The 57,671-nt window shown below is 35.0% G+C and carries 58 protein-coding genes, 3 pseudogenes and 1 riboswitch; of the genes and pseudogenes, 17 read left to right on the top strand and 44 right to left on the bottom strand.

What is annotated here, in order from left to right:
* The first annotated feature begins 163 nt into the window (after positions 1-163).
* Together ACIQZD_RS24520 and ACIQZD_RS24515 are read left to right on the top strand one after the other, a co-directional pair.
* Entirely contained in the window at positions 164-844 is a 681-nt protein-coding gene (locus tag ACIQZD_RS24520; protein WP_402907209.1) for an RraA family protein, read from the top strand.
* A gap of 20 nt (positions 845-864) precedes the next feature.
* Positions 865-1,758: a prephenate dehydrogenase/arogenate dehydrogenase family protein gene (locus ACIQZD_RS24515; protein WP_402907207.1), complete on the top strand. Its 894-nt coding sequence runs from the start codon at positions 865-867 to the stop codon at positions 1,756-1,758.
* Between the two features lie 376 nt (positions 1,759-2,134).
* On the opposite strand, the gene ACIQZD_RS24510 is transcribed toward ACIQZD_RS24515, so the two are convergent.
* A complete protein-coding gene (locus ACIQZD_RS24510) occupies positions 2,135-3,961 on the bottom strand; it encodes an APC family permease (RefSeq protein ID WP_402907205.1) in 1,827 nt (608 codons plus the stop codon).
* Between the two features lie 153 nt (positions 3,962-4,114).
* Positions 4,115-4,258: riboswitch (cyclic di-AMP (ydaO/yuaA leader) on the bottom strand.
* 694 nt (positions 4,259-4,952) lie between these two features.
* Between ACIQZD_RS24510 and ACIQZD_RS24505 the strand changes: the two genes are divergently transcribed.
* Positions 4,953-6,110: a cation:proton antiporter gene (locus ACIQZD_RS24505; RefSeq protein WP_402907203.1), complete on the top strand. Its 1,158-nt coding sequence runs from the start codon at positions 4,953-4,955 to the stop codon at positions 6,108-6,110.
* Between the two features lie 436 nt (positions 6,111-6,546).
* Here ACIQZD_RS24505 and ACIQZD_RS24500 read toward each other — a convergent pair whose 3' ends face one another.
* From ACIQZD_RS24500 to ACIQZD_RS24455, 10 genes and pseudogenes are all read right to left on the bottom strand, one after another.
* Positions 6,547-6,648 (bottom strand): LPXTG cell wall anchor domain-containing protein, encoded by a 102-nt coding sequence (locus tag ACIQZD_RS24500; RefSeq protein WP_402907201.1) that lies wholly within the window; start codon positions 6,646-6,648, stop codon positions 6,547-6,549.
* 187 nt (positions 6,649-6,835) lie between these two features.
* Positions 6,836-7,120: a DUF3784 domain-containing protein gene (locus tag ACIQZD_RS24495; RefSeq protein WP_402907199.1), complete on the bottom strand. Its 285-nt coding sequence runs from the start codon at positions 7,118-7,120 to the stop codon at positions 6,836-6,838.
* A gap of 132 nt (positions 7,121-7,252) precedes the next feature.
* Positions 7,253-7,575: pseudogene (locus ACIQZD_RS24490) on the bottom strand (tyrosine-type recombinase/integrase); the annotation flags it as partial.
* Positions 7,553-7,993, bottom strand: coding sequence for an NUDIX hydrolase (locus tag ACIQZD_RS24485; protein WP_402907197.1), 441 nt, complete (start codon positions 7,991-7,993; stop codon positions 7,553-7,555). The gene ACIQZD_RS24485 and the pseudogene ACIQZD_RS24490, both read right to left, overlap by 23 nt.
* 300 nt (positions 7,994-8,293) lie before the next feature.
* Positions 8,294-9,301, bottom strand: coding sequence for a ketoacyl-ACP synthase III (locus ACIQZD_RS24480; RefSeq protein WP_402907195.1), 1,008 nt, complete (start codon positions 9,299-9,301; stop codon positions 8,294-8,296).
* A 322-nt stretch (positions 9,302-9,623) separates the two neighbouring features.
* Complete coding sequence (locus ACIQZD_RS24475) at positions 9,624-9,821, bottom strand: hypothetical protein (RefSeq protein ID WP_402907193.1); 198 nt, start codon at positions 9,819-9,821, stop codon at positions 9,624-9,626.
* 565 nt (positions 9,822-10,386) lie between these two features.
* Positions 10,387-11,079 (bottom strand): aspartate/glutamate racemase family protein, encoded by a 693-nt coding sequence (locus ACIQZD_RS24470; RefSeq protein WP_402907191.1) that lies wholly within the window; start codon positions 11,077-11,079, stop codon positions 10,387-10,389.
* A 36-nt stretch (positions 11,080-11,115) separates the two neighbouring features.
* On the bottom strand, positions 11,116-11,538 hold the full coding sequence (gene fosM / locus ACIQZD_RS24465) for a FosM family fosfomycin resistance protein (RefSeq protein WP_402907189.1): 423 nt from the start codon (positions 11,536-11,538) through the stop codon (positions 11,116-11,118).
* Positions 11,539-11,552: 14 nt separating this feature from the next.
* Complete coding sequence (locus ACIQZD_RS24460; protein ID WP_402907188.1) at positions 11,553-12,083, bottom strand: PepSY domain-containing protein; 531 nt, start codon at positions 12,081-12,083, stop codon at positions 11,553-11,555.
* Positions 12,084-12,106: 23 nt separating this feature from the next.
* Positions 12,107-12,550, bottom strand: a complete 444-nt coding sequence (locus ACIQZD_RS24455) for a GNAT family N-acetyltransferase (protein ID WP_402907186.1) — start codon at positions 12,548-12,550, stop codon at positions 12,107-12,109.
* 262 nt (positions 12,551-12,812) lie between these two features.
* Between ACIQZD_RS24455 and ACIQZD_RS24450 the strand changes: the two genes are divergently transcribed.
* Entirely contained in the window at positions 12,813-13,052 is a 240-nt protein-coding gene (locus tag ACIQZD_RS24450) for a Na+/H+ antiporter NhaC family protein (RefSeq protein ID WP_402907184.1), read from the top strand.
* A 93-nt stretch (positions 13,053-13,145) separates the two neighbouring features.
* Here ACIQZD_RS24450 and ACIQZD_RS24445 read toward each other — a convergent pair whose 3' ends face one another.
* Both ACIQZD_RS24445 and ACIQZD_RS24440 read right to left on the bottom strand, forming a co-directional pair.
* Positions 13,146-13,643: a GNAT family N-acetyltransferase gene (locus tag ACIQZD_RS24445; protein ID WP_402907182.1), complete on the bottom strand. Its 498-nt coding sequence runs from the start codon at positions 13,641-13,643 to the stop codon at positions 13,146-13,148.
* 756 nt (positions 13,644-14,399) lie between these two features.
* Positions 14,400-14,768, bottom strand: a complete 369-nt coding sequence (locus ACIQZD_RS24440) for a winged helix-turn-helix transcriptional regulator (RefSeq protein ID WP_402907180.1) — start codon at positions 14,766-14,768, stop codon at positions 14,400-14,402.
* A 253-nt stretch (positions 14,769-15,021) separates the two neighbouring features.
* On the opposite strand from ACIQZD_RS24440, the gene ACIQZD_RS24435 reads away from it, so the two are divergent.
* Positions 15,022-16,017 carry a zinc-dependent alcohol dehydrogenase family protein gene (locus tag ACIQZD_RS24435; protein WP_402907178.1) on the top strand — a complete coding sequence of 332 codons (996 nt, stop codon included), beginning with the start codon at positions 15,022-15,024 and terminating at the stop codon, positions 16,015-16,017.
* 316 nt (positions 16,018-16,333) lie between these two features.
* Entirely contained in the window at positions 16,334-17,032 is a 699-nt protein-coding gene (locus ACIQZD_RS24430) for a DUF421 domain-containing protein (protein WP_402907176.1), read from the top strand.
* 48 nt (positions 17,033-17,080) lie between these two features.
* Here ACIQZD_RS24430 and ACIQZD_RS24425 read toward each other — a convergent pair whose 3' ends face one another.
* Positions 17,081-17,878 carry a fumarylacetoacetate hydrolase family protein gene (locus ACIQZD_RS24425; protein WP_101226022.1) on the bottom strand — a complete coding sequence of 266 codons (798 nt, stop codon included), beginning with the start codon at positions 17,876-17,878 and terminating at the stop codon, positions 17,081-17,083.
* Positions 17,879-18,571: 693 nt separating this feature from the next.
* The gene (gene pdxR / locus ACIQZD_RS24420) at positions 18,572-19,993 is read right to left on the bottom strand and encodes a MocR-like pyridoxine biosynthesis transcription factor PdxR (RefSeq protein WP_402907174.1); all 1,422 of its coding nucleotides are present in this window, start codon (positions 19,991-19,993) and stop codon (positions 18,572-18,574) included.
* Positions 19,994-20,231: 238 nt separating this feature from the next.
* On the opposite strand from pdxR, the gene ACIQZD_RS24415 reads away from it, so the two are divergent.
* A complete protein-coding gene (locus ACIQZD_RS24415; RefSeq protein WP_402907172.1) occupies positions 20,232-20,861 on the top strand; it encodes a LysE family translocator in 630 nt (209 codons plus the stop codon).
* A gap of 536 nt (positions 20,862-21,397) precedes the next feature.
* On the opposite strand, the gene ACIQZD_RS24410 is transcribed toward ACIQZD_RS24415, so the two are convergent.
* From ACIQZD_RS24410 to ACIQZD_RS24375, 8 genes are all read right to left on the bottom strand, one after another.
* On the bottom strand, positions 21,398-22,042 hold the full coding sequence (locus tag ACIQZD_RS24410; RefSeq protein WP_402907170.1) for a DUF4272 domain-containing protein: 645 nt from the start codon (positions 22,040-22,042) through the stop codon (positions 21,398-21,400).
* Positions 22,043-22,314: 272 nt separating this feature from the next.
* Entirely contained in the window at positions 22,315-22,524 is a 210-nt protein-coding gene (locus ACIQZD_RS24405; RefSeq protein ID WP_063235826.1) for a hypothetical protein, read from the bottom strand.
* Positions 22,525-22,753: 229 nt separating this feature from the next.
* Positions 22,754-23,632: a CPBP family intramembrane glutamic endopeptidase gene (locus tag ACIQZD_RS24400; protein ID WP_402907168.1), complete on the bottom strand. Its 879-nt coding sequence runs from the start codon at positions 23,630-23,632 to the stop codon at positions 22,754-22,756.
* Between the two features lie 217 nt (positions 23,633-23,849).
* Positions 23,850-24,236: a DUF192 domain-containing protein gene (locus tag ACIQZD_RS24395; protein ID WP_101226024.1), complete on the bottom strand. Its 387-nt coding sequence runs from the start codon at positions 24,234-24,236 to the stop codon at positions 23,850-23,852.
* Between the two features lie 446 nt (positions 24,237-24,682).
* Positions 24,683-25,252, bottom strand: a complete 570-nt coding sequence (locus ACIQZD_RS24390; RefSeq protein ID WP_402907166.1) for a dihydrofolate reductase family protein — start codon at positions 25,250-25,252, stop codon at positions 24,683-24,685.
* A gap of 75 nt (positions 25,253-25,327) precedes the next feature.
* Positions 25,328-25,561, bottom strand: a complete 234-nt coding sequence (locus tag ACIQZD_RS24385; RefSeq protein ID WP_402907164.1) for a cyclase — start codon at positions 25,559-25,561, stop codon at positions 25,328-25,330.
* 386 nt (positions 25,562-25,947) lie between these two features.
* A complete protein-coding gene (locus tag ACIQZD_RS24380; RefSeq protein WP_402907161.1) occupies positions 25,948-26,856 on the bottom strand; it encodes a PhzF family isomerase in 909 nt (302 codons plus the stop codon).
* A 221-nt stretch (positions 26,857-27,077) separates the two neighbouring features.
* Positions 27,078-27,662, bottom strand: coding sequence for an NAD(P)H-dependent oxidoreductase (locus ACIQZD_RS24375; protein ID WP_402907159.1), 585 nt, complete (start codon positions 27,660-27,662; stop codon positions 27,078-27,080).
* Between the two features lie 147 nt (positions 27,663-27,809).
* On the opposite strand from ACIQZD_RS24375, the gene ACIQZD_RS24370 reads away from it, so the two are divergent.
* Positions 27,810-28,160 carry a winged helix-turn-helix transcriptional regulator gene (locus ACIQZD_RS24370; RefSeq protein WP_101226027.1) on the top strand — a complete coding sequence of 117 codons (351 nt, stop codon included), beginning with the start codon at positions 27,810-27,812 and terminating at the stop codon, positions 28,158-28,160.
* Positions 28,161-28,346: 186 nt separating this feature from the next.
* Here ACIQZD_RS24370 and ACIQZD_RS24365 read toward each other — a convergent pair whose 3' ends face one another.
* The gene (locus ACIQZD_RS24365; RefSeq protein WP_402907157.1) at positions 28,347-29,243 is read right to left on the bottom strand and encodes a LysR family transcriptional regulator; all 897 of its coding nucleotides are present in this window, start codon (positions 29,241-29,243) and stop codon (positions 28,347-28,349) included.
* 167 nt (positions 29,244-29,410) lie between these two features.
* On the opposite strand from ACIQZD_RS24365, the gene ACIQZD_RS24360 reads away from it, so the two are divergent.
* The 6 genes from ACIQZD_RS24360 (at position 29,411) to ACIQZD_RS24335 (ending at position 34,460) form a co-directional block, all read left to right on the top strand.
* Complete coding sequence (locus ACIQZD_RS24360) at positions 29,411-29,800, top strand: tautomerase family protein (protein WP_095395204.1); 390 nt, start codon at positions 29,411-29,413, stop codon at positions 29,798-29,800.
* Between the two features lie 52 nt (positions 29,801-29,852).
* A complete protein-coding gene (locus ACIQZD_RS24355) occupies positions 29,853-31,055 on the top strand; it encodes a YbfB/YjiJ family MFS transporter (protein WP_402907154.1) in 1,203 nt (400 codons plus the stop codon).
* A 34-nt stretch (positions 31,056-31,089) separates the two neighbouring features.
* Positions 31,090-32,187, top strand: a complete 1,098-nt coding sequence (locus tag ACIQZD_RS24350) for an NAD(P)H-dependent flavin oxidoreductase (protein ID WP_402907152.1) — start codon at positions 31,090-31,092, stop codon at positions 32,185-32,187.
* A 106-nt stretch (positions 32,188-32,293) separates the two neighbouring features.
* On the top strand, positions 32,294-33,148 hold the full coding sequence (locus tag ACIQZD_RS24345; protein ID WP_402907226.1) for an alpha/beta fold hydrolase: 855 nt from the start codon (positions 32,294-32,296) through the stop codon (positions 33,146-33,148).
* 129 nt (positions 33,149-33,277) lie between these two features.
* Positions 33,278-33,790 (top strand): DinB family protein, encoded by a 513-nt coding sequence (locus tag ACIQZD_RS24340; protein WP_402907150.1) that lies wholly within the window; start codon positions 33,278-33,280, stop codon positions 33,788-33,790.
* A gap of 289 nt (positions 33,791-34,079) precedes the next feature.
* On the top strand, positions 34,080-34,460 hold the full coding sequence (locus ACIQZD_RS24335; RefSeq protein ID WP_402907148.1) for a RidA family protein: 381 nt from the start codon (positions 34,080-34,082) through the stop codon (positions 34,458-34,460).
* A 606-nt stretch (positions 34,461-35,066) separates the two neighbouring features.
* On the opposite strand, the gene ACIQZD_RS24330 is transcribed toward ACIQZD_RS24335, so the two are convergent.
* From ACIQZD_RS24330 to corA, 11 genes and pseudogenes are all read right to left on the bottom strand, one after another.
* A complete protein-coding gene (locus ACIQZD_RS24330; protein ID WP_402907146.1) occupies positions 35,067-35,420 on the bottom strand; it encodes a hypothetical protein in 354 nt (117 codons plus the stop codon).
* A gap of 341 nt (positions 35,421-35,761) precedes the next feature.
* Positions 35,762-36,337, bottom strand: a complete 576-nt coding sequence (locus ACIQZD_RS24325) for a hypothetical protein (protein WP_402907144.1) — start codon at positions 36,335-36,337, stop codon at positions 35,762-35,764.
* A 158-nt stretch (positions 36,338-36,495) separates the two neighbouring features.
* Positions 36,496-37,059 carry an MOSC domain-containing protein gene (locus ACIQZD_RS24320; protein WP_402907142.1) on the bottom strand — a complete coding sequence of 188 codons (564 nt, stop codon included), beginning with the start codon at positions 37,057-37,059 and terminating at the stop codon, positions 36,496-36,498.
* 316 nt (positions 37,060-37,375) lie between these two features.
* Complete coding sequence (locus ACIQZD_RS24315) at positions 37,376-38,149, bottom strand: hypothetical protein (protein WP_402907140.1); 774 nt, start codon at positions 38,147-38,149, stop codon at positions 37,376-37,378.
* Positions 38,150-38,185: 36 nt separating this feature from the next.
* A complete protein-coding gene (locus ACIQZD_RS24310) occupies positions 38,186-38,647 on the bottom strand; it encodes a flavodoxin (protein ID WP_402907138.1) in 462 nt (153 codons plus the stop codon).
* A gap of 251 nt (positions 38,648-38,898) precedes the next feature.
* Positions 38,899-39,318, bottom strand: a complete 420-nt coding sequence (locus ACIQZD_RS24305) for a hypothetical protein (RefSeq protein ID WP_402907136.1) — start codon at positions 39,316-39,318, stop codon at positions 38,899-38,901.
* 755 nt (positions 39,319-40,073) lie between these two features.
* Positions 40,074-40,741 (bottom strand): annotated as a pseudogene (locus tag ACIQZD_RS24300) (carbon-nitrogen hydrolase family protein).
* Between the two features lie 166 nt (positions 40,742-40,907).
* The gene (locus ACIQZD_RS24295) at positions 40,908-41,402 is read right to left on the bottom strand and encodes a GNAT family N-acetyltransferase (RefSeq protein ID WP_402907134.1); all 495 of its coding nucleotides are present in this window, start codon (positions 41,400-41,402) and stop codon (positions 40,908-40,910) included.
* Positions 41,403-42,224: 822 nt separating this feature from the next.
* A complete protein-coding gene (locus tag ACIQZD_RS24290) occupies positions 42,225-43,694 on the bottom strand; it encodes a S8 family serine peptidase (RefSeq protein WP_402907132.1) in 1,470 nt (489 codons plus the stop codon).
* Positions 43,695-43,981: 287 nt separating this feature from the next.
* A pseudogene (locus tag ACIQZD_RS24285) lies at positions 43,982-44,287 on the bottom strand (LD-carboxypeptidase); the annotation flags it as partial.
* A gap of 272 nt (positions 44,288-44,559) precedes the next feature.
* The gene (gene corA, locus ACIQZD_RS24280; RefSeq protein ID WP_402907130.1) at positions 44,560-45,501 is read right to left on the bottom strand and encodes a magnesium/cobalt transporter CorA; all 942 of its coding nucleotides are present in this window, start codon (positions 45,499-45,501) and stop codon (positions 44,560-44,562) included.
* Between the two features lie 383 nt (positions 45,502-45,884).
* On the opposite strand from corA, the gene ACIQZD_RS24275 reads away from it, so the two are divergent.
* Positions 45,885-46,829 (top strand): hypothetical protein, encoded by a 945-nt coding sequence (locus ACIQZD_RS24275; RefSeq protein WP_402907128.1) that lies wholly within the window; start codon positions 45,885-45,887, stop codon positions 46,827-46,829.
* A 310-nt stretch (positions 46,830-47,139) separates the two neighbouring features.
* Here the strand turns inward: ACIQZD_RS24275 and ACIQZD_RS24270 are convergent, their stop codons facing one another.
* The 6 genes from ACIQZD_RS24270 to ACIQZD_RS24245 all read right to left on the bottom strand — a co-directional run bounded on the left by ACIQZD_RS24270 (position 47,140) and on the right by ACIQZD_RS24245 (position 50,420).
* A complete protein-coding gene (locus ACIQZD_RS24270; RefSeq protein WP_402907126.1) occupies positions 47,140-47,391 on the bottom strand; it encodes a hypothetical protein in 252 nt (83 codons plus the stop codon).
* Positions 47,392-47,579: 188 nt separating this feature from the next.
* On the bottom strand, positions 47,580-47,927 hold the full coding sequence (locus tag ACIQZD_RS24265; protein ID WP_377413496.1) for a DUF6176 family protein: 348 nt from the start codon (positions 47,925-47,927) through the stop codon (positions 47,580-47,582).
* 132 nt (positions 47,928-48,059) lie between these two features.
* Positions 48,060-48,326 carry a hypothetical protein gene (locus ACIQZD_RS24260; protein WP_402843999.1) on the bottom strand — a complete coding sequence of 89 codons (267 nt, stop codon included), beginning with the start codon at positions 48,324-48,326 and terminating at the stop codon, positions 48,060-48,062.
* Between the two features lie 162 nt (positions 48,327-48,488).
* Positions 48,489-48,878 carry a VOC family protein gene (locus ACIQZD_RS24255; RefSeq protein WP_402907123.1) on the bottom strand — a complete coding sequence of 130 codons (390 nt, stop codon included), beginning with the start codon at positions 48,876-48,878 and terminating at the stop codon, positions 48,489-48,491.
* 150 nt (positions 48,879-49,028) lie between these two features.
* Entirely contained in the window at positions 49,029-49,130 is a 102-nt protein-coding gene (locus tag ACIQZD_RS24250; RefSeq protein ID WP_275728507.1) for an LPXTG cell wall anchor domain-containing protein, read from the bottom strand.
* Positions 49,131-49,403: 273 nt separating this feature from the next.
* On the bottom strand, positions 49,404-50,420 hold the full coding sequence (locus tag ACIQZD_RS24245; RefSeq protein WP_402907121.1) for an alpha/beta fold hydrolase: 1,017 nt from the start codon (positions 50,418-50,420) through the stop codon (positions 49,404-49,406).
* A 1,029-nt stretch (positions 50,421-51,449) separates the two neighbouring features.
* On the opposite strand from ACIQZD_RS24245, the gene ACIQZD_RS24240 reads away from it, so the two are divergent.
* Positions 51,450-52,607 carry an FAD-dependent oxidoreductase gene (locus ACIQZD_RS24240; protein WP_402907119.1) on the top strand — a complete coding sequence of 386 codons (1,158 nt, stop codon included), beginning with the start codon at positions 51,450-51,452 and terminating at the stop codon, positions 52,605-52,607.
* 32 nt (positions 52,608-52,639) lie between these two features.
* The gene (locus tag ACIQZD_RS24235) at positions 52,640-53,308 is read left to right on the top strand and encodes a TetR/AcrR family transcriptional regulator (protein WP_283918436.1); all 669 of its coding nucleotides are present in this window, start codon (positions 52,640-52,642) and stop codon (positions 53,306-53,308) included.
* A gap of 363 nt (positions 53,309-53,671) precedes the next feature.
* On the opposite strand, the gene ACIQZD_RS24230 is transcribed toward ACIQZD_RS24235, so the two are convergent.
* The 3 genes from ACIQZD_RS24230 to ACIQZD_RS24220 all read right to left on the bottom strand — a co-directional run bounded on the left by ACIQZD_RS24230 (position 53,672) and on the right by ACIQZD_RS24220 (position 57,380).
* Positions 53,672-54,997 carry an FAD-dependent oxidoreductase gene (locus ACIQZD_RS24230; protein WP_402907117.1) on the bottom strand — a complete coding sequence of 442 codons (1,326 nt, stop codon included), beginning with the start codon at positions 54,995-54,997 and terminating at the stop codon, positions 53,672-53,674.
* Positions 54,998-55,432: 435 nt separating this feature from the next.
* Positions 55,433-56,848 carry a DUF4179 domain-containing protein gene (locus ACIQZD_RS24225; RefSeq protein ID WP_402907115.1) on the bottom strand — a complete coding sequence of 472 codons (1,416 nt, stop codon included), beginning with the start codon at positions 56,846-56,848 and terminating at the stop codon, positions 55,433-55,435.
* Positions 56,841-57,380 carry a sigma-70 family RNA polymerase sigma factor gene (locus tag ACIQZD_RS24220; protein ID WP_402907113.1) on the bottom strand — a complete coding sequence of 180 codons (540 nt, stop codon included), beginning with the start codon at positions 57,378-57,380 and terminating at the stop codon, positions 56,841-56,843. The genes ACIQZD_RS24225 and ACIQZD_RS24220 overlap by 8 nt, the downstream gene beginning before the upstream one ends.
* Positions 57,381-57,671 lie beyond the last annotated feature (291 nt).

Raw genomic sequence — 57,671 nt, 5'->3', positions numbered from 1 at the left:
AGCGTGACAAATTGTTGAAGAGACAGGAAATACACTAAAAATTATGTGGTTTTTGAAAGCGTTATCTTAGTTGATGGTACATCAAAGATAAGATAACAAGTAACATTTAGTAGCTAATTGTTTAGTAAATGGAAACATAAAAAAGTTAAAGGAGTGCATGTCATTGAGTAACTTAGCACCGTTATTGTCGGAAGAAATTATCGAAAGAGCAAAACGCCTTAACACTACACTTATATCAGATGCGATGGGTTGTACAGGTTCTATGGATTATAAAATAAAGCCTGTAGCACCAGGTATGAAAGTAGTTGGTACTGCTCTAACAGTAAGCTTAAGACCTGGAGATAATTTGTTTCTTCATCAAGCTATCTATGATGGGAAAGAAGGTTATGTATTAGTTGCGGATGGAAAAGGACATCTTTCAAACGCCTACCTTGGAGAATTGATGGCAGGAGCTGCGAAAGCCATTGGACTTGAAGGAATCATCATTGATGGATTAGTTCGTGATAAAGAAACACTTAGCGAATTAAAATTCCCTATATTTGCGAAAGGGTTTATTCCAAACGGTCCTCTTAAAGATGGTCCCGGTGAGCTTCATAAACCTATTTCTTGTGGAGGGGTATCCGTTATTCCAGGGGACTTGATCATTGGTGATGATGATGGTGTTATTGTGGTTCCAAGAGACAAGATTGAAGTGGCTCTTTCTAAGGCAGAGAAAAAACTAGATTATGAGAAAACGCGCATAGAAACCATTACAGTTTATGAAACAACCCGCAAGCAAGGTAAACCAGAAGGAAGCATTGAACCTCCTTGGTTGAGAGAACAAATAAAAGCGTATGGACTATAAAAAGAAGGGAGACCTTTAGAATGATATTAGGTTTTATTGGATTTGGAGAAGCAGCCTTTGAATTATCCGTTGGATTAAAACAAGAAGGTTTAGAAAAGATTTTCGCTCATGATGTCATGTTAGACCATCCTACTTTCGGTCCGCAAATAAAAGAACGGGCTATACAAGCGCAAGTGGAGCTTCGTTCCAATCCCGAGGACGTATTAAATGAAGTTGATGTAGTCATGGTAGCAGTACCAGCAGATAAAGCTTATGAGGTTAGCGAAGTGTTAAAACTTCATCTGAAGAAAGATTGCATTTACGTTGATGTATCGGCTTCGACTCCTATTGTAAAACAAAAAATAAACAAAAACATACAAGAAAAGAATGCATTTTTTGTCGACGCAGCAATGTTAGGACCTCTACCAGTTTATAAACATAAAGTTCCTATTTCAGCAAGTGGCAACGGAGTGGATCGGCTTATCGCCTTAATGAGTCCATATGGCATGGATATAACTAAGGTGAGTGAGAATCCTGGCGACGCTTCCGCTATAAAACTAGTGCGCAGTATTTATATGAAGGGAGTAGCCGCCCTTTATCTTGAGTTGTTAGAGGCCGCCCATGAATTTAATATAGAAGAATTGGTTTTAGATTCGATAAGTGAAACTATGGATAGCAAGAGCTTTAAAGAAACCATGAATCGATTAGTTACTGGAACGTCTATCCATGCATTAAGAAGATCAATTGAACTAGATGGCTCTATCCAAATGTTAGAAGCTTCTAATCTTAATTCAGTCATGTCTAAGGCAGCAAAAAACAAATTAGAAAGATTAGCTACATTCAATTTGAAAGAGAAGTTTAAAGGCCAAAAACCTAATTATTGGTTAGAAGTCATTAAAGCATGCAAAGAAGAAAACACAATTGTAAGTAGTTAAAAGAAATAAGCTATATCACTATTATGGGGTACCACCATTGGTAACACTTCCCCTTTGTTTTACATTATCTACCTAAGAGAATATTGATTTTTAGTGAGACAGTTTTTTTGAGATGGTAACTTTGTTTACCTCTCCAAAGCTATTACACAAAACAGAGCAACCCTTCGAAGATGGAGATTTTATAACTGAACTTCAATTATCAAGACCAAAATTATAAAAACCTTAATATTAAAGGAGAGTACATATTAACCATGTATAATATGTACTCTCCTTTTATCTTTTTACGAACTAACGCACCCGTTAGTTCTATAAGAAGAGCTTCATAACTGCTCTGATAATTACCTATAGCATTAAGAAGTACAATTAATTCAAGTCCTTATTTTTTCAAATGATAAGGTACAGTTGTTACTACCACGTCTCTTCGAAACAGTAAGAAGGCTCGAATAAGAAAACTTGATTGATTGTGAAGAATATTGTGCCAGCCTTTTTTGGGAATAAATTGTGGAATAACAACTGTTACCTGATAATTCCCTTCCCTTGCTTTATTCTCTACAGTATCAACAAATTTGGTAAGTGGGTTGATGATACTTCTATAATGAGAGTGCAGTGTCACCAGTCTTACTTCAGGTTGCCATTTCTTCCATTTTTCTTCAAATTTCTTCTCGTCTTCTCTTTCAAATGCAACATACACTGCAATAATTTGTTGAGGAGAAAGCGATTTAGCATAATTTAAGGTATTTTCTACAACATGAGTCATGCCAGCAACAGGCACTATCATAACATTACCGTCAATGGTCGCAGATGGTTCACAAGTTGTAAGCCTAAGTTGGTCTCCAACAGCTTCATAATGCTTTCTAATTTTATGAAAAACAAAGACAATGATAGGTAGAAAAATTAAGATTGACCAAACCTGTGAGAACTTTGTTAAAAAGAACATTAATGTGACGGTTAAGCTAATAACGGCACCCGTAGTATTAATAATGAATTTTGGAACCCACCCTTGCGGCTTCTCTCGTAACCATTTAACCATCATTCCCGACTGAGACAAAGTAAATGGAACAAATACACCAACTGCGTAAAGTGGGATAAGATGCTCCGTTTCTGCCTGAAAAGCAAGGATTAAGATGATTGAAGTAATTCCAAGTATGATAATCCCATTAGAATATCCTAATCGATCTCCTCTCATAAGAAACGCCCTTGGAATAAACTTATCCTTTGCAAGATTTACTGCCAATAATGGAAAAGCAGAATAACCAGTGTTCGCAGCTAGGATTAAAATCAATGCTGTAGTTCCTTGTATAAAGAAGTACATGAAATTCCGCCCGAAAGTTTCTTCGGCAATTTGGGAAACAACGGTTACCTCTCCACTAGGAGTAATACCATAATAATAGGCTAAAAATACAATTCCAGAAAATAGTATGGCCAGCAAGGCTCCCATCGCCATTAATGTTTTAGCAGCATTATTAGGAGCTGGGTCTTTAAAGTTAGGAATGGCATTCGATATGGCTTCAACCCCTGTTAAGGCGGAACTTCCTGAAGCAAACGCCCTTAAAAGAATAAACAAACTGATTCCCGCCACAGGTGTACCTATTGGGGTGTGCAATTCAGGCGAAACTCCTCCAGTTAGAATATTATAAATACCCACACCAATTAATATAAACAACGCTAAAACAAATAAGTAAACGGGGTAGGCTAATATTGAAGCAGACTCCGTTACACCTCTTAAATTCAAAATTGTAATAAGAATTACAAATACAATGGCAATTTCCACATTATAGTTATGTAAAGTAGGAAAGGCAGATGTTAAAGCATCGGTCCCTGCAGACACACTTACAGCAACAGTTAGTATGTAGTCTACCAATAGGGATCCTCCAGCTATTAAACCTGGATTTACACCTAAATTGCTCTTTGAAACCACATACGCTCCACCGCCATGAGGATAAGCAAAGATGATTTGCCTATAAGACAATATGAGAGCTGTTAAAAGAATTAATACACCAACTGCGATAGGAATTGAATACCAAAATGCTGCTGCACCTACCGTAATCAATACTATCAAAATTTGTTCGGGTCCATATGCCACTGATGATAGAGCATCAGAAGAAAGGATTGCTAATGCTTTCTTTTTGTTTAATCTCTGTTCTCCTAATTCATTGGATTTCAGAGGTCGCCCAATTAACATCCTTTTTATAAGTGAAATCATTATTCCAAACCACCCTAATAGATTTTATGAGTTAATTTTTACCCGTACATACAGTATTGACACAAAAGAGCAATAAAATTTTACATGAATACAAAAAAGTGCCTACAGAATAGACCTGTAGGCACATCACTTTTCGTGTGTCACAAGCTCCACCTTCCTTCTCATTTAACGCTTACGAGGTTAGCTGTCGGATTCGGACCTTGAGTAGCCCTACCTTTAAAGGATTCACCCCTTGGGTTTAGTAATAACCCACAAAAATGGTTCCCCCATACCTAATGGTTTCAGCGATTTAGAAATTGAAACTTTGATTATAATACTCCTGTGATCAGCAATTGTAAATGGATTTTATGCAAAAAAAATTAATACTCAGGAAAACGGATAGGTTAGAAATGAAGATATTATTCATGCTTTAGAAAGATATTTTTAAGGACTATCGCGTAAGGGCCGTCTTCATAAAATTTTGAAAAGGGGCTTCTCTATTCCTATTTCTTCTACAACTAACCTGCCCCGATAGTTCCATAAGAAAAAGAGCTGCTAAAAGCAACTCCCTTATTGAAGTAAAGCAGTTGTTTATGACTTATTAGAGCTAAACAAATTGTGCGAATGAAGTAAGTACCACGTTAATAAGTATTTGAGATAAAAATCAGTCTAAATCATAAAACAATCAAATGTACCCAATAAAATAAATCCAATTATAAGAGCAAAGTATTTAAGTATTTTAATCTTGATAATATTATGGATTTTTCCACCATCCTGCATTCCTGCGGTATATCTTGGGCACTCTCATATATTGAACACTTTACTTTTTATCCCTTATTAATAATTATGTAACTTAATTGGTATAAAACATGCTACAAGAGGCAGATTTTTATTATACTAATCCTTAGTTATGTAAATGATAGTAATAAAGGGTATATATACAGCCGTTAAACGGTTAACATGCATCATTTGAAGGGAGAATAAGGATCTGATTACATACTGGATCATTTTATTGGCTATCGCGGTAGGGATTGTTTTTATAGCAGAAAAAATGAATCAACCATATCCTACATTTCTTGTTATTGTTGGATTAATAATAGGGATTCTACCTATTCCCGGCTTGTCTGAGGTCAAGAGTTATGCTGCAACTGACACTGTATTCCAAACTACAGTCATTTTAATCTTTTTATCAGCCCTATTAGGAGATGCAGCGCTTAAACTTCCAATTGATGAACTAAATCGGAGTAAGAAACCTATCCTATTATTATCATTTGTTGGAACATTTTTGACGTTTTTAATCGTTTCTTTTCTAATGTACTTTCTACTGAACCTTTCTCTACAACAAGCGCTAATCTTCGGAGCACTGATGGCTGCCACCGATCCTGTTTCAGTCATTAGTATTTTCAAGGCTATGGGCTTGAATAAACGGTTATCCACTATTGTCGAAGGAGAAAGTTTAGCGAATGATGGAGTAGCCGTTGTATTATTTAAAATTTCACTTGTAACGACTGTTTTAAGTATAACAGGCACTTTGGAGGCTTCTATTGAGTTCGTAAAAGTAGTCAGTGGAGGTATTCTTATCGGTGGAGTTTGCGGATTTATTGCTTCCCAAATTACGTCTAAAATCGACAATTATTTGGTGGAAATCGGACTTTCCATGGTTCTCTTTTACGGTGCTTTTGATATTGGGGAACATTTTCATGTTTCAGGTGTAATTGCAGTAGTGACAGCTGGTTTAATCCTCGGGACCTACGGAAAAAATATCGGGATGTCTGACCTGACACATGAGAAAATGGATTCCTTTTGGGAAATTGTTGCCTTCCTCTCAAATGCACTCATTTTCTTATTGGTAGGGTTAGAAATCAGTAGCATTAATTTTTTAGATAAAGGATGGTTGATTATTGGGAGTATTCTAATCGTACTATTGGCTCGATTTGTTGCCGTGTATATCAGTCTTGCTTTTGATAAAAACATCCCTACTTCCTGGAAGCATGTAATTGCATGGGGAGGATTAAAAGGTTCTCTTTCTATTGCTCTTATATTAAGTGTTACACCGGAGTTTGAAGGGCGGGAGCTGCTTTTAGCGATGACTTTTAGTAATGTTGTATTTTCACTATTAGTTCAGGGAACGACACTCAAAAAAGTAGTAGCTTTAGTTGGCGTGAGATAAATATTTTTTGGATAAAAGATATATAATAAACGTTTTAACTACAGTGATTTAGGAAAATGGTTATGTTATTTCCTTGTTATGGTGGGGCTATAGGAATAAATTCCAGAATTATCTCCTATTGGTCGTGTACTCATTATTTTCAAAATGTTTGCAGGGAGAATTAGACCGCTGACATAGCGCTGGATTTACTGGGAAACTGATCCCTATTGGACCTATTTTGAATCTAATTCTGATGTTGGTGTTAGAATGGGACCTCTGACAATGGTGCTTGCAATTGCTATTTATTCAAATGATAAGTCAAAAGAGCATATAATTATTATGTTCTCTTTCTTTGTGACTTCTTCCACTAGCCTGCCCCGTTGTTGAATATAAAAAGAGCTGAAGATCAGCTCCTGGTAATGAAGTAAAGCACCCGTTACTTGAATTAGAAATTTAATTAGCTTTTCTTGGTCCTCTTAAAAAATAAATAACCAAAAACACCTAAAATTAATGCCATACCTCCGAAAATAATAACTTGATATATAATATCCCCTAACATAACCTGTTCCTCCTATTCTAAATAAACATTTTCCTAAATCTATATACGAGATTTTCCCTAAAAAGGTTTCAACTGGTAGTTTGATTCTAAAAGTCTTATTAAACTAAACTGCCCCGATAGCTCCATAAGAAAAAGAGCTGATCGTGATCGTCACAGCTCATTAAAGCTATAGTACCTTTTAGTTGAATTAATCAAGTAACCTTCTATTGATAAATACGTACACAATTGTTAATAAAATCAACATAGCAATTATAAGAACCGTTAATTCATAAGGATAGTCAATAAAACTATTGACAACTACTAACAATCCTAACGGTAGAAAAAAAGTTCCACCTGTTACTGTACCTAATAAGGACTTATTTTTTATCATCTTTTCATTAAATCCTGCTAATAACCAGGTTTGCTTTTTCACAGCTACTAAGTACGACACAAGTAAAAGAGCTATACCAATTACCAATAATCCATAATCCACCTTTTCACCCCCAAAGGACACTTTATTTCCTGCTACTTTTTTATACGAACCAAAAAGGTAAAAGTTCCCTTTTCTTCAACTAACCTGCCCCGTTAGTGTATTAAGAACAAAATAAAAAGGACCCTCGGTCCCTTAAAAATACTTTCTATACAAGTCTCTCCGCATTGCACCACTTAGATATGCATAAATTTTTATGGTTTCACTTTTTTCATGACCCATTAAATTTTGAATCACTTCTAGAGGCGATCCATTATTCACTAAATTGGTTTATGTCCTTTACCTAATACAATTGCAGATTGATTAGTGAAATTGATTGAGGTCCTATCAAGAGTTATTGCTTCACCAATTCTGCATCCTGTTGAATACATAAACTCAAATAAAGCATTTTCGAATGTTGTATGACAAGCTTCCCGCAAATGTTCAAATTCCTCTTCAGACAAGTATTTTGGAACCCTTATTTACCGCCCAACAATGATGTTCGTGAACAAGGAGTTCTCGAACACTTTCAATATCTATCCATTTTATAAATTGGTCAGTTTCAATTGGTTCTTGTATTTTATCTAACAATTTTGCCAAGTAAAAATATCCGTCATTTATTAGTGGTTCATTTTTAGTGGATTGAAAATATCTCTTTGCATTGCCTATAAAAGAACCTATCGACACTTTATAACCCGTTTCTTCTAGCATTTCTCTTTCCAGACATTCTTGATTACCTTCATTATTTTCAATTCCACCACCAGGTAAAAAATAATGTCCTTTGGAATTTTTGACAGTTAAAATTTTATCATTTTCAGAATTGAAAACTATTGCATAAACACCTTTTCTTATTTGATAATCAAGACCATCAATTTTTTCTCCAAAAATTTTAACCATTTTCCCACCTTCTCAGTAACTTATATTTCCATTTTCGTTGTTGAACTAACTGCCCCGCAGAAAAGATTGCCTCAGCAACCTAATTATTGAAGTAAGTACCTGTTTTTTTAAGGTGAAGCAATATTTTTCATTTTATTAATGTTCCAGCTTTTGACTGATAAGCTCTCAATGACTTCCTTGTCCAGTTCGTGGATAAAAAAATAAAAACCCCCACTGTATAGGGGAGGTTTACTGGGCGCAAGACACTAATCTCATAGTCGCTTTGAACACTGGACTTACTAAATAATTTCTTAGTATACATCACAACGGTGTAGGAGTATTAATTTGTTCGTCAAAATTTAATTCTAAAAGTTGTCCAGCGTGAACTAAACCAGATCCAAAACCGTACATAAGTACTCGATCTCCATTTTTAACTTTTCCCTCACGGATTCCAAGATCAAGAGCTAAAGGAATTGTTGCAGCAGAGGTATTTCCAAAGTTGACTAAGCTATAAAGGGTTTTTTCAATCGGGTATTCTAACTTTTCGCAAATCGGCTCTATCAACCTTAAATTAGCACTATGAGGTATAAACCAATCAACTTGGTCTAGACTCGTTTGCGTCTTTTCTAAAATCTGTCTTATACTAACGGGAACATTCCTTACAACCCATCGAAAAACTTCTCTACCATTTTGTACAAGATATTGAGTATCGATTAACTCAATCCCATTGACCTTTTTTGATAATCCAGGACGATAGACATGTTGTGCTCCTCTCCCATCACTTCCTAGGTGGAATCCAATAAAATTATTTAATTGTTCATCCCTTTCAACTAATACTGCACCAGCACCATCACCAAATAAAATACATGTACTTCTATCGGTATAATCTGTAATTTTTGAGATTGTGTCTGCCCCAATAACTAGTACTTTTTTGTGATGCCCAGAAGAAATTAAACTGTGTGCTGTATGTAATGCATAAACAAATCCTGCACAAGCTGCACTTAAATCTATGGCACCTGTTTGGGATATATTTAATTTGTCCTGTATGATACTTGAGACAGATGGGAATGGAAAATCTGGTGTGCTTGTTGCCACAATAATCATATCTACATCTTCGACTTTTTTATTATATCTGTGCATTAAATCTTCTACAGCAGATACACATAAATCACTGGTAAATTCATCAGGACGAGTTATTCTACGTTCATGTATTCCTGTTCTTTGAATAATCCACTCATTATTTGTTTCGACCATTTGTTCAAGCTCAATATTTGTTAATTTTTTTTCGGGTACATATGTCCCAATAGCTGTTATTCTTGCCCCTATCATACGAACCACCCCACATTTTATTAGAAGTTAGTATTAACACCTGGTACTAATTATAACAATTTATATTATTAAAAATCAATTTAGCTACCAAGTGTTATTCAATTTCCGACCGATTGATGAATAACATGACAGGAGTTTTTAAATAACATTATTGTAAATAATGCATTTTTTTAAAAATAACCTCAGTATTTGTCTATCAACACTGAGGTCATTTTATTATCCTTGTTGAACTAACCTGCCCCTTTAGTTCCATAAGAAAAAGAGCTGCTACAGCAACCCTGTTATAAGATGTAAAGCACCCGTTAGTCTAGTATATTAATATTTATTGCTTGTCATCAGTTTCTTCCGTATTACCCATGTTTTTTTGATTTTCACTAATATGATTGGCTATAAATAAAAGTAAACCAAAACTCCCGCCAACGAGTACCCCGAAACCTGAACCAACAGCTACCCATTCCAAGGCGTAAAAAACAATCACACCGAGAAGAACATATGAAAAAACAGTATCTATCTTTATCAAATCTAACCTTCTCCTTTACTGCAATTTAAATTTCATATCATTTGCATTTTGACTAATTAGCTACATAAGGACAGCTTAAGCATGATATTGTAGCAAAAAGTATTCTACCGTATTAAATGACCTGAAAGTAATCTAACCAAGCAAAGGTAAATGGAATGGACAGATAATACATGTTTATTAAGCACCCTAAAATCATTACGTACTTTATGAATCTTTTCTTAATAAGAATTCCCAAAAATAGTCCAATTACCGGTAATAGAATAACTGCTATTTGTATCGTTATATTAACGAAATTGTGCATCCCCCAAGGACTAACATTCATCTCCCTTTACTATGGATGTACAAAAATGTTCCTGATAAGATCCAAATTAAAATAGTAATAATTATATATATTACATTTCTCAACTTTATCTCCCTTTAAATTTGAGTCCCAAATCTTCTAGTAAAACTTTAACACATAATTCCATTTATTTAGTTAAAAATTTCCTGTTTTTTTATCCTACCCCTTTTACTCCACGAAAAAAGGCTGCCGAAGCAACCATCCTTATTACTGTGTCTAATCAATTCATTTTTCTAATGCCATATTAACGGCTTCAATGGCATGGATTACAGCCGTATTAAATAATGGCACTTCTGAATCCTCTGGTTTTATTAGTAATCCAATTTCTGTGCAGCCTAGTATTAATCCTTCCGCTCCATCATCAACTAACCCCTTGATTACGTTTTTGTAATAATCTCTTGATGATTGTTGAATTTTCCCTAAACATAATTCTTCATAAATTACTTTATTGATGACTTTTCTATCCTCATCAATTGGTATCAAAACCTTGATACCATTAGACTCAATTCGTGTTTTATAAAAGCATTGCTCCATCGTATATTTAGTGCCAAGTAAACCAACCGTACTGATTTTAGACTTTTGAATTTGTTTTGCTGTTGAATCAGCAATGTGTAAAATCGGTAAACTGACTTTTTCTTCAATATATCCAATCACTTTATCCATCGTATTTGTACAAATTACAATCATTTCGGCACCTGCCTTTTCCAAAGAAAGAGCCACATCGCCTAATAATTTACCGGAGCTTTCCCAATCCCCGTCTGCTTGGTAGCGTTCGATTTCTTCAAAATCCACGCTATATAAAATGCACTTGGCTGAATGCAATCCTCCCAATTTGGCTTTTACTTCTTCGTTAATGATTCGATAATATTCTAACGATGACTCCCAGCTCATACCGCCAATAAGACCAATAGTTTTCATGAATATTCCCCTCTTCATTTGAAAATAGCTTACTTATTAGTCGAAAAACTCCATATGTGCTTTTTCTTTTTTGTAGTAATCTATTCTATTTTGTAAAGTACCTGTATGAAACTCAAACTTATGACCATCAGGATCAGTGAAATAAATGGATTTCCTATCTTTTTCATCTCTTGGACGACCTGACAGGATATTTACATTCAATAGCTTTAGTTTCTCGTACATGTTCATAAAGTCAGCTTCTTCTATGGAAAAAGCGATATGTGTGTATGATTGGCTTATTTCATTACGGGGAATATCTTTTTCTACATTCAGGGCAAGCCACATTCCATTCAAATCAAAATAGGCAGTGTTTCTCCCCTTAACTAACAATTTAGCATCAAAAACTTTTTGATAAAATTCTATGGAACTCTCTAAATCAGAAACTGAAAATAAAAAGTGATTCACACCTTTTATAGACACATAACCACCTCATATTAAGATTGCCTTTTATTCGCCATTAGACGCTTATAGAGAGGATACCCGAACATGTAATACCCGGAAAATGACAGCAGGATTAAGGATAAACCGGTCATTGTGAGGATACTGTATCTATACCAATCGCCAAAGAAGGATCCATCATGCAAAGTAATCAGGAAAGTCGAGTAATCTGGATTTGTGGATAACACTTTTCCTGTACTTACATCTATTTGAACACCTTGACCGTTATTAAAGCGAACCTGGTACACATTTGCACTTGGTCTATATTCAATTCTAAATATATCTTCAACCGAGTCCGCACCTGGAAGATCCTGAGACGTAGCAATGGACACGACCTTCTCCATAGGTATCGCTTGATCTGGACTCGCCTCTTTCCCCGTCCTTAACTCATCAGCCACTCCGAGTGGTATCATATAAACAAGCACGAGGCCTGTGACTGCGATGAACATAAAAAAAACGGATAAAACCAAACCAGTCCATTTATGTATTTTTCGGCTTAATTGATACAACTTTACAGATTTCGACAATTCCATCACCCCTTGACTACTTTTCAAAATAAAATTTTCTTCATAACCACCCTATCTTCATTTACAACATAATCATTTTTCAGATAAAATGCTTCTGCAAGACCGTCATTAGCCGTTAATAAATATAGACTTTTAATCTCTCTCTTTTGCAGTTCATCTTCTAAAGAATGAAGCATTTTTGAGCCATGCCCTTTGCCTTGCAATTCATTATTCACACAAAGCTCTGCCAAGTAATAAGTTAAACCTTGATAAGACACCTTACTATTTCCAGCAACAAAACCAACAGGATTTTGATCAACATGAAATAAAAAGCCAAGAAATTTAGGCGTATGCAATAAGTCGGAAAGTCTCTCTTTAGCCGTTTCATATGTCCATCTTTCATTCCATGGTTCACGATTAAAAACGTTCATGTAGAGTTCGATACATAGCTCCAAATTTTCCGATGTCAGTGGTACCATTTCTGTCATTTTCACGCTTCCCTTCTATTTTCATTAAAATTTTGTATATTAATCCAAATTATATATTATCTTTGTTGAACTAACCTGTTCCTATAGGACCATAAAAGAAGAGCTGCCTAAGAAGCAGAAAATACCTGAAACACCAGACAACTACAGAATCATGAAGGAGAATACAATGAGCAGATTAGATAATTATGAGGTTTTAAAGAGAAATATTACAAAGAATAGGTATTGTAAGTGCTATTCTAGGCAGCATTAAGAATGCAGTCAAATGTGCACTTTTTCCTATCTCGTTCCTTGGTCGTTAACTGCCATTTATTTATCAGGGGTATTAGGAGTCTCGACTTTGGATTTTTTCCCTTATGCTTATCAAGCCGTCTTAACACCTATTCTTGCAATAATCTACGCAATAACGGGATTTGCAATATTTAAGGAAAAAGGAAACTTGAATGAGGATAAAGAAAATCCAGAAGAAAAACCGTTTATGCAGAAAAAGATAAGCAATGAATAAAAAACACTTTAGCTGACAGCCCTGCCTTACAGATATAATGGATTCTATGAAAAAAAGGTCGACCAGTAACTTTTACTGGTCGACCTTTTTTCATTAAGAATATTGTAAATCCTTGTAATTTGATAACTGTTTCACGAATAAAACTCTATCTTGATTTTGTCCGTCATAGTCAGAGTGAACTGAAACACCATCAATTATTTTATCTCCCTCTTCAATTTCAAATCCCAGCTTGCTATGATAGGCAATTGAAGATTTGTTGACAGGAGACGTTACACAACGGACAACATTGCGGCCATTTTGATTAACGACATTAAAAAATTGATTGTATAAATGTCTTCCGATATCGTTTTTTCTGTATTCAGGATGCACTCCGACAAAGTGAATATAAGCCTCATCAGATTGAGATTGAGATAGAATCCCTATTAGGAAACCGACTATTTTTCCTTCCTTTTCGGCTATGAAACTTGTATTTGTAAAATGATCAAAGAATAATTTCGGCAACATATCAGACATTTGCCTTCCGCCCCACCATTCATTGATTAGTGGAGATATTGCATAGTAATCTGACCCTTTCACTGAACGAATTTCCATCCTTCTCCCCCTTTAATGATGTAAAAATCTATTTAAACTAATTTTATCATTAAGGTCATTTTCACGTTATTAATTCTATAGCTAACCTGCCCCACATAATGAAAAAGCTGCCTTAAAGACAGCACGGATCTTTCGCTAACGCACCCTTTTGTTCAAGTACAATTATTCACATTCTTGTTTGTGCTTTTTCCAGTCTGCTCACTGTATTTGAGAGATGGACTGGGGAACAAAAAAATACAGTTTATTTGTTAATCAATAAATGCTGTATCTCTATTATGATTAACTTTTTTGGTATGACAAATACCAAGATTTAAATATTTTTATATTTAAGCCTTGAAATGAGAAATCATCTCCTGCATAAGAATGGATACTGTAGTTATCAACCTCGTTTTAATTTCCAATTCTTTACATCTCCTAAAAAGCTATAAATTTTTAACATTCACTCACCATTTATATCGGAATTTCAGCTCATTTATGAAGATAAAAACCCTTTGTAACAATAAAAATAAAGCTGCCTATATGGCAGCTCACTCTTCAACTAATATAGATATAATGCTTACCTTTACAAACACTATGGGCATTATCCTTTATGAAAAACTCATAGTTAGGATGACATAAAAAAAGTATTGGCACCACCATCGCCAAATACCATGATAACCCGCTACCCCCACTGATATAATAGTAATAAAATATGCTAAGTCATGGATAAGCTGAAAGCCAACTTTCTGGTTTTGTCGGTGGAGACCCCAATCTATGCTACATATTTTCCGAGATCTTTCGTTTCATTAATACCTCATTTCCGTACATGTCTCCCCAATCTCGCATCAGGTAAATAATAGGTTTTAATGTTTCTCCAAAAGCAGTAAGGGAATATTCAACTTTTGGAGGAATCTCGCGATATATTTCACGATGGACAATACCATCTTGTTCCAATTCCCGAAGTTGCAACGTTATCATACGTTTTGTGGTATAGGGCATAAGTCTCCCTAATTCGTTAAAACGTTTAGGGCCGGAAATTAAGTTATATAATATGATCCCTTTCCATTTGCCTCCTATCACATCTACTGTAACTGCAACAGGACAAGCAGTGGTATCGGGACACTTTTCCGCTTTAAATTCCTTCATATTGACACCCCAATCTTTTTAAGTATCAAATTGTATACTATATTACAAATTTTATCCTATTCAACAAAAATGTGCGTACTTTTAATTTTATATTATATAAAGTATCATTGATTTTGCAAGTAAAGACTAAATATTCGTACTTTTCATACCATTTAAAGATGTTACTATCAAAAAATCTGCTTGCTTTAATTCATCCTAACCATGAATAGTGACGAGACATTTTCCCATAAAAAAATAAATAGGAGTGATTTGAGTGAAAGCACAAATTATTCAATCATTTGGTGATCCATCCGTATTTCAATTTAAAGAGATTTCAAAACCCGAATTAATACCTGGACATGTACTTATTCAAGTCAAGGCTTCAAGTGTAAATCCTATTGATACGAAAGTCCGTGCTGGAGCAGTTCCGGCCGTTGCCCCCGAGTTTCCAGCAGTTTTACATGGGGATGTGGCAGGTTTGGTATCTGCAGTGGGTGAAGGAGTGACTGAGTTTAAAGTTGGCGATGAAGTGTTTGGATGCGCAGGTGGTTTTAAAGGGACTGGCGGTGCACTTGCGGAGTTTATGCTGGCAGATGCTGATTTACTTGCTCACAAGCCGGAAAATTTGACGATGGAAGAAGCCGCTGCTTTACCTCTGGTTGCCATTACCGCATGGGAAGCTTTATTTAATCGGGCAAATCTTGTCCCTGGACAAGATATACTGATCCATGCAGCCACAGGCGGTGTAGGACACATTGCCATTCAGCTAGCCAAATGGGGAGGCGCGACAGTCTATACAACTGCCTCTTCGCAAGAGAAGCTGGAAATTGGCACGCGTCTTGGTGCAGATGTAACTATTAATTATCGAAAAGAAAGCGTTCACGATTATGTACAAAAATATACAGACGGAAAAGGTTTTGACGTTGTGTTTGACACGGTAGGTGGAGAAAACCTTGATCGCTCTTTTGAGGCAGCCGCGGTACATGGAACAGTAGCAGCCATTGCTGCTCGTTCCACTCATGACCTCTCCCCCGTGCATTCAAAGGGACTCTCCCTACATGTTACCTTTATGTTGTTGAAGATATTAAACAAGGACATGCATAAGCAATATGGAGAAATTTTGAAGAAGGTTGCCAGTGTGGTTGAGGAAGGTAAGCTGCGCCCGCTTGTGGACCCAAACATGTTTACGTTTGAAGAAGTCTCAAAAGCCCATGAGTACTTGGAGTCAGGCAAAGCGATAGGAAAAGTTGTTTTGAAAAATAATTGGTAATTTTATTTCAATGTTCATTCAAAAGCAGACGATACAGTGAGAATCTCTATAGATCCTCACTGTATCGTCTGCTTTTATTTTATTCCACTGATCTATACTTCAAGAAAAATTCATTTAGTTCCTAAGAAGTTTACTTTTGCCGACTGTTAATATCGCTTCTGATGCTGGGTACTCTTTATTTTACAGAAAGAAAGGTGAAATCGGTGCGCTAAGCATGGAAACCTTTACTTCATCTGAGTGTGAAATAAAAACCAGGTACTATTTGGTTTAAATGATAGTTAAAAGGGAGAAAAGGAAAAAAAGATGAGGTGATAAAATGATTTATCTGGAAATAGCAATGAAGCTTGGGATTGGGCTGGTTGGACTCCTGGCAGTGACAAGACTTCTTGGCAAAAAAGAAATGTCTCAAGTGACTCCTTTTGATTTTATTTACGCTTTAGTATTAGGCGGCATTCTAGAAGAAGGCATTTACGATGAAAAAGTGTCGATTTGGAAGATTCTATTTGCAATTTGCCTTTGGGGAATTTCTGTTTATATCATAGAGGTCTGCGCTCAAAAAAGTGATCGCATGAAAAAATTGCTCAAAGGACAACCTTCTTTGATTATTCGTAATGGCGAATTGGATATTAAACAAATGAAAAAAAATCATCTGGATCTTGAACAGGTTCGAACCATGCTGCGGAAACAAGGTGTGTTTACTCTCCGGGAAGTGCGTGATTTATATCTTGAGCCTGGCGGGGACATAAGTGTAAAGCTTCATACTAAGGCAGGAAGCGTCACACCGGATATGCTTGGCCTCGATCCTGTCGATGAAGCCCCTTCTATCTTAATAATTGAGGAAGGCCAAATAAAAGAGGAAGAACTTCAATCCGTGAAAAAATCAAAAGAATGGCTTCTGGAAGGGCTTCAGAAAAAAAATTATACAACAATAGAGGATATCCTATATGGAGAATGGTCAGAAACAGATGGATTCTTTATACAGCCATATTCCCCAAAAAAGAAAAAGCTGCCTTAAAGGCAGCTCTGATCTTTGTTAACTTTTTATTAAGAATTCCAGCAAATCTTACTGGACACCATTACATAACCGACCGATATTCTCGACTTCAACAACGACTTCATCCCCCGACTTGATCGTGCAGCTGCCAGATGGTGAACCCGTGGCCAAAATGTCACCGGGCTCCAGTGTCATTACCTGTGAAAGCCAGCTGATTAGAAACGGAATGCTTAGAGACATTTCATTGGTATTTCCGTCTTGGACAACACGGCCGTTTAAAGTGGTCACAATCCTTAAATTTGTTGGATCCACCCCGGTAACGATGCACGGTCCCAAAGGTCCGAATGTATCAAATCCTTTGCCCCGCGTAAATTGTGGATCTTTTTTTGTTAGATCTCTTGCTGTGACATCATTAAATATCGTGCAACCAAATACATAATCAAGCGCATCTTCTTCTTTAATGTTTTTTCCGCGCTTTCCAATGACAAGTGCCACTTCCCCTTCAAGTTCCACTTGGTTGGATAGCTCGTTTGGAGGAAGGATAATATTCTCCTTGTCTGCAATAAGCGAAGATAATGGCTTTAAAAATAGAAATGGTTCAACAAGATTTGCCTCTCCCCCAGTTTCCTTCGCATGACCAGCATATGTCCAGCCGAAATTAACCACTTTCGAAGGTTTTACAGGTTCCAAGATTTTCACGTCACTATATTTCAGCTCGACCCCGTCATACTTTATTTCCTTGTTGACAAGTTCAGCAAAACTGCTGGACAGTTGTAATATCATGTCATCCTCAACAATACCGTAATGTATTTTGCCCTGTTGATTCTGATAGCGAACTATTTTTTGTGTTTTTTGTAGCACATGCATTATGAATAAACTCCTTTGATGATTAAGATTACCACAGATCATATAAAATCCGGTTCTACTATACTATAACATGCCTGTTCTTTTACGTGAAAAAAGAGCTCTCGTCGCGACTCACACTTCACCTAAACCGACCTATAGTTAATTAAGCTTAAGTTATTTAACTATTTATTTTATGGAACCTACAATTTATATGTAATTTTATCTGTGTATTGCCTTATAAAGGCCGCAATAAATATTCCGATTGGTAGACCTAGTAAACATTCCCCATGAAATGTTTACTTAATTTTATACATACCTAAAACCAAGCCAATCTTCACAAATCAAAGTCTTGGTGCTTATTGATTATCTCAAAATATCAAAACTTTTGTACTGGTAATTCGTCCCTTATTCAGCTAACCTGCCTCGGTAGTGCCATAAGAAAAGGTAGCCTCGGCAGCCTTCCTAATTGAAGAAACAACCTTAGTTTAAGTCATGAAGTTGGTTTTTTATCTTGAATGGTTTTGTGTGAAAATCCAGTTATAACAGTGGTAGGAGTTAACTCTAGAGTTATAGTCTCAAGCCCTACTTCGGATGTTTTTTTTCTGTTTCCACTTCTAATTCATTATAAAGTGAAACTCTTCATCCTTTCCTATTCTTCTTATTTCCATTATTCTTGCACTATCCAATTGGAACAATTATAGATGTTTTTTACTTTTAACTTTCATTAGAAAACCAAGCTTTTTGGAGTAACAGGATCCCCTTATCTATTTTTTCTTCTGAAATTCCTCCAAAACCTATCATAACTAATGATGGTTCAATTTCTTTTTCATTTAGACAATAAAAAGATGGGTCGTAAACACTTACACCAAATTTTTTGGCTTTCTTCACTAAATCTTTTGTAGACATATTATTTTTAATTCTTACCAACAGATGAAGCCCTGCATTTTGTCCAATTATTTCTATATGTCTCCCCATATTTTTATTTAATGCATTTATAAGTGTTTGATGTTTTTTTTGGTAAACTTTTCTCATTCTTCGAATATGACTTGTAAAATGTCCTTCATTCATAAATATATATAATCCCTTTTGAATAATAGGTGAAACGGATTGATTGTAATTAACATACGTATGATTGTATACGTCTATTAAGTTTTGTGGTAAGACAATATAACTTACTCTTGCAGCAGGAGAAAAGGATTTAGAGAATGTTCCTAAATAAATAACATTATCTTCTTCATCTAAAGCTTTTAAAGAAGGGATTGGTTGACCTTGATATCGGAATTCACTGTCATAATCGTCTTCTATGATATAGCTACTGTTTTGATTTGCCCACTCCAATAATGACAATCGCTTTTGAATGGGAAGCACCATTCCATATGGGAATTGATGAGATGGCGTAATATAGGTTACTTTTGTATCTATCTTTTGTAGCTGTTCTATATCTATACCATCTTGTTCAAGCCGAATAGGTTTTATTGACCATCCGTGGTTATTAAAAACTGTTTGAGCCACATCATAACTCGGATTCTCCATAGCAACCGAACGGTCTCCGATAGAAAATAATTGGATAATAAGGCTGAGTGCGTGCTGAGTGCCAGAACAAATAACTATTTGCTCTTCAGAACAATTAACTCCTCGTGACTGAAATAAATAATTCATTAATTCTCTACGTAAACCAATGTCTCCCTGTCGTTCTCCTGGATTTAACAATAAATCAGGTTCATTTGTCAAAGCTTTAGTTAAACAACGCTTCCAAATATCGTGTGGGAAAGAGTTTACATCTATATCTCCGTATTTAAAATCATACTCAAATGTTTCCGCCTTATTATCCAAGAGTACTTTTGGTTTGTGTTTGATTTCTTGTAATATAGAGGATAAGACAGGTTGCTCTAATGGGAGTACAATTAGACCAATCCTGGCTCTACTTGCTACATATCCTTCTGCTACCAATTGTTGATACGCACTGTCTACTGTGTTTTTGCTAATTTTTAACTGACCTGATAAATAGCGAACAGAAGGTAAAAACGATCCCTCCGGAATGTTACCATCTTCTATTTTTTGCTTTATATATTGAAATAACTGCACATAAATTGGAACACCATTGTTCTTATCTAATAAAGGAATAAATTCTAACATATTACCTCCTTCTGACCTCATTTAGTTTTTATAAACTGTGCCTTTTATAGGTATCAACATTGTAATAAACTCTGTATATCCACCGATTGACTTCAAAAGCTTTTTGATTAAAGACATGTATTAAGGGAAATTTTAAATTCAATCATTTAAGCAAACATGTTATGACAAGGTTTACTATTTACCTGTTATTGTGTGCTAGTCTAAGGTGAGACTTTATGAGTTATTGGAGTTGATTGACATGTTTGGTATTCATGATTTTACTTTATTTTTAATATCTTCACTAATTTTTATAGCGACACCTGGTATAGATGCTATGTTCGTTTTAAGTAGAAGTATTTCAAACGGAAGAGCAAGTGGTATGGCTGCATCTGCGGGTATTGCGACAGGTGCATTTGTACATACGATACTTTCTACTATCGGCTTGTCTATTATTTTATCCCAGTCAGTTGTTTTATTTACGGCTATTAAAATTATAGGCGGTATCTATTTGATATACATTGGGATTAAATCTCTTCTCAAGAAAAGTGAAGGAGTAAGTTTAAACAATGTGTCTAATGTATCTAATAAGAAACACTTTGTGCAAGGTGTTATAACAAATGTTGCGAATCCTAAAAACATTCTATTCTACTTGTCATTCTTACCTCAGTTCGCATCAACAAATAATGGAACTGGATCATTATCATTTCTATTATTAGGTTCAACATTCGCTGTAATAGTGTTAGTGTGGTATGTATTGGTAACATACTTTTCGACTATAGCAACCAAGGCAATTAGGGATAACAAAGCCTTCAACAGTATTCTTAATAAAATTTCAGGGGTAGTTTTTATAGCTCTGGGGTGGAAATTAATAGTCGCTAAACCTAATTAAGTTCCCCTTTAGGTTGAAGATAAAGATACATTGACTGGTTATAAAAATTTACCGGTATTATATAAAATATAAAAACAGAACTTATCCTATACTTTTTCCATCTAAATAATGGGTGTTGCATTTTAACTATCGGTGCTTGTGTTTATCAGATGGTCGCTCAAACACCCATTGTAATTTAACATAGTGTTATGGTTAAAAGAAACATTAAGTTTATAACCCTTTTAATGGAAGTGGGGTAACTTCTATTTGAATCGAAAAATTATTAATTAAGCTGTGGAAAACCGAAGGAATATAATTGGAACAGAAAAAAATATTGACGGTTGATGCTCTTGCTGAGGATTGGAGAAAAAGACTTTTAAAATTGTTATGATTCTATTGTTCTGTTTCTGAAGTTTGGTGTATACCTTAATGAACTAACCTGCCTCGTTAGTGGCATAAGAAAAAGGCTGCCTCAGCAACCTTCCTACCTGTTTGATTAAGTGGATAACTTCACATTTAACCCTGATATAGGAGCATAAAAGTATGTATTGCAGCTATTATGTATCTGTACTTATTTCCTCCCATTCTTGATCCATATAATTTACTAGCCAATTAAGAGTGTAATGCCTTTCATATACAACGCCTTCATCTAGAGATGATGGAACTTCCAAATGATTTATTTGGGCTTCTCGTACCGCCCAATGTGCCCTATAAATAAAGTCAAGACTATCTAATATATCACTGGTTGGTTTTAAAGTGGATTCATCAAGCAACTCTTGTTTAGAATGAAGAGAAAAAACCGTCTCAAAAACATATTCAGCATTGCACGTATCGGCTGGAACATCTATATCGGATATTAAATTTACAGACCAAAGCAGAAGCCAAATACATTCTAACTTCCACGAGTATTGGATCAGCTCGTTCTGATTAGCGTGTTTTTTCTTTAAAAACTGTTGTTCTTCTTTTGTGAATAATTCATTAGCATTATACCTTTCAATAAATTCCTCAATTTTTTCTGGCGGAGCCTCCATGGCTTTTGCTGAGACTATTGCTAATGAAATAATTCTGTTTATAATTTCTTCTTTTGTTCTAAGGGAAACTTCTTCTTCATTTTCCGTTAAGGGTAAATGTTTATTTATTGGTACCTTTAGGGTCTTTAATATTTTTTCGGATTGTTTTTTTCTCTTTTTCGAACTTTTCATTCCGCACCTCACTATTATCTGATCCCGCTTCTTTAAAATTACTATTAGAAAAACTTTCCACAGACCGTATTGTAACATGCTACCCAACTTTCCTGGGCATTTAGTTGCATAAAAAAAGCTTCAGCTCCGATCTTCCGTTAAAGCACCCGTTCGTTCCAGAAGGAATATTCGTCTAAACTCCCCTTTAGTGAAAACCACTTTTATTTCCCAAAATAAAAATAGTGCCAACTTCTCTTTAATAGAAATTAGCACTTCGGTTTATTCACTATATGTTATCGTGCCGCTTTAGGCGGTTGGCACACATCACATTTACGTTGGTTATTATTTTTGAATTTCTTGAATGTTTTTTCAAAGTTGCTGCCACATGTACATTTAAATAGTAACTTTTGAGAAAAACCGTGATATTCCGTCGTCAGCAACTTACTTTCCGAATTATTCTCAACAAATTCTTTAATTTTACCAATCGTCCATTGTTTATTCATTCTCTTACACCTCCATATTTTATCGCTATGCGGAGGCTTTTTGGCATCCGTTCAGAAACAGTAATTATCGTAAGCTATTCATTATAACATGAGCTGGCACTCAATTAAACAGATGGATATATCTTAAATCTGCCCCATTACAAAAAGAAAAGAGCTGCCTTAAAAGACAGCTCCGATTTTTCAGCTAAAGCACCCGTTCGTTCATTAAGAAACCATGTATGGAACAAGTTCAAATTATCCATCCATTGAAAACCATACCCAAGTTGATAACAATGTGAAAAACTATGGATGGATATATACTATCGGACTTTAAAACTACGATTGCATAAAAAAGCCCACCAAAAGAAAAAAGTAAGCTTATTATTACAGGAATTCCAATTGGTATATGTAGTAGCCCGAATCCGATACTGGTTATTACGACAGCATAAAAGGTGGAAACATTTCTTTTTAAACTAGATAACATAATACCTCTCCAAATTACTTCTTCAAGTGTAGCGTTTATGATGGCAAACAATATACCGAAAAGTAATACTGTCTTTAAATCGCTCATTTCTTGACTAAATAATGGTATAAGTATTGTGCTCGATACCATTAGCCCAATAAGTAAAAAATACGGTAATTTAATTGTATGAAACGGCATTGTGATACGCCTGTGCCAATCTGGTAATAGTGCGTAGAAAAATATCTTCTGCTTAGACAACATTAGTGAAATCATCGTTCCAATCATAATAAACATAAGTAAACATCTGTTTATTATGATTTTCATTTCTTTGGATATGTTCCATTCATTGATATAGCTGCTTCCGAGTTGATACACCAATGTACCTAATAAGAAGAAAATAAACAAGGAAACTGATGAACGGTATTTATTAGTTGAGATGTAGAGAATAAGCAAGAATATGAGTGGCAATAATCCCCAAACAAACAACCTATATGAAAAAAGAATAAGACCTGCGAAAAATAAGATTGCCAAAAATAAGAGAAACATATTTGTCCGTGAGCGATTTATGCTAATCCCCCCTTTAAGAAAGCACGATTTAATCGTTTCAGATAAACGTTCGGAATAACTGCTCTTTAGCTGAATAAGTCCCTGAATATACAATACCATAAAAAGTAAATTACCCCTCATGTTACTTAAAATCCACAAGCATGATGAAAAGAGCCTTGAACAAAGATCAAACAGCACTCCTGTAAACTGCCCGATAGCTGCATAAGAAAGAGCTGCCTTAAAGACAGCTCCGATTTTCAGCTAACGCACCAACTTTCCAGTAATTTTACCTAAAAAATCACCTCACCTATAAGAAAAACTAGAGGTGAGATCAATTTCAATAAAATCTTACATAATCCCCTTCTTTAATTTGATTCTTTTCAAACCATCCAAGGTTCACTTCAATTGCATAGTGATAAGAAATTTCTGGATCATAGGTAGGACATATATCTTCTTTACAAGGCTCCATATGAAGTATTTTTAGAATTTCCCCATCTGAATCAAGAAAAGCAATAGATAAAGGAATTAATGTGTTTTTCATCCAGAAGCCACCATATATTTTTACTGGAAACACAAATAACATCCCTTCGTTTTCGGGTAATTTCCCAACAAACATTAAGCCCTTATCTCTTTTTCTTTGAGTATCTGCAACTTGAACGGTTAATCTAGTTTCCCTGTTTCCGCTGAGTATTTTTATCATTTTTGTTTTTATTCTATTTTTCATGTTCACTCACCTTAGAGTAGTATTATAAGCAGGAAAGATATTCAAACGTCTTTTCCCTTAGTAATTAGAAGGAATAAAATTGAAGATAAAACAAAAACAAGAAGAAAAATAACTAAGGAAATCCCTTTTCACATCTAATACTTATTCTATGGTTTTAAATTTAATTCTTCGTTTTCAATAATCACAGCAACAATATATATGAAGATTTGTTCAACTGCCTCGTTTGTTGCATAAAAAAAAGGAGCTGTTGCACAGCTCCTGCTTAAGCCATTTTTATTCTGGTTGGTGCAATTTTTCGCATACTAAAACCATTTTTTCCTCTCATCATCTAGAATGTCTAATATCGCTTGCACCATTAAAGCACGCGATTGTTGAAGAATTCACAACACTAACTATCGAATATTTCCTAATGATATTTAATTTTATCCTTGGAATGTACAATATTATTAATTTTCATTCAAATGATATATTAGTTGCACAACGCCAGAGGAGAACGTTTTTGTATTAACCAATTTTAAATTCAACCTCTGCTTTATATCAATAAACAAAGGTTTTCCTTCTCCCAAAATAACAGGATGAACAGATAATCTAAATTCATCAACAAGCCCTAAATTGATAAATGTTGTAATAAGACTTGCTCCGCCATATAGCCAGATGTCTTTACCAGGCTTATTCTTTAATTTATTTACTTCTTCAACAATATTATCATTTATAAATATTGCTTTATTATCAGTCCCTTTTTGCGTTCTGGAAAACACGTATTTTTTTTTACTATGAACTATTTCCCAAAGTTCTTTTTCAGTATCGGCATCTTCAATTCCTGGAGTGAATTGTCCCCATAAATCGTAGCTTTTTCTTCCATATAAAATAGTATCAATTTGATTTAAGAAATTAATAAACCCCATCTCAGGGTCCATGATGCACCAATCAACTTCCCCATTTTCCCCTTCTATAAAACCATCTAAAGTAACTGCTAAATCTAAAATCATTCTTCTTGGTCTTACGTTATTGGACATAATTCTTCCTCCCTATAATCATTTGAATATTGTTTGCTCCAATCTTCAGCTAACGCACTTGTTAGCTGAAGTCGATTACTTTTCAGAGGTCTCATCAACAGGTTTTCGTTTATGTTTTTCATAAATTATCTTTTTATTAAATATCTTAACTTCTCCAACCATTAGTAACCTCATATCCTCTACAATATACTTGGCTAACTCTTGGTCAGTGATGTCATCTCCATCAATATCAAGGCGGAATTCCTGCCCTTGTAGCCCACCGCCATTAGTAAACTCTATTTCAAAGTCAAATTGAACTCTTTTATCCATTTGAACCCTCCTAAAATATTGATTGATACTGCAATTGCATTGATAAATTAGCCTTTTGGCAACACAGGGGTTTTTACACCTTTCCACAGTTCTCAAAAGACATATTCTAGACGAAAAAGACAATCACCTTCTTCAACTAACTTCCCCGATAGTTCCATAAGAAAAAGGCTGCATCAACAACCTTCCTTATTGAACGAAGAAAACTAATAGTATTTGTAACAAGGATCTATTCTCTCAACCTCGAGTTAGTTGTAAGCTTATTAAGGGCACAAAATCTAAATACGCTACAATAATGTTTATATGGTCCAGGTTAAGCTAATCTGAACCATTAAAAAGCTGCCTTAAGACAAGACAGCTTCGATCTTAAGCTAACGCACGTTGAATGGCTATTCAAGTAATAACTCGGACTTAAATACGATTACAGCATTTCCCGCAATCCTTACTTCCTCTGGTTCCTGATTACAAATTTTCACTTGTACATCAATGACTCCCGCCCGGTTTATAGCTTCGCCCTGCACTGCTTTAAAACTAAATAAAGTATTATCATGTTTGACAAGTCCATGGTGTATTAAATATGCGCCTAAAGGGCCGTTCGCATTACCTGTAACAGGGTCTTCGTTAATACCAATTGCTGGAGCAAACATTCTTCCATGAATTAAGATTTCAGAGTCGGGAGCATTCATCGTAAACACATAGAAACCATTGCAATTAATTAATCCACTGACTTTTGTTAGTAAATCCATATTAGGGTTTAATTGGTGAAGAAGTTCCGAATTTTTAATTCCAATCATCACCTTGGAATGCCCGGTAGAAACGATTTGTACTGGACAATCTTCAAATAAATCATTTTCACTAATATTGAAAGCAGTAAATATGTTTTCTAAAGCTAGACCATCAATCACCGCATCAAAACTTATACTCCCCTGCGTCATTATAATTTTGTAATCATTATCTTCATTAATCACATCGACTGGTAAAATGCCGGCATCAGTTTTATGATAAACTTTACCTGTATTTAAACTATTTTCAACTGCACGAGCATAGTGGGCAGCAATCGTCGCATGTCCACAGATGGGAACCTCATGAGTAGGCGTAAAAAAACGAATATGTACATCAGATTCGCTATTGTCTGATTTAAATATAAATGCCGTTTCCGAATTGTTAAGCTCTCTAGCAATCCTCTGCATCTCACCCGAAGATAAACCATCTGCATTTGTAATTACACCAGCAGGATTACCCGATAATTTTTCTTTCGTAAATGAATCAATTTGATATAATCGGTACTTTCTTGCCATGTCATTTCCCACCTTTAATATAGTTCCGGTCCTTTATACTATCTATAATTCTTATTATATTAAATATTACCCCGTTAGCTCACAAGAAAAAGAGTGATCGTCACAGCTCTTTAAAGAACTACGCACCCGTTAGTGGAATAAGAACCTTTCAAAAATAATAAAAGACTACCCAGTTATGAGTAGTCATTTCTAATATTTGTATGTGCTTATGAGAAATGTGCTTATGAGAAATGGGAATTAATTGTATCTTCAACTTTCTTTAACATACCTTTATATGCTTCTTCATCAAGGTATCCAATACTTCCGAATAGTAAATGGTCCACAGGTTCTATTCCAGTAAAATCCCATATTCCAATGTCAGAAGTGACTTTCAAACCTGCTGTCATACCGATTTCATCGTAAACCTCATTAGGAGTACCATGTGTATTGATGATAAAACCTTTTTTACCTTCTAATAACTTAATTACACCTTCTGGTCCAGCAGAATAAGCAAACCCAAATGCAAATACCCGGTCTACATATCCTTTAAGAATAGCTGGAAGACCTGCCCACCAAATAGGGTAAATAAATGTTATTACGTCTGCTTCAGCAATAAATTCTTGTTCAGTTTTAATATCATCAGGAGTTTTTCCTACTTTCATAGCTGCTGTATCTTCTGGTTTCAGTACAGGTTGAAAATCAAGTGCATATAAATCACGGACAACAACTTCGTGGCCATTTTTCTTTAATGTATTGACTGTTGTTCCCAAGATAGAGTGATTTAAGCTTTCAGGGTTTGGATGTGCATAGACGACAAGATGTTTCATTTAAAATAACCTCCAAGTATTTAATAACCTTTTATTTGATTACTAATCGTAATCTAATATTATAGTGTTAGACGTTTTTTTAAAAGTAGTCACTTTTTTATAACATAGTCACAAAAATAGTACCATCAAGAAAGAGAGGTATTGATTATGGCACGAAGTAGGTTCGGTGAACCTCCAGAGGACCAAATAGAGGTTTGTCCAGTTACAGAAACTCAAGACATAATTGCAGGAAAATGGAAAATCATTATCTTATGGCATTTAAGCAGACAGACAAGAAGATTTAATGAACTTCAAAGGCTTTTACCTGATATTTCAAAAGGAATACTGACACGTCAGTTGAGAGAATTGGAAGAAGACCAAATGGTTCACAGAGAAGTATATAAAGAAGTTCCTCCAAAGGTAGAATATTCGCTGACATCTTTAGGGAAAAGTTTTATTCCTATACTAGAGAGTATGGGCGAGTGGGGGAAAAAATATAAGGAATTAAGAAAAAGCTAAAGCCTATACTGGTCTTTAGCTTTTTCTTTTTAATTATGTTTGCATGGTTTATCTTAAACTAACCTGCCCCGTTAGCTCCATAAGAAAAAGCTGCCTTAGAGAGAGCTCCGATCTTCAGCTAACGCACCTTTTAGTTTAAGTACATTCCTTCACAATCTTTGTAAATTGAAGAAAATATCACTCCACTTAAATTAACCTTTTATTATCTAACAATTCCTCCTCATCACATATCATATTGATAAATTTAATTAAAGACGCAGGTACATACTTATCTTTTCGATAAATGAATACTGTTTTGACTTTTCCGTATAGATTCGGAATTGAATGTTGTCTAATGATTCCGTCTTGTACATACTTTGTAATCACACTTTGTGGAAGCATACTTATACCTAGACCAGCTGCTACACAACCGATGATTCCATCTATAGTGCCAAATTCCATTATCTTATTGGGTATCATCTTCTCTTGGTATAACCATTGTTCAAACTTTTCACGATAAGCACATCCTGAATGAAATACAAGCAACGTCCTTTTTTGAATTTCTTTGATTGAAGAAGATATTGGAGGATGAACTGTATCTGTAATAAGCATTAGTTCCTCTTCGAATACTTCTTTCTGAATGAGATCAGGATGATTAATAGGGCCAGATACAAATGCTCCATCAAGTTCATTCTGAAGAACTGCTTGAATATTTTGTTCTGTAGAACCTGTTTTTAAAGTTAAATCAACCTCTGGAAAGTCTTTATGATACTTTGAAAATAAGACTGGTAAGCGGACTGCTGCGGTTGTTTCCATTGAACCAATAATTAACGGACCTCTAGGTGTTTGATCATCATTCATCATATTTTTGGTTTCTTCTATAAGATCGAATATTTTTTCTGTATATGTTAGCAACATGCTTCCTTTGTCAGTTAATGCAGTGCCACGATTATGTCTATAAAAAAGAGTTGTTTGAAGATCCGATTCCAACTGCTGTATTTTCATCGTGATATTTGACTGTGCATATTGAAGTTCCCTCGCTGCTTGAGAAATACTCCCCATCTTAGCAACACTCTGGAAAATTTTTAATGAATGCAAATCCAAAATAATCTCTCCTTAGTTGATATACCTTTTGGCCATCGTTAAGAGTGATACCAAATATCGATTTTATGTATTATACCATATAGCAAAGAAAAGATATGCTTATAATATCCTACATTTAACTGGATACTCTAAAGACATTATTACTTTTTGAGGGGAGACACACAAAAATGCCATTATTACGTTTTGACTTAGTAGAAGGAAGAAACGAGGAAACTCTTAAAAAATTATTGGATTCAGCTCATCGTGCGATGGTGGAAGCTTTCCAAGTGCCTGAAAGTGATCGTTATCAAATAGTTCATCAGCACCCACCGCATGAGCTAATAATCGAGGATACTGGACTGGGGTTTAAAAGAAGCAGAGACTTAGTAATTATTAGTATTGTTAGTAAAAAAAGAACTGAAAAACAGAAAGAAACATTATACTCACTTCTTGCACTTAAACTTGAATCAGAATGTGGGATTTCTCCACAAGACTTGATGGTATCTATAACAGAAAACAGCGATGCTGATTGGAGTTTTGGGCTAGGAGAAGCACAGTTTCTAACAGGTTCATTATAACTAAAAAAGATATGGTTATAATATACAATTTTATTGAGGTGTATCTGTATCTATGAAGAAGCAAACTTATCTTTTTTTAATAGGGGGAATATTTTCTTTAATCATTGCAATGGGGATTGGAAGATTTGCATATACTCCCATTCTTCCACTTATGCAAAAAGACCTTTCTTTATCAAATACAACTGCTGGTTATATAGCATCTAGTAATTACGCAGGATATTTGCTTGGAGCAATTTTAGCTGGTGCCATTCCGTTTAAGAAGTATAGAACCAATTTATTAAGAGTAAGTCTCATCATCAGTATCTTAACCACTGCCCTGATGGCTCTCACATACTCTAATTTACTATGGAATGTGCTTCGCTTTCTATCAGGGTTTGCCAGTGCGTTTGTTTTGGTCTTAGCCTCTGGTATCGTGTTAGATAAACTTGCGGCTATAAGAAAAACCAGTTGGTCGGGGTTGTTTTATGGGGGAGTAGGTTTGGGAATCTTTTTATCCAGTCTAATGATTCCGAGTTTAAACCATTTATTTCGGTGGGAAGGAACATGGATAGGACTAGCTGTTGTGAGTGGAATCCTTGCTATCTTTGTATGGATCTGGCTCGATGAAACCCACAACGTTGTTAAGAAGAAAAATAAACAAGATATTATTGTAAAAGTGCCCCCCACTAAATGGCTTATATGGTTGATTATTGCGTATGGTTTAGAAGGATTGGGTTACATTGTTACAGGAACGTTTATCGTATCTATCGCTGAAAAGACCTCATACTTTCATAATGGTGCCACCTTAGTTTGGCTGATGGTGGGATTGGCTGCGATTCCATCCTGTCTCATTTGGTCTTTACTAGCTAAAAAATGTGGATACATTAAATCTTTAGTGCTTGCAATGGCTCTGCAATCCTTGGGTATTGCGATGCCAGCTTTTTGGATGTCAAAAACTAGTTTTGTCATAAGTGCTTTATTATTTGGAGCCACGTTTATGGGTATCACGACCCTGGTTACAACATTGGGACGGGAAATGAATCCATCTGATAGCAATCGGACCATTGGCATGCTTACCGCTATTTATGCTATTGGACAGTTGATAGGACCAACCCTTGCTGGGGTTTTATCATCACTCACACATGATTTCAATGCTGCTTTTATTGGCGCAGCAAGTGTTGTCTTCTTTGGGGCAATTTTGCTTTCAAGTGGGATTCATTTCGAGATCAACCCTAACGTTCATCCATCCAATATAAAAAAAACAGAAGAGAATTAATTAGGATCAAAATACAAAATTGGGGGAGTCAATGATGTTAAATAATGAAATGATGAAGCATTTAAAGATTAAGAATCCTATTATACAAGCTCCTATGGCAGGCGGGATCACCACTTCGGATTTAGTAGCCGAGGTGTCCAATGCTGGGGGACTTGGAATGATCGGAGCAGGCTATCAGACACCAATACAATCAAGAGAGCAGATTAGAGAAATCAAGCAGTTAACGTCAAACCCTTTTGGCATCAATCTATTCGTGCCAAACGAATTTAACGTAACCCCTGACGCAGTACAATCAGCTAACCAGATTTTACACACAATTCGTAAGCAATTAAATTTAGAACCAACAGACAGCTTTGACATTCCTGAATATAAAACAATTTTTGAAAGCTTTATTGAACAAGTTAAGGTTGTCATTGAAGAGAATGTATCTATTTGTTCCTTTACATTTGGTATTCCTCCACAGGAAGTGATGGATGAGTTAAAACAACATAACATCACTCTTATAGGAACAGCTACAACGGTTAGGGAAGCCGTTGAAAATGAAAAAGCAGGAATGGATATGGTTGTTGTGCAGGGCAGTGAAGCTGGCGGGCACCGCGGGAACTTTATTGATAGTCGTCAGGAGAGCCTAATAGGTTTAATGTCGCTTATTCCGCAGGTTGTTGACAATGTAAGCATACCTGTTATTGCTGCTGGAGGAATTATGGATGGAAGAGGATTAATGGCTTCACTCTGCTTAGGAGCACAAGGTATACAAATGGGTACAGCTTTCTTGACTTGTATTGAAAGTGGAGCACATAAGGTACATAAAGAGGCCATTTTAAATGCTGATGAAGACCAGACAACCTTTACTCGTGCCTTTTCTGGTAAATGGGCAAGAGGAATAGAAAATAAATTTATTTTAGAAATGCAAAAGCACGAACGGTTTTTACCAGATTTCCCTGTTCAAAATACACTAACCCAGGATATTAGAAAGACTTCTAGTGCACAAAACAATCAAGATTTCATGTCACTTTGGGCCGGGCAAGGTCTTAGGTTAGCTACGGATCACTCTGCTACTGCAATTGTTAAGCAGACCATCGATGAAGCAAATGTTCTAATCAAAAGGATTTCTATTCTCGGAATGATTTAGACTGAAATAAAGTTGTAGATTCCCTAGAAACTAAGTTGGCACTCAACAAAATAGAAGTGTCAAAAAAATTATTATCCGTGAGAATACTCTAATGGAAGGTTTTAATATGCAGACATACCATTTTTTAAAGGTAGAGGGATTAAGTGTTTTTTACCGTGAGGCTGGTGATCCAAATAAACCTGTAATTTTATTACTCCATGGTTTTCCATCCGCAAGTCACATGTTCCGAGATTTAATACCTATTCTAGCAAAAGACTTTCATTTGATTGCCCCTGATTATCCCAGTTTCGGACAAACAACATCACCTAATAGAGTGGATTTTGTTTATACATTTGATCATATTACTGAAATTGTTGAAGGTTTCATTGACCGACTAGGGCTTACTAAGTATGCACTATATGTCTTTGATTATGGGGCGCCAATTGGCTTTCGGTTAGCTATGCACCATCCAGAACGTGTAACAGCAATAATTAGTCAAAATGGGAACATCTATCATGAAGGCTTGGGTAAAAAATGGGCTACTCGAGCAGAATATTGGCGTAATCCAACACAAGAAAAAAGAGAAAGTTATCGGACAGCTTTTGAACCCGACACGATCAAGAACCAATATCTTGATGGAACAAAAAATAATCAGGTTTCTCCTGATGGCTATACTCTTGATATTGCATATATGTCTCGATCGGGAACTGACGAAAAGCAATTAGATTTAATATTTGATTACCAAAATAATGTGAAGCTGTACCCACAATTTCAACAGTATCTTCGCGAATATCAACCACCATTATTGGCAACTTGGGGTAAAAATGATGCTTCATTTATTCCAGAGGGTGCTAAAGCATTTTTGAAAGATTTACCAAATACTGAGATTCATTTATTAGATACTGGTCATTTTGCATTGGAAACACATGCGAATGAAATAGGTGAATTGATTTTAAATTTCTTAAAGGAAAATGGCATTTAACGAATTAAATCAAAGTTTAAGATATAAAGGTGATTGGAAAAGATAAAAAACACCTAGTTAGGTTAAGACCTTTAGGTAGCAAGGATCACTCTGCCACTGCTATTGTCAAACAGACCTTCCATGAAGTAAATGATGAAAAACTACCTGCTTAAACAATTAAGATTTGTTCGAGAAAACACAATTAATTGCGTGCTAGAAATGGATGATGAAGTATCACTGTTTATTCCAGAAGGATTCAATAATAATATAAAATGGAATCTAGGAGATATATATGTTGTGCAAGAAAAGTTCGCATTTTATTTTATTAAGGAAAAAATGATAGAGCCGAATAACTTTACGGAATTATTCACTACTGGCACAAAGCACATCATTTGGAGGGATCAGGCGTTACCAACGATCAGCGAATTAAACCAATTATTAGAAAATCAAATCGACAGGATTGAACAAACATTGGAATTTCGGTTAAAAGAAGTTATCGAGACGCCTTTTACTACGTCAACAGGTCTTACTTTATCAACAGTAGAAGAATTACTCAGTTTTAGTTTATATCATGAAGGCATGCATTTTGCTACAATAAACTCGTTCAAACGGATTATTCAAATGAAAGAAAGAATAAGGTCCATTAGTTCAAACAATTATTAAAAAAACTTTATTATAGTACCGTCACAAATGGACGGTACTATATGTGTTAAAAGCGTATAACTAAATTATCATCAAACACACTCTAGTCCATCACCAAATTATGATAAAGATAAAGATAAAGATAAAGATTAAGAGCATTCAATATAGAGGCTTTCAGTTTAAATCAAAATCTACTTTACAATCACTATTAATTGTATTTATCCATTCTACAACTTATTTTTGTTGATGTATAACAGATATCTCACGATGCTGCTATATAAATATTTTATAATTAAAGGAGGAGTTTTATATGTCAAGAAAGGCTTTTAATGCAGATGGAGCTGTTGCTGTTGGCCCATACTCACATGCAGTTGAAACAGGGGATTTACTATTTTTATCCGGGCAAACCCCTATAGACTCACAGACTGGAAAGCTTGTAGAAGGTGATATTGTTAAACAGACAAAGCAATGCTTTAAGAACCTTTTTAATGTATTGGAGGTAGCTGGTTTAGTCCCTGACGATGTTGAAAAAGTAAATGTGTTTTTAACTAATATGGATAACTTTGCAGCAATGAATGAAGTGTATGTACAACAATTTTCTGCACCATATCCTGCTCGTACAACTATAGGCGTAGCATCCCTACCTCTAGGTGCACAGATTGAAATAGAAATGATAGCTAGAAGATCATAATTGTAGATACTAGGTAAAAAGAGCTCTATCAAAATAGATAGAGCTTATTAATAATTCTTTTCCTATTCGTATATAGAACGTTGGTAAATTAACGATATGTGTAGAAGAATCCTTATGTATCAAAGGGGACTGTACTCTTAGAGTGAGACAAATAAAAAACACCTTTAAGTTGAAAACAGGTATATACTACCAGAAAAGCTAATCTGTCTTCAACCTTGTGATCAAATTGCAAACCAAGTCCTTCATAAAATTCCAATTGAACGATTTAAATTACTTACTGGTAAATGTGCTTCGTATAAACCTATTATCATTGATAAGCTCCTTTTATTATAATTTTCTTTTATTCTTTCATTTTCTTAATGAACTAACCTGCCCAGTTAGTTCATTAACAAAGTATCAAACTTTATTTCATGTCTACACAAACACCATTTACTGTATCTTGTAGTACTATGGCTCGTACCCTTTGTAGAGTTTGCGAACGTACTAGTCATGTCAGTAAACTTCACTTCTTTTCTGGAAAAAAGGGCAGTGTAAAGATACTTATTTATTTCAGAAACTTTTCATATAAAAAGCTACCCATTAAGAGTGGGTAGCAAGTAATACAAGTTATTTGAAAACAATTTGAAGTTTTCCATATACTTTTCCAGAAGAGTATCCATCTTTCACATCAACATAAAATTTACCTATTTTCATGCCTGTGAATAATGTCTTTCCACCTGCTAAGCTATGATAGCCTGTGCACTTTCCAGTACTAGCATTGCAGAGACGAGACCATACGTTACTATAATTAGTCAATAACTTACTTCCAGAAGAGGTCTTTAAATAGATTGGGGAAACCAGTTCTACCTGTAGGTCACTACCTTTGTTAGGATTTCCAATTTCACCATCCCATTTTCCATCTTCTGTTTGAAAAGAATACTGAGGAACACTTGCTTGAGCAGAAGAAGTACCTAATACCATTCCACCTACCAGAACTAACACAAAGGTACTTAAGATTGAAAATAAGCTTTTTATGTTATTTCCTCCTCCAATCTTTATCCCTTTTATAATATCAGAATAAACTGAATATTAAAATGATTAAAAATGACTATAGCTTCTTAGATTCAAACATCTTTGGTTGCGCCATCTTCATCGTTTTACAGTTAAGACGGCTTACTCCCGTAATAATGGCAATTTTCCTTTTTAAATGGCCCATGATAATATTCTCCCATTACTATTAGTAAATTTGTCTTATACTTGTCCTTTTGTTGCATAAAGAAAAAGCCATCTTAATGACAGCTCCGATCTTCAAAAAGCACCCGTTAGTTTTTAAGTTTATTCAGGTCAAATCTTGCCATTTCTTGATTTTCAATTGTCACAACTAAAAAAGCATCTAATGCATACTCTTTAAGTTCAGCTAATTTTTCTTTTGAAGGTACAAGCAGTGGAACTTGGGAATTTTCTTCGCTTACACCTAAATCGTAGTTAAGAGAATACTCACCCTTTTGATCAGGCTTAAGAACAGGTAAAAATGAATGACCAAACCCTACACCACTCCCGTTATAATCTTCAGGATCATAAATATTGAAGCCCATTACGTCTTCTGACACCGATTTTAATTTGTCTTTAGGCTCAATCTTAAGTTCAATTCCTTTATCAACTTCTTCAATACCTGCTGTTTTATTACCTGTATTTTTAATGGTGAATTCATAAAATAAAGCTGTCGGGATCAGCTCATTTCCCTTTCTTTCTCCTTCAGTTATCACAATTGCACCAAGCAAATCCTTATCTTTAACAATATCAACTTTCGCATCTACTAGTTCCAGAGAAGGATTTGATGAACAAGCTGATACAAAGAATAAAGCAAATAGGCTAATAAAAACAAAGCATTTCCTCAAGTAATCACCTCCAATTTAGATTACCATATTTTACCTATAATTCAAACGAATTTCTTTTTAACTGCATAAGAAAAAGGCTGCCTCAGCAACCCCCTAAGTAAGGCGATCATTTATTTTGATTTGTTTTACTGAAAATAAAAACAGTTCTATTGAAAACACTATACCCTTTCAAGAGGAATATGAGGTAAAGGTGGTAATTGAATTCTAACCAGGTCCCCTGGGTGAACCTCACCACTTTCCAAAACTATGCTCATTATTCCTGCTTTACGTATCAAGTTCCCATGCTGATCCCGGTCCAAAACAGCGTTCATAAGTCCTGATTTAAATTGATCAATCTGGGCACATGGATTTCGTAGGCCTGTTACTTTAATAACTGCTGTTTCCCCAATAAATAGTAACGAATCCTTCGGTAATTCAAGCAGGTCGATACCTTTTGTGGTAATATTTTCACCCATTTGCCCAGCTGTAACATTAAACCTGTCTTTCAATTCGTCTAATAATTCTGAGTGGATTAGGTGAACTTGCCGCAGGTTAGGTTGATTTGGGTCTTTCGCTACACGTGAACGATGCTTAACAGTTTTACCCGAATGGGCATCTCCTTCAACGCCCAAACCCTTCAACAGTTTTATACTATTGCAATTTTCCTTGCTGAATGTGTGTTTATCACTTTTACTTACAGCTATTACTACTCCGCTAGCCGAGCCGATATTTTCTTCATTCACTTTCTTTCAACTCCCCCCCAATACTTATATTTGATATCTTTATTCAACTATCCTGCCAAGAAAGATCCAAAAAGAAAAAGGCTGCCTTAGCAACCTCCCTTTGTAAGCTCAATTTGAATCTTATTTAAACTTCTAACTTTTTGCATCAATTATCTGTTGAATAATTTCTATGCTTTTAAGATCCTATGGACGAAGTGTTCTTCCTGTTACACACCTTTTATATATTAAGATATAAGTATTGAAACAACCTTGATCTCTATGTATGCTTTTGTTCCATAACCTGATATAATTCGAGGTTTTCTGAACATATATAAAATTATTGATAATTAACCGCTTCTTGGTTTATATTACTACCGTCATAACACCTTTTTTGATAAGAGCAGCTTTTGCAAACCAGTAAAGAATTCGTTTTCAAATACTTTTTGGGTTCTTGTAAAAGATTCTTGATTATGTTGAGGTATTCCAATCCATTCGAAACATCATTCATGGTTGGAATATAAGTTTCTATTTTACCTTCCATAAGCGAGAATATCTCTATTCTTTCCGGTAATTGACCAAATGCCTTTTCACAAAATACCGAAATCATATTAGTAAATAATAAGTTCATTTCTTCGTGTGTATCAACTACATATTTTTTTATGATGTATGAGCTGCTTGACCATTCTGCTACTTCAAAAGTTAAGGAGAGTTCTGTCCCCAACTCCTCAATATTGATGTTAAACTTTTCATATAAAAATAAAGGTGGATATTGAATTTTTTTGGAAGTTAAAAATTGGAGTAAATGGTCAGTTATATTAGCAAGAACCATATAATAATGACTCCTTGACTCGAACTGACGTACATCAATGGCACTCCAATGATCATCTATGAACTCCATAACTTTCTTAGTTGTCTGACATATTGGAGGCAGTTTATAATAGCGACTTACAACTTGATTAACCACAGCTTGAACCATTTTACTCCAATCCAATTGAGTTGTGATTTTTCCTTCTATATGATGAAAGTAAAATTGATAAGGACACCTTATAAAATCTTGTAAATGGTAATCAGTTAAAGTAGCAATGGAAATCCGATGTTCCTTACCCATCATTCCCCTCACCTCTCTTTCCCCATAAAATAGCTAATTCTATATTGAAGAGACAAGACTTTTCTTTATAAAATCCCTCCCGAAATTTTGGCAGTTTTTGATATCCTCATCATCTGGGTTTAATTCTACTTTTAATCCTTCTAGGACGATATCAGCACCCTGTTCTCTTAATTTTTCGGTCAAAATATCTACGGCTGCACCATATTGTGAGTAAGATGAATCGCAGGAACCAAACACCGCAGCTTTCTTTCCAGTTAGATTAATATGATCCATTTCTTCATAAAAGTCTAAAAAATCATCCGGTAATTCTCCGTCTCCCCACGTATATGCGCCTAATAAGATACAATCATACTCTCCAAGTATGGAGGCTTCAGGACCTTCCATTATATCTATCTTTTCGATATTCACATCACTGATTTCTGTGATTCCTTCTATAATGATATCCGCCATTTCTTCGGTATTTCCACTCATACTGGCAAAAATCATAATGAATTTAGACATGATAAGTTCCCCTTCCAACACTGATGATTATTAGTAAAAACTTAAACTACTTAGCAGCATTATCACCTTTAATTAAACTTTGGTGAAATTGAATTTCCAGATCTTTCAGCAAAAAGATAGGTATCGATGTTTTTTGCTGAAAAATGATTAATTTTAATTAACAAACTTACACGGGAATCATGTCTATGTAACGCTCACACCACAAAAAGGGCAGGAAATATAAAAGTCCATTGCATCTTTATTTAATATGTTCATAAAATTGTCGTGTTTTCCCAAAAAGCATGTAAATCTCCAATGTTAATTTTATTCTTTATTTTCTGTACGTTACTCAGTTCATCGGCAAATGAAAGAAACGACTGCCTATCATGTGCATCGAGTGCTTCGTTTATTTTAAAGCTTAAATGGTTAATTTTTAGATTCAAATCCAAAATGGAGCAAATGCTTCCCTTGGAATACAGTTCCTCAATATCTTCCACATGCATAAAAAACTGAAACTCGTTGTTGATATCTATTAAAAAGTGCCATCCTAAGCAATCAACATACTTCCGCTCGTTTGTAATTGTCCAAACATCACCTTGAAGGAACTCAATCATATGTTGGTGCTTTTGCCCAGGACAGCAGCAGCTTACTTGATGCTGAAATTGTTCTAATATTATAAAATTTTTATCCACAGATGTTCCTCCTCCACCCATATTCAGTATTTATTGAATTTTATTTGTTATCGCTAACTTAGTCAGTTGACTGTATTTTGTCAGACTTACTTTTCTATTCTTTTAAGGTTGACCTATTTTCATTTTTCTTCCTGATCCAAAACTGTTTATTCAATATGTTGAAGCCTTTTTAATTTTTATTGTCAGGGAATAGGAATTTGCAAAAGTATTAACTGAAAATGATTATCAATATCAATGTTACTTTATATAATAATGATAATGATTATCAATGTCAATAAGTTTTTAGCCATATAGGTTATATAATCAATCCGTCAGTAAAAGCATCTTTCTGAAATATTCTATTAAGCTCGTAATTTGTCCAATATGAATATTGGACAATCATAGTCCTAAAGATATTTTTTTCGAAGTTATTAATACTAGCTTGGTTCATTTAAGCCCCTCATTTGTTTCACTCAAATTTCTCATGCTAATAATCTGGATACATGTGAAACTATTCAAAAGATATAATAGCCATAATAATATGTCGAATTTTATCAATTGCCCTCATGCAAATAAGGAGGTGATTAGATTGATTCCAGTAGCCTGTACTTTATTCTGAAGAAAATATCGGCAATAAAAACTGCCCCTATAATTACATAAAGAAAAAGCTGCCTTTAAGGCAGCTTCAATCTTTAGCTAACGCGCACTTTAATGAGGGGATATTAATTCCGTGCTTTGTAAATCCTTCCAAAGTAAGGATGGCTGATTGTTTTGATTTATGTGTTAAAAGGCGTACTCCATTTTTTATGATCACTTTCTGCATCCCAAAAACGGACAGTTTCGTCTTCACCAGTACGATTACAGACAAATACGGGCAGTCCTGTTTCTAATGACCTTTGTTCCCATTCTCCCTCTGGACCGTGTAATCCGGGACCCCAGGAAGACGGTGCAATTAATATTTCTGCTCCTTTTTCAACTAAGCTGTAAGCAATGTCTTTGGGATATGCGTCTGTACAAATCATAATACCAACCTCAACATTGTCTGTTTTTATTGGCTCTATTACATCCCCTGAGCTGACCAATCATCAATAACACTTATTTTTCTCTGTTTGCCTAATAAATGACCTTGTTTACTTATGACAAACACAGAATTATAAAACTCTCCGTTACTGCCTTTTTCAGGGCAACCCCAAAATACAGTGCTTTTCAAATTCTTTAGTTTACGGCTCAAATTACTCATCCAAGCATCAGGTTGCCGGTTAATCCATCCAGTCCCAATCTTATGATTGAATTGAATTCCGCTGACACATAGTTCGGGTGTTATTATCCAATCGGCATTATTGTTTGATGCTATATGAATGGCTTGTTGAATGAGTTTTTGGTTATACTCCACATCACCAGCAATAGGCAATAGGTGTAATAAAGCTATTTTTATTTTTCCCATATTGATCTCCCAAACTACAACTTTTATTAATGTCTATGCTTGTAATAATTGTAAGCATAGACATTGATTTGCTTGGACAACTACCCTGCCCCCTTAGTTCCGTAAGAAAAAGCTGCCTTAAATGCAGCTGCGATCTTCAGCTTACGCACCCGTTAGTTGAAAATTTCTAACTGGAAGAGATGTTATATATCATTGTCCAAGATGTTCCTGATGAACCACATTGTTCAAATCCAAGTTTCTTATAAAGTTGTACAGCCTGAGTATTTTTAGGGTCAACACTCAAAGATAGCGATGTATATCCATCTCTAGAAGCTGTTTCAAATAAATTTTCCATAAGCAGGATACCTATTCCCTTACCTCTTCCTTTATTAATTACAGCTATACCTAGCTCAGGAGTCTTATCATCTACATATCCATAACCTTTTTGATTTTCTGTAAATAGGCGATACCATGCAGCACCAGCAGGAAAATTATCCTCAAAAGCAATTATTGCTCTATCACCTTTTCTTCCCCATCCCTCACTATATTTTTTTATATGTGGTAAATTTAACAGTTCTTCTTTAGGTGGCTTATTTTCAGGAATATGAATAGCTTCATACATCATATCCGATAAAAAATTTAATTCATGCTCACTTTGTTCCAAACTTTTAACATGTATCAAAATTAATCACCCCATTTGTTTTTATACTAATTCGGCATAGAAATATTATTACCTGTTGTTCAACTAACCTGCCCCGTTAGTTCCATAAGAAAAAGCTGCCTTAAAGACAGCTTCGATCTTCAGCTAACGCACCCGTTACTTGAATTAGAAATTTAATTAGCTTTTCTGGTCCTCTTAAAAAATAAATAACCTAAAACACCTAAAACTAACGCTATACCTTCGAAAACAATAACTTGATATATAATATCCCCTAACATAACCTGTTCCTCCTATTCAAAATTCCCTAAATCTATATACTAGATTTTCCCTAAAAAGGTTTCAACTGATAGTTTGATTCTAAAAGTCTTATTAAACTAAACTTCCCCGTTAGCCATCCATGAATCGCTAAAATCGGCGATTCACCACAAAGAATGAAAATGGTTAGGAAGTGTCAATACTGATACTGACCCTAATCCATAGACTAATTAATTAACGCTCTCCTCTTTTTTTAAAACGATTGAGCAGGGTCTTCTTAAGTATTGTCATTTTTCATTTTTAAAGAAACTTATTTTCATGGTAGTTCATTAAGCAAAAAGGCCACCAAATGGCAGCCTGTTACTTTAGGTGATAATTTGCACTTATTTTAAGTGCTATTTTGGAAAATCATTAACTTATTAGATAATGAACAATAAAAAAAGGAGACGCCTATAAAGGGTATCTCCTTCCTATACCATATCGCTGAGATATCCGGGAACAGTAGTGAAAATTTGTTTTGTTTCTTCACCAACATAACAATTTAGTGTTACATTTTAGCTGACTAAATCAATTGCTCCAGCCGTATCATTACTTTTGAGTCAAAGCATTAAAAATATTCGCTTCGCCTGCCCCGTATAGGTGATCATTGCCAGTTTTTCCGTAATCCTTTGCGGTTTGTTTGATTGCCGCTGTTACCTGGGCCGGGCTGTAATCAGGATGAGCAGCTTTAATTACACCTGCAATTCCGGCAACCTTTGGAGAGGCCATGGACGTTCCATGAAGCAACGCATAGCTGTGCAGATTGGCAGTAAAGTATGGTTCCAAATAGGTTGGCCATGTGCTTAATGTTCTGTAATGGAAATCTCGCAGGCTTTCATCCAATGTTGCATCGTAAACAGGGCCGTTATCCCCTCCAGGTGCTGCTACATCAATGGAGCGTAATCCATAATTTGAATAGAATGCGATTTTTTCAGTAGACCATTTATTTGACGAAGAAACGGTCATTACGCCAGGAAGCTGTCCTGGCACTTCAATCGAGGCTCCTTTAAACTGTAATCCAAGATATCCATACTCTCTATTCATGTAATCTGTGATGGTGGTTGGATTGTTAAGATTTAAAGACTCGTTGCCGGCCGCCGCAACAACAGTAACGTTTTTCCTCACAGCATATTGGATGGCACGCTTCCAAACAAGCATATCAGCTACATCACTGTATGATCCGCTGTTTTGGTAAGAATATCGTGATAGGGCGTCAAAGCCTCCGATAGACATATTGATTACATCTACACCGTCATCAGCTGCCTGGATAATCGCATCAGCAATCCAGGATGTTGCAGCACCAGCATTTGCCGGAAACACACGGTAAGAACGAATGCCAAGCTCTGGACCAACGCCCTGAACCTTTCCATTTGCAGCGATTGAACCTGCAACATGAGTTCCATGCCCGTCACGGTCTTTAAAATCCTTAGTGTCTCCTGTCTCAGTCGGGTCATCCCCGAAACCTCCCTCTGGAACAAAATTTTGTCCCCCGAGAAGATTCCCTTTTAAGTCAGGATGGTTTGGATCAATGCCTGTATCAATGACTCCCACAACAGCACCATTTCCTTTGTTGATCTTATAGGATTCTCCGTCTTCAGTTACATTTTTGATGTCCCACTGATAATTCCAGTAACTTTCGATTGCTTCTGGCTGAGGAAAGTCGGTAACAGGCTGGTTATCAGCAGCAGCTGGGTCATTCTTTTTATAATCAAGCTGATGTTTAATTTCCAAATTGGCCGCTTGAACATTGGGAACAGATTTCAAATTTATGAGAAAGGCATCTTTAGAAGATTCAACTTCTACGCTTCCGATTTCAGGTAATGCACGTACAACTCTGCCGCCTGCGTTCGAGATAACGGTTGAATAATTGGGAGGAAGATTGCTTTTAAAGGCGATCAAATATTTTTTAGCAACTGGTGCCGTGTTTGTTGCCGTTTTTGCTAATGTTAAATCGGCACCCATATTCATACTGCATGCTAACGTGGCTGCAATAATTGAAGAAAAAATCTTAAGTCTCATCCTATCCCTCCACTATCAAAATTTGGTGCAATACTTTAAGATATTTCGCAAAATTTTTGGTAATTCCTGCTTTTTATGTAAAAGTAATGAAAAAACAAAGCAAAAGTCACAGTTGTAGAAATCACAATTCTGTTAATGAATATATTATCTGAATATTCATGTTCCTTTAAAAAATTAGTGTACCAAAAACGGTCGTTTTTTCAAGCCAGTTAACTGCTTCATCTGAGCAAAATGCTGATATCGGCACTTCATATGGCAGCGTTGATTCTTTCATAAAGTAATTTTTAAGGATTTTCCTTCAATGCTGCATAGTCAATATAAGGGAGCATACTATTGGAGTTTGCTCCACTAATCGTGGACATCACCATTTTAATTTCGGAATCACGCAATAATGCGTTTAATTCATCTGCACGTTCCTTCGGTGTACCTGAACGATATGTATCTGCCTTTCCTGTTAGTTTCCCTTCTACGATAATAAAACCTTTTGACTCTAAAAATTGTACTCGCAAATAACGCTTCTCAGCCGTTACAGTTGCAGGAGATGAAGGCGTATAAATACCAATCTTATCGCCTTTTCTAAGATGTTGAATCATGTTATTACTCCTCTTTATATAATTTATCTATTAACTGTCCAAAAATTTAAATATTCGAATCTAGTAAAATATATCATAATATGCAAATTATTACTTTTATTGTACTTTGAACCTCAACAGAAAAACAGCTTGTGATTTTCCCAACCAACAAGCTGTTTTATCAATCCTTTTTATAAATTATCAAACTTTATTTCAAAACCACAGTTCATTAAGGAAAAGTGGACCTTTTTAAACAATCGTGCCCGTTTTTTGCATCGGCTTTTTATTTTTAATCATTTAAACCAACCCTTACGCCAAAACCATAACAACATTACAGAGCCAACTGATACCATAACTCCCAACACTCCAAAATATCCCCATTGCCAAGTAAGTTCTGGCATATATTCAAAATTCATCCCATATATACTGGCAATAAACGTTAAGGGTATGAAAACTGATGTCATAACAGTTAGTGTCTTCATAATTCTGTTCATTCGGTTTGAATTTAGTGAAATATAGTTGTCTCGTATATCTGCCGTCATTTCTCGATTAGACTCAATCATTTCAGAAAGTCTCAATAGATGGTCGTATATATCCATAAAATAGACTCGATCATCTTTTGGGACTATCACTCTCTCCGAATTTAAAATTCTATACAGCAATTCTCTCATCGGAAAAATTGTGCGCCTTAACTTAAGTAACTGGTTTCTTATTTCATAAACATTTTCAATTAAATCTTGATTTGTTTTATTCATTTCTATTTCATTCAATTCATCTTCACTTTTATAAATACTTGGAAAATACTCATCTACAATTTTATCCATTATTGAATAAAAAATGTGGAGAACCCCTTTATTAATAGTATTTTTATCTTCCATTACTCTTTTTCGAACCATTCCTATTTCACTTGAAGGTGATGAATGGAAAGTAACAATAAAATTGTGTCCGACAAATATATCTAATTCTTCAGGTGCAAGGGAGAATTGGTTTAAAGTGTGTAGAACAAAAAAATTATACCCATCATAATAATCAAGTTTTGGACGCTGTAGAAAATGCAAGCAGTCTTCAATTGCAAGTGGATGGAAATCAAAATGAGTTTTTAAAAGCAGTGCTTCTTCATCATTAGGTGTATCGAAATCTACCCAAAACCATTTAATATCTGAATCATCTAAACGTTTTAATGGTATATCAGTTATTAGTTTTAAATCGTTTGTTACCGCAAAAGTATGAATCATATGTATCGCTTCCTCTTTTATTTGTAAATTAAACACTACCTCTTTGTGTCAGATACAAATTATTATAAATAACATAAAGAATTGGTCTAGTATATTATAACTCCTTGTTCAACTTTCCTGCCCCTATAGTTCCATAAGAAAAAGCTGCCTTAAAGACAGCTCTGATCTTCAGCTAACGCACCCGTTAGTTCTTTAAGAAAAGCGTTTCTTATTAAAGAATCGCGCCCGATTGTGGAAGATTAAAAGCTGTTTAAGGGTTCCCCACTTATTGAAACATTAACACTTCATAGGTGGCTAATGGAGAAGCTTAATAAGAACATTAAAAACTATGTTACAATTAACAATGTTGGGTAAAAATGCTAATAATTCAAGGGGATGATTTTTTGAAAAAAATATCAATGTTATTCATTTTATTCGGTATGTTATTTTTTGTAGTAGCATGTACATCAAATAAAACCAATAACGAAATGGAAAGCTCTGATAATAATGTCACATTTAAAGGTATTCCAAATAATTTAATTTCTTATTATGAAACTATCAAATTAGAAAATGCCATTGAATCTTCTTTTAACAAAAATGTGTTTAAGAAAAAAGGGCATCCAGATGGCTATGATTTAACCCTTTCTCGAGAGAAGAAAGAAGTCATTCTCGTGATTAGACCTTATTCCAAGAAAAATTTTAATTATTTAAAAGACGATCTTCAAAGTAATATTGAAGAAGTATTGAAAACAAAAAAGTATATGGATTATAAAGTAAAAGTTCTTGCTTATTGGAATGACACCAATCAGACAGAAAGACAAAAACGAGAGGAAAAAATTATTCAGGAAGTAGCAAATGAAATGAAGAAGATCGATAAAATTGATGTTTTGTTGACAGGAACTTCATATTCAGCCACTGACGGACGCATTGTACATTTGGACTTAATGTTCTATAGAAACGATAAAGAAGTTATTGAGCCAAATGAGGTTAACAATTTTCATAAAGAATTTCTTAAGTTAGCTCAAGAAAAAGGATTCAATGTTAAGGATATTCCAATACGTTTTAAATCAAATTTAAAACGAGATTGGGAAATGAAAGTTATGCCATCAATAGATCAAGGGTTGAAAGAAATAAAGGATCTAAAAGTTACATCTACAACTATAATAGATGATCATAATCCCATTATTATTAATACTTCCATAGACAGTACAGATAAAAAAGCTAAAGAAATAGGAAAACGTATTGAAGAACTCACAAATGAATTTTTTCAATATAAACAAATAAAAAAATCATTTCCTGGCCCTTATGAAATTCATGTTCTAAGTAAAGACAATAAGAAAATAAATTAAGCAATAAAAAAAGGATCTTCCAATCAAAGATCCTTTTTTATTGTATATAAAATTAATTAAGTAAACTAGCTTGCTGCTAATTGCTATGTTCCTCAACAATCTGGCCCTTTAATGGAATAATATGAATGACGTTTTTAAACAACTTTATTATGTTTTAAACGCCTTTATTGTAAATTAAACAACTTTAATGTCACTTAACAGTATTCCTTATGGAACTATCCTGCCCCGATAGTTGCATAAAGAAAAAGCTGCCTTAAAGACAGCTCTGATCTTCAGCTAAAGCACCCATTAGTTGATTAGTGCGTAAAATTTATGTACTTATTTCACCGTTTTTTGTATTTATTTGTTTTAAAAAAACACCTACACCTACTATGAATAATACCAATCCAAATCCAAAGGTGAAATTTGTTATGCCCCAAATGTATGTGGGAGTTAAATCAAGAATAGCTTGTATTTGATGTATGTCACCATTATAAGCTAAAAAAATAAGTACCTTTTCTAAACCACTTAATCCCATTAAATTTATCCCTGAAAATAAAAGTGCCACACCAAATAGTTTCATAGTAACCCTCCCTTTACATTTAATTTTAACACAATTTTCCAACATATTTATTGGATTAACCTGCCCCTTTAGTTCCATAAGAAAAAGCTGCCTTAAAGACAGCTCCGATCTTCAGCTAAAGCACCCGTTAGTTTAAGTGTAATCCGTCACAAAACACCTAATAACCATTACTGTAATTTTATTATAACTTACGGTTTCATTATTTCCCTAACTTTCTCAGGTATCATAACAACCTCCGTATTTAGGTCAACAGGTCTAAAACTTGAGTCTATACATTCCTCCCAATATTCTAAATGCTTTTTATCAATCCAATGTTTTGATTCTTCTACATTTTGACCACCTTCTCCTTGTACTGAGTACCAATATAAATACTCATTCCCATCAAGATTCTCTCTAAATATGGTTTCAACATACATCCTTTCACCTTCTAAAGTAATAAGTACATCCTTCATATTGTCGTTTAAAAATTTCAACCATTCATCTACTATTTCTGATTTACCTTCTTTTACTCTAAACCTTGTTAATTCTACATTCATAATATCCCACCTTAATTTTTAATCCAGTATTCAGTGCAATCCTTAATTCTTCTTCAACTAAACTGCCCCTTTAGCTCTATAAGAAAAAGAGCTGCCGAAGCAACTCCCTTATTGAAGTAAAGCACCTTATAATTAAATAAACATTTGAAATAAAAATCTCATTGCTTCAATACCAATAAAGTAAAATAAACCAACTAAAATACTAAGACCTAAAGATACCCTTTTCCAATATCCCTTTTCGCTGAGTCCAGCAAAAATAAAAGATAAAATAATTCCTGTTATCATTAATAAACGAAACGTTGAGACTTCAGGATTAATGATAAATGTTACAGCCATACCAAAGAATCCAATCACCAACATTATTAAAGTAAATGAAATAACTCCAAAATATTTTTTCATTACCTTCCTCCCCCTTAACTTATTTTACCATTCTGTAGAGGGGATTTATTTTTATTTTTGTTATTAAACTAACCTGCCCGGATAGTTGCATATAGAAAGAGCTACCTTAAAGACAGCTCAATATTCAGCTAACGCACCGTTAGTTCATTCAAAAGTTGGTAGTTAGGATTCAATAGTTGCCATTGATGTAACTCGTAAATAATATCCATCTGGGTCAATTAATCTAAAATCCTCTAATCCCCACGACCTTTTGGTTAACTTAGTCTGTATAGAGTACCCTTTTTCAACTACTTTGTTATAAATATCATTTATATCTTCAACTTCTAATACTATTTCAACCCCTAATCCTGTTTGTTGACTATTATTAGAAACTTTAAGAGGATGGTTTTCAGGTAAACTTTTCATTTCCCCCAACCCTAATGTAACACTTCCTTTTTTAACTGGAACGTAAGTATGTATAATCTCTTTTGGTGCATTAAATTCTAGTATATCTCTATAAAATCCCACTGATTTTTCTATACTTTCAACAAATAATTCAAGTCTTAAATTCACTTGTACATCTCTCCTTTTAAGAATTATTACATAAATAATTCTGGTTTCTTATGCAACTATCCTGCCCCTTTAGTTCCATAAGAAAAAGCTGCCTTAAAAGACAGCTCCGATCTTCAACTAACGCACCCGATTCTTGAATTAGAAATTTAATTAGCTTTTCTTGGTCTTCTTAAAAAATAAATAACCTAAAACACCTAAAATTAATGCTATACCTCCGAAAACAATAACTTGATATATAATATCCCCTAACATAACCTGTTCCTCCTATTCTAAAAAAACATTTTCCTAAATCTATATACGAGATTTTCCCTAAATAGGTTTCAACTGGTAGTTTGACTCTAAAAGTCTTATTAAACTAAACTGCCCCGTTAGTGCCATAAAAAAAAGGTTGCCGCAGCACCCCCTCTTATTGAAGTAAAGTATCTGTTAGTTTAAGAGCCTTGACCTTACCGTTTTCCAACAAACATTGTACGCTTCGCATTGCAAAATTTTTTGAAGTAAATCGCCAATCATCAAATCGAAATGTTATATCTTTTCATCACGTAGGATTTCATTTTTTTTAACGTCTTTATTGATAAATTCCATTGAAAGCTTATATATCTCATCAGGCACGTATAAATAAATGCTGTGTGTACCTCTAATTTTTATAACATCTGCTATTTCTAATTGTTCTGCAAATTCCTCATAATCTTTGTTTTTTTGTTTTGTATATTTAGAGTTTTTATATTGGTCAGCAATTGCATCTAAAAATAAAATAGGTGTTTCTTTTGGTATCGGAAGGTTAACTGATTTTTTACCGTTTTCGTATGCCTGTAAAAGCTCTTGCTCCATATCATCATTTAAAAGTTGTTTATAGTATAATGCTTTATAAATTTCTTTTTCCTCTTCAGTTAAAAAAGATTGCCGAATCACTTCAGGATTATAAGTAGCAGAAGGAACAAGTCGATGCAAACCAATTTTCGTTAAAATATTTATTCCTCTTACTGTCAATGAATCAACTAGGTTTTGGTTTGCTTTATGTGCTACGTACTGTTGAGGTAAACCAATATCTAAAGCAATAATTCCCTTTATTTCATCTGGATATCTTTGTGCCCAGTAAATAGCTTCTAACCCTGATAATGAGTGAGGCACTAATATATACGGAGGTTTATTTCCACTTTCTATTAGCGCTTCTCTAGTTTGCTCTAGTATTTTGTTAATATCTCTGTCATCGTTAAAAACGTCACTGTACCCATATCCAGCTCTTTCAATGACAGCTATCTTATTCTCTTTTGAAAACTGGCTATATAGTCCTTTCATGTCATAAACAGGAGCCGCGATCCCGGATCCAGCCATAAATACAAATGTATCCTCACCCTTTCCCTCATTATAGACATTAATTTTTTTATTATTAAACTTAACGAATGTTCCCTCTCTTTTAAGGAGTGCTGCTTCCTTACTTAATTGAAAGTTATGGTAAATAAAAACAGATACTGATACGAGCAAGATAAAGGCAATAAATAAAACAAATATTTTCTTTAATACTTCGAATACTTTTTTCATAGACTTCTCCTTTCAAGTTATACACTCTCCATCAAAGAAAAATGATAGATTGATTGTATCGATCACCAAACTTCGATTCATCAGTCATTCTCCTTTTTCTTGGTAGTATTATTTTTTGTTTTAATATTTGTTTTAATATAAGAACATTAAAATTCATTTAAGTTAACCGTACCTCGCCATCTATCAGGTTCAAGGTTGTTTCTTTAAAATGCTAATCTATACAATACTTTGGAAGGATGGCTTTTTTTATAAAGTATCTACTTTTAGATAAAGAGTATCTATTCTCCCATGAAGCACAAAAATTACAACCAACGTCAACCAAACTAATAAGGTGATTGTAAAGGGTTCCTGGACTTGTTCCTTTCTACAACAGAGTTTATATCTATTTTAAAAAACATTACCATTCATTTCCATCGATTCAACTAACAATAAATAAATAAGAATGACAAAAATGTCACTTACGGGTTCGACCTATCAGCAACAAAACAGAAAAATACGTTATGAAATGTGAAATAAGAAGAGCCAGTTTACTCCAGCCCTACTTAACATCAAATCCCTGCAAAAAAAAGCCGTTTCCTGTACGTAGGAATTGACTTTTTTTATTTCTCTTATTGTGCTAAAGCTGATGAAAACAGAATCAACTGTAGCTTTGAAATAAAGATCGATCAAAAGGTCCTCCAACCCCCATATTAGCGTAAATAAAAAGAGTTCATTTTGAAAAAATATTGATCAAAATGGATTCTTTTCTATTGATTTAGTTTACAGTTTTTATAAAATTTTTTGATTATTATTAGTGACCCTTATAGAACTAACGCACCCGTTAGTTTAAGTACACTTCTTCACAAACTTATATTAGTTCGGAACAAAGATTTAAGAATATTATTGATAAATCAGCTCTTTAGTTAATAGAGAAACGTGAACTTAAAAAGTTACCACCAAATATAACGAACACTGTTCTTTACAAACACCGTTCGTTATATTATAAATAGAACAAGACATTTAAAATTTAATTTATAGGGGTTGATAATTATGATAATGAAAACAAAAGAAATACAGGAACAACGGATTGCTATTATAGGTGCAGGTCCAGGCGGTCTCACATTAGCTCGCATTTTACAGAAACATGGTGTAAAAACGGTCGTCTATGAAAGAGAAAAGTCTCCAACTAGCCGCCAACAAGGTGGTACATTAGACCTTCATGAGGATTCCGGACAATGGGCGTTAAAAGAAGCTGGATTATTTGAAAAATTCCAAACGCTGGCTCGATATGAAGGAGAGGACTTTCGTCTTGTAGATAAAACGGGTAAAGTCTATTTGGATGAAGTTACAGATAAAAATAATGGAAAGCGTCCTGAAATCGATCGTGAAACACTTCGTGAGTTATTATTAGATTCTGTTGATTCAACTTGTATTCAATGGGGATATAAGTTGACACATGCCGTTCCTTTAGAAAATGGTATACATGAACTTCACTTTGAGAATGGGCATGTTGATACTGTTCATCTTGTGATAGCTGCCGATGGCGCCTTTTCACGTATTCGCCCTCTTGTAACGGATTCCGTACCTGAATATACTGGAATCAGCATGGTTGAGCTAAATATAAAAAATGTAGCAACCTCTCATCCAGGTATTGCTGAGCTTAATGGCAATGGAACATTCTTTGCCATCGCTGATCATAAAAGTATTTTTGCGCAGCTAAATGGAAATGGGAATATTCGTGTATATTTATCATTTAAAGTTGACCACAACTGGCTAGATAATTGTGAAATCCCGTTCAATGAACCTGATAAAGCTAAACAACAGCTCCTTCAGTACTTTAATGATTGGGACGAGTCCCTAAAAGATTATATCCGATTTGCTGATGAAGCTATACTCCCAAGACGTATATATATGTTGCCTATTGGCCTTAAATGGATCCATAAACCAGGTGTAACTCTGATGGGGGATGCGGCACACTTAATGTCGCCTTTTGCCGGAAAAGGCGCAAACTTGGCAATGCGGGATGCTGCGGAATTGGCATTGTCAATTGTTACGCATGAGAATGTTGATCAGGCGGTTCAACGATATGAGAAAAAAATGTATGTGTATTCCTCCCAATCAGCCGAAGAGTCAGATGCAAACCTCAAGCTTTGTTTTTCAGATAATGCCGCAGCTAAATGGATGGATTTAATGAAACAATATAAATGACACCATTTGATAAAGGAGATTGGAAAAGAATGATGAATAAATCAGAACGCACGATTATTAGCCGTCGTTCGCGGCCTGCTAAGGATCCATTAAGCAAAGATCTTATTGTGAGAACTGCGTTAGAAATTTTAAAGAACCAAGGCCTTTCTGGGCTGAGCATGCGTAAAATTGCCAAAGATTTAGATACGGGACCATCTTCTCTATATGTGTATGTCAAAAACGTTCAAGAGTTAAGAGCGTATGTGTTAGATTATGGACTCGAAAAAGTTGTTTTGTCAGATAACCAAGATGGGCATTGGAAAGATGAGTTATTTGATGTACTAGAATCTTATCAAATGACTCTCTATGAATCACCAGGGATCGCTGAACTTGCTTTAACGACACTTCCAATAGGACCTAACTCGTTAGCAATGATAGAATATATCCTTCAGCGGCTTCATGCGGGTGGAATTCATTCTACTTCAGCAGCGTGGGGAGTAGATCAACTATTTATCTATGCTACTTCAGTGGCATTCGAACAAGCTTCACGTAAACAGGATGGAACTGCGATGGATTCCCTTTACGTTTCTTACCAATCAGTGGATGCTAGGGAATATCCAATAATCTCTAGTTTAAAAGAGGAATTATTCTCCGGAGAACAAGAACGTTTTCGTTGGGGATTAGAAGTGATCCTGCAAGGAATGTTACAAATGCAAAAATAAATGAGAACACAGCACGTTATGAGGTGGTATCTTTGTTTTATTTCCCCTATGCTATTGCAAAAAAACAGAGCAACCCTTCGAGGACGAAGATATTATAAATTATCAATACCTAAATCGTAAAAAGCCATAAAAATAAAGGGGGATACATATTAGTCTTGTATAATAGGTATCCTCCCTTTTCTTTCCTGTTCCACAATCGCGCCCTAACCCCCCCCTTGTTCCTCAAGAAAATCAACAAGATTATTTAACAGTGTCTGTTTCATTAGAAAAAGACTCACAAACGAATCATGAGTCTTTTTTCTCGTATTTTCGTTATTAAGTATTCAGAGATCCATAATTGTTACATCCTTTACAACAGGAGAATCATTTATGCCGCTGATTAGTAAGAATCGCGAATAGTACTTTTGGATGAAACAGATGGAGAGGGCTTCGGCTAAGATTCATTACTCTGACTAATCGACTATATATTTCAGGATCAGAAGATGAAAGCTCATATACCCTTTTGCAGTACCACTGCTTGTATGGCTGAACAAAAGTTCGCTCCCCTTTAATTTCGGGATGACGAAGAACCTCTGTTGTCGCCATCTCCCAAGGAACGTCGATAATCTTAGAAATCCTCTTATGAAATCTTTGACCAAATCCCTTGTCAGCTCTCTTCGTTTGAAAAAGAGAAGATTGCAACTCTAAAGCCTGCACCGCAGCAACAGAAATTCCCTGTCCGAAAAGAGGATCAAAACGGCAATGAGCATCACCAATGATTAAGAAACCTTCCGGAATGTTTTTTGCTAGATCAAAACGGCGTCGTACTTGATAAGGAACCCGATGTATTTTAATCTCGGAAAGAGGCTCTGCTCCCTCAAGAAATCGAAGAACGTCAGGAACAGGAAGTTTTTTAGCGTATGAGATAAATTCCTCATTTGTGTTTGGTGCATGTGCATTAGCATACCCGCTGAACGTGACAGAGAATCGGTTGTCTTCAAGAGTTTGAATATAGGCACCGTAAGGGTTATCGGGAAAGCTCGGTGATATAAGGAGGTTTTGCCATTCGGGATGTTCTTGTTTTTTAAGAGAGTAAAGGCGTGTTGCATAAAACAATTGAATCTTAACTCTTTCTTCCTTCACTTTTACATCAAGTGCTTGTAGCCACTCTATATTCTTAGAGGCAGAACCGCTGGCATCCACTACAAAACTGGCATCCAGTTCTTCTGCCAGACCCGTCTTACAGGAACGTACTCGGACTCCCAGAACGGTATGGTCATGCTTGTTTACTAGCAGCTGCTCTGTTTTTGTTTCATATCGAGTAAAAATATTAGGAACTTCTTCAACCCGTCTTTGTAAATGCCATTCAAGCATAGGCCGGCTTTGCTGAATCAGGGTAAACTCTCCAGAAAACCGACGTTTCCAATAACCAAAATGGTGCCACTTCAGATCATTTGTAAAATTAGTGACGATGCTGCCATCTTCTATTAATTGAGACAATATCTCCGGAAACAAAATCTCAATGGCTTCTTCTCCTCTTTTCAATAAAACGTGAGGGTGGTAACTCTGAGGAACTCTTTTTCTAGGAACTTTTTCTTTACATTCTTGACCTGCTTCTACGATGATAACTTGCTGAAAAAAATGAGACAACGCTTTAGCAGCTAATTTACCGGCAATCCCCCCACCAATGATTACAGCCTTTTCCCGCATTTTACTCCTCCATTTTCTTTTAAATTTGCATGATTGAATCAGAAAACTTTTACTGTTTTGCCATTTTAAGCACGATCTTATTATAACTAAAAAACAAAAATAGGAGTAGAAAGATTAGCTATCACTTGGATCTGTTGATTCAACAGATCCGTTTGAAGTAGCACCAGCGAATTTGCAAATGCAAAAGAGCTGTAAAAATGACCTCTTATTTTGCTAACGCACCCGTTAGTGCCATAAGAAAAAGATCTGCCAAAGCAACTCTCTTATTGAAGTAAAGCACCCTATAGTTTAAGTGCAATATTTCACAAACTTCTAACTAATAAAAAAAAGACGATGACTTACATAAGTCATCGCCCCGATATTACTAATTATTCAATGCACTAGTAGAATCCCACTCGTCAACTATATGGTCCTAAAATGAGCTACTTTAATTGTTTATTCATTCCCCACTGGAAGTACAACAGTAAATGGTTGTAATTCCTTAGCTGGGATAAAATTTGAAAAATTGAATTGCAAAATTGTATTTTCCAGTTTAAAGTTCATGATTTTTTCTTCTCCATTTAAATCGAATGTAGATTGGAAGTTCGCTGTCTTTTTATCGATAGTTTTCACTTTATTCATGCGAATGCTATGATTTTTAGGTGGCACTGGATTTTCAGGATCTATTCCCCCTATATATTCCTTATCTACCAACAATAATTCATATTTCAAATTATTTTCAAATAAATCAAGCTGGTGTTTACTCAATTTCTTGGAGAGCCCTGTAAATTGATAATCGATTACTAGTTTACTACCCTTTTTAGTTATATCATTTACCTGAAGGCCTAAATTGAGCCGTTTGCTTTTTAACGTAAATGATTTTTTGTACAATAGCTGTTGTACTTTTGGGTCTGCAACAGATAGCTGCGGATAAAAAGTAAGTGAAGTAGTATTTGAGTTCAGCTTGGTCATTTTTGTTCGAGCAGTACTATGATATCCTTCCTCTAGTGCTGCCTCCTCTAGAGATGTTCCGTTTCCAAACCTATATACCTTTCCTTTATTATCAATTGCTTTTAGTATATAAATTTCATCATCTTTGTATTTTTCCACCGTCTCATAAATAAGCGAAGATGACGCCCTTGCGGTGAGGATCTCTTTAATACGGATTTTGACCTCATCATCCGGGTACCCTTGCTCCTGATCTATAACAAGTGTACTGTTTTTTTCTTGCTGAATGGGGATATCAAAATTCCATTCACCTTTTATCCCGTTAATATTATGAATAGTTATGGGGAGAGTAGAATTCTCCTTAAATGATTTATATGGATATTCCATTTTCCATTGGAAATTGTATCCCCCCTTGACCTTCCTAATGTCTGTCGACTTTCCATTCAACCAAGGGTCATTATCCCCTTTGTTGTGTTCAAAATTCATATCAAAGCTTACTTCCCCTTTTTCGTTATGCCCTTTTTCAACATCTTCATCTACAAATCCTGTAATTGATACCACATTGCCATCAAAATAAGCGCTGGTGAGTTTTACAGTCACTCCATTTTTAGTTAAGGATTGATTTAATTCTGTAACTGCATCTTGATTTGCAAGTTCAACGCCCATTGAATCATTGAATTCTTGAAAAATCCCGCCTATTAAAGGGGTATTAGCCAATACTTTATTCATTGTAGGATTAACAAATCCAGAAGCAATGGTGATTCCAAGAAGAGCAGCTGCAGCAGATGAACCTGCAAGAACTTTCTTTTTCTTTATTTTCCTACCTTGCCCTGACATTTTTAAGCCTTTATCAATAGCGCCAAACACTTTTTCTTTTGGTACAACTATTTTTTCAATAGCACTTTTTACTTCTTTGTTATCCATTGCATTTGCCCTCCTCATCTTTATAGGACTTTTTTAATTCGGCTTTCCCCCTGCTTAAACAAGTTTTTACAGTCCCTTCGGGGATCTTCATGATTTCACTAATGGTTTTAATAGAATAATCATAGTAGTAAAACAAAATAATGGCGGATCTATAATTCCCTTTTAACTGTCCGATCGCATTTAATAGATCTATTGCTTCGTCATGACCTGAATGATAGGTTACCGATAAATCAGACAATACTTCGTCTGTTAGTGGCACAATATTATTTCTTCTTTTGAGAATATGACCAGCACATCGAATAATGATCCTGGTAAGCCAAGTCATAAAGTAATCTGGATGCTTTAACGAGTGAATACTCTTATAAGCTTGATATGTCGTCTCTTGAACGACATCCAATGCATCCTCTTCGTTATGTACATAAAGATAAGCAGTCCGGTAGATTCGTTCATAGTGCTGCTTTATGAGTTGTTCAAAAGCTTTTTTATTGCCCCTGATTGCTTTTTTAACCATCTTATCATTCTCAAACTCCATCTCTCTCTCAACTCCTTTCAACTATTAGTGGAATATATCTTCAGAAAAAGTTTCAAAAAGTTAAAGTATTTTTAGATAAAGCATAACGCAAATAAAAACCTAAGTTTTAAAAAATATAGCTTTTAAATTTGTTGAGTGCATTCTGCAACTCAAAGGTGTTGTGAGTTTACACTTTATTCTACAAAATTGCTTATTGAACTATCCTGCCCCGTTCGTATTATAAGGTCAGCCAGATATTTCTGGTTGAACAATTTTTATATCGATATATGATAACGGTAGCTGGGGTAGAAC

Origin of the sequence: Peribacillus sp. NPDC096447 (assembly GCF_044762725.1) — a bacterium.
Classification (GTDB): Bacteria; Bacillota; Bacilli; order Bacillales; family DSM-1321; genus Peribacillus.
Note: the sequence above shows the minus strand (reverse complement) of the source record. Positions and strands in the feature narration are given on the sequence as shown.

What these genes read in the sequence shown, in the direction of transcription:
- ACIQZD_RS24515 (WP_402907207.1), top strand. Translation starts at nt 865, where the DNA reads ATGATATTAGGTTTTATTGGATTTGGAGAAGCAGCCTTTGAATTATCC.
- ACIQZD_RS24510 (WP_402907205.1), bottom strand. Translation starts at nt 3,961, where the DNA reads ATGATTTCACTTATAAAAAGGATGTTAATTGGGCGACCTCTGAAATCC.
- ACIQZD_RS24500 (WP_402907201.1), bottom strand. Translation starts at nt 6,648, where the DNA reads ATGTTAGGGGATATTATATATCAAGTTATTATTTTCGGAGGTATGGCA.
- ACIQZD_RS24485 (WP_402907197.1), bottom strand. Translation starts at nt 7,993, where the DNA reads ATGGTTAAAATTTTTGGAGAAAAAATTGATGGTCTTGATTATCAAATA.
- ACIQZD_RS24480 (WP_402907195.1), bottom strand. Translation starts at nt 9,301, where the DNA reads ATGATAGGGGCAAGAATAACAGCTATTGGGACATATGTACCCGAAAAA.
- ACIQZD_RS24470 (WP_402907191.1), bottom strand. Translation starts at nt 11,079, where the DNA reads ATGAAAACTATTGGTCTTATTGGCGGTATGAGCTGGGAGTCATCGTTA.
- ACIQZD_RS24455 (WP_402907186.1), bottom strand. Translation starts at nt 12,550, where the DNA reads ATGACAGAAATGGTACCACTGACATCGGAAAATTTGGAGCTATGTATC.
- ACIQZD_RS24450 (WP_402907184.1), top strand. Translation starts at nt 12,813, where the DNA reads ATGTGCACTTTTTCCTATCTCGTTCCTTGGTCGTTAACTGCCATTTAT.
- ACIQZD_RS24445 (WP_402907182.1), bottom strand. Translation starts at nt 13,643, where the DNA reads ATGGAAATTCGTTCAGTGAAAGGGTCAGATTACTATGCAATATCTCCA.
- ACIQZD_RS24440 (WP_402907180.1), bottom strand. Translation starts at nt 14,768, where the DNA reads ATGAAGGAATTTAAAGCGGAAAAGTGTCCCGATACCACTGCTTGTCCT.
- ACIQZD_RS24430 (WP_402907176.1), top strand. Translation starts at nt 16,334, where the DNA reads ATGATTTATCTGGAAATAGCAATGAAGCTTGGGATTGGGCTGGTTGGA.
- ACIQZD_RS24425 (WP_101226022.1), bottom strand. Translation starts at nt 17,878, where the DNA reads ATGCATGTGCTACAAAAAACACAAAAAATAGTTCGCTATCAGAATCAA.
- pdxR (WP_402907174.1), bottom strand. Translation starts at nt 19,993, where the DNA reads ATGTTAGAATTTATTCCTTTATTAGATAAGAACAATGGTGTTCCAATT.
- ACIQZD_RS24415 (WP_402907172.1), top strand. Translation starts at nt 20,232, where the DNA reads ATGTTTGGTATTCATGATTTTACTTTATTTTTAATATCTTCACTAATT.
- ACIQZD_RS24410 (WP_402907170.1), bottom strand. Translation starts at nt 22,042, where the DNA reads ATGAAAAGTTCGAAAAAGAGAAAAAAACAATCCGAAAAAATATTAAAG.
- ACIQZD_RS24405 (WP_063235826.1), bottom strand. Translation starts at nt 22,524, where the DNA reads ATGAATAAACAATGGACGATTGGTAAAATTAAAGAATTTGTTGAGAAT.
- ACIQZD_RS24400 (WP_402907168.1), bottom strand. Translation starts at nt 23,632, where the DNA reads ATGGTATTGTATATTCAGGGACTTATTCAGCTAAAGAGCAGTTATTCC.
- ACIQZD_RS24395 (WP_101226024.1), bottom strand. Translation starts at nt 24,236, where the DNA reads ATGAAAAATAGAATAAAAACAAAAATGATAAAAATACTCAGCGGAAAC.
- ACIQZD_RS24390 (WP_402907166.1), bottom strand. Translation starts at nt 25,252, where the DNA reads ATGTCCAATAACGTAAGACCAAGAAGAATGATTTTAGATTTAGCAGTT.
- ACIQZD_RS24385 (WP_402907164.1), bottom strand. Translation starts at nt 25,561, where the DNA reads ATGGATAAAAGAGTTCAATTTGACTTTGAAATAGAGTTTACTAATGGC.
- ACIQZD_RS24380 (WP_402907161.1), bottom strand. Translation starts at nt 26,856, where the DNA reads ATGGCAAGAAAGTACCGATTATATCAAATTGATTCATTTACGAAAGAA.
- ACIQZD_RS24375 (WP_402907159.1), bottom strand. Translation starts at nt 27,662, where the DNA reads ATGAAACATCTTGTCGTCTATGCACATCCAAACCCTGAAAGCTTAAAT.
- ACIQZD_RS24370 (WP_101226027.1), top strand. Translation starts at nt 27,810, where the DNA reads ATGGCACGAAGTAGGTTCGGTGAACCTCCAGAGGACCAAATAGAGGTT.
- ACIQZD_RS24360 (WP_095395204.1), top strand. Translation starts at nt 29,411, where the DNA reads ATGCCATTATTACGTTTTGACTTAGTAGAAGGAAGAAACGAGGAAACT.
- ACIQZD_RS24355 (WP_402907154.1), top strand. Translation starts at nt 29,853, where the DNA reads ATGAAGAAGCAAACTTATCTTTTTTTAATAGGGGGAATATTTTCTTTA.
- ACIQZD_RS24350 (WP_402907152.1), top strand. Translation starts at nt 31,090, where the DNA reads ATGTTAAATAATGAAATGATGAAGCATTTAAAGATTAAGAATCCTATT.
- ACIQZD_RS24345 (WP_402907226.1), top strand. Translation starts at nt 32,294, where the DNA reads ATGCAGACATACCATTTTTTAAAGGTAGAGGGATTAAGTGTTTTTTAC.
- ACIQZD_RS24340 (WP_402907150.1), top strand. Translation starts at nt 33,278, where the DNA reads ATGATGAAAAACTACCTGCTTAAACAATTAAGATTTGTTCGAGAAAAC.
- ACIQZD_RS24335 (WP_402907148.1), top strand. Translation starts at nt 34,080, where the DNA reads ATGTCAAGAAAGGCTTTTAATGCAGATGGAGCTGTTGCTGTTGGCCCA.
- ACIQZD_RS24330 (WP_402907146.1), bottom strand. Translation starts at nt 35,420, where the DNA reads ATGGTATTAGGTACTTCTTCTGCTCAAGCAAGTGTTCCTCAGTATTCT.
- ACIQZD_RS24315 (WP_402907140.1), bottom strand. Translation starts at nt 38,149, where the DNA reads ATGATGGGTAAGGAACATCGGATTTCCATTGCTACTTTAACTGATTAC.
- ACIQZD_RS24310 (WP_402907138.1), bottom strand. Translation starts at nt 38,647, where the DNA reads ATGTCTAAATTCATTATGATTTTTGCCAGTATGAGTGGAAATACCGAA.
- ACIQZD_RS24290 (WP_402907132.1), bottom strand. Translation starts at nt 43,694, where the DNA reads ATGAGACTTAAGATTTTTTCTTCAATTATTGCAGCCACGTTAGCATGC.
- corA (WP_402907130.1), bottom strand. Translation starts at nt 45,501, where the DNA reads ATGATTCATACTTTTGCGGTAACAAACGATTTAAAACTAATAACTGAT.
- ACIQZD_RS24270 (WP_402907126.1), bottom strand. Translation starts at nt 47,391, where the DNA reads ATGAAACTATTTGGTGTGGCACTTTTATTTTCAGGGATAAATTTAATG.
- ACIQZD_RS24265 (WP_377413496.1), bottom strand. Translation starts at nt 47,927, where the DNA reads ATGAATGTAGAATTAACAAGGTTTAGAGTAAAAGAAGGTAAATCAGAA.
- ACIQZD_RS24260 (WP_402843999.1), bottom strand. Translation starts at nt 48,326, where the DNA reads ATGAAAAAATATTTTGGAGTTATTTCATTTACTTTAATAATGTTGGTG.
- ACIQZD_RS24250 (WP_275728507.1), bottom strand. Translation starts at nt 49,130, where the DNA reads ATGTTAGGGGATATTATATATCAAGTTATTGTTTTCGGAGGTATAGCA.
- ACIQZD_RS24245 (WP_402907121.1), bottom strand. Translation starts at nt 50,420, where the DNA reads ATGAAAAAAGTATTCGAAGTATTAAAGAAAATATTTGTTTTATTTATT.
- ACIQZD_RS24240 (WP_402907119.1), top strand. Translation starts at nt 51,450, where the DNA reads ATGATAATGAAAACAAAAGAAATACAGGAACAACGGATTGCTATTATA.
- ACIQZD_RS24235 (WP_283918436.1), top strand. Translation starts at nt 52,640, where the DNA reads ATGAATAAATCAGAACGCACGATTATTAGCCGTCGTTCGCGGCCTGCT.
- ACIQZD_RS24230 (WP_402907117.1), bottom strand. Translation starts at nt 54,997, where the DNA reads ATGCGGGAAAAGGCTGTAATCATTGGTGGGGGGATTGCCGGTAAATTA.
- ACIQZD_RS24225 (WP_402907115.1), bottom strand. Translation starts at nt 56,848, where the DNA reads ATGGATAACAAAGAAGTAAAAAGTGCTATTGAAAAAATAGTTGTACCA.
- ACIQZD_RS24220 (WP_402907113.1), bottom strand. Translation starts at nt 57,380, where the DNA reads ATGGAGTTTGAGAATGATAAGATGGTTAAAAAAGCAATCAGGGGCAAT.